Raw genomic sequence first — 55788 nt, forward strand, 5'->3', positions numbered from 1 at the left:
CAGCATCGTGGTCATCAGCAGCGGTGTCATCGCGGGTGTCGCCCACTTCCGGTGGTCCACCGATCTGTTCGCCGGTCTGCTGTTCGGCAGCACCCAGGCGATCATCGCGGTCGCGCTGGGCTACGCGATCCGGGTCCGCGGCCAGCAGGCCGAACGGCTCCGGCACGAACGGGACCTGGAAGGCGAGCGCGCCGTCACCGAAGAGCGGATGCGCATCGCGCACGAACTGCACGACGTCGTCGCCCACCACCTGTCCGTGGTGGCGGTGCAGGCCAGCCTCGCCCGCTACGTGCTCGACTCCGACCTGGAGACCGCCCGCGAAGCGCTCGGCACCATCTCGGCCACCACCTCCAGCTCCCTCGACGAGCTCGGCAGGCTGCTGCGCGTGCTGCGGCCCAGCATCGAGGAACCGCCCGGCGGCGGCACCAGCTTCCTGCCGCAGCCCGGGCTCGACGAACTGCCCGTGCTGCTCGAACGGGTCCGCTCGTCCGGGGTACCGGTGGCGCTGCACGTCGAGGGCGAACCGCGGCCGCTGTCGCCCGGCGCCGAGCTGTGCGCCTACCGCATCGTGCAGGAAGCGCTCACCAACGTGCTCAAGCACGCCCCGACCGCCACCGCCGAAGTCCGCGTGCACCACGACGCCGACTCGGTCACCGTGCGGATCCGCGACGACGGCGCACCGCCCCCGAAGGACCGCAAGCCTTCCGGGCACGGTTTGATCGGCATGTGCGAACGGGCGAAGATGTACGGCGGCACCGTGGAGATCGGGCGTCGTCCCGAAGGCGGATTCCAGGTCCTGCTGCGCATTCCGCGCGCCGAGGGCTGAGCAGGCGGCCGTCGACCGGCGGGGGGACCGCCGCGTGATCCGGGTGCTCATCGTCGACGACCAGGACCTGCTGCGCGCCGCGTTCGCCGCGCTGCTGCGCGCCACCGACGGCATCGACGTCGTCGGCGAGGCCGCGAACGGGCGCGACGCCGTCGAGCTCGCCGCCCGGCTGCGGCCCGACGTGGTGCTGATGGACCTCCGGCTGCCCGAGATGGACGGGGTGCGCGCCACCGAACTCATCCTGGAAGCGGCCGAACCGCCGCGGCCCGGCATCCTGGTGCTCACCGTGTTCGACCTCGACGACTACGTGTACGCGGCGCTGCGCGCCGGGGCCTCCGGGTTCCTGCTCAAGGACAGCCCGCCCGAAACGCTCATCACCGGGGTGCGCACCGTCTCCGACGGCGGGATGCTGTTCGGCCCCACCATCACCCGGCGGCTCGTCGAGACCTACATGCGGGTGCCGCCGCCGGGCGCGGGCATCCCCGTGCAGCTGTCCGGGCTCACCCAGCGGGAACTGGCCGTGCTGCGGCTGATCGCCACCGGCGCCACCAACGCGGAGATCGCGGAGCACCTGGTGCTCAGCGAGGGGACGGTGAAGACGCACGTGAACCGCGCCATGACGAAGCTCGGGGTGTCCAGCCGGGCGCAGGCCGTGGTGGTCGCCTACGAATCGGGACTGGTGGTGCCGCGGCAGCGGTGACAGGACCGCTCGCGCGGGAACGGCTCGTGGAACCGCGCGTCCGGGCCGGTTCTGCTGGGACCGGCCTGTCCGTCGGCAACGGCCTGTCCGCCGGGGCCGGCCCGCCCGCCGGGAACGGTCCGGATCAGACGAGGCCCGCGTCGTGGGTGACGATGGCGACCTGGGTGCGGTTCGACGCGCCGAGCTTGCCCATGATCCGTCCGATGTGGACTTTCACGGTGGACGGGCTCATGTACAGGTGGGCCGCGATCTCCGCGTTGCTCAGCCCCTGCGCCACCGCCACCGCCACCTCGCGCTCGCGCGGGGTCAGCTGGTCGATCTTCCGGCGCGCGTCCGAGTTCTCCTTGCCCGCCGCGAACGCGCCCAGCAGCCGCTTGGTGATCCGCGGCGAGAGCATCGCCTCCCCGGAGGCCACCGTGTGCACCGCCGCCGCCAGCTCCCGAGGCGGGGTGTCCTTGAGCAGGAACCCGGACGCCCCCGCCTGCAGCGCGGCGTGCACGTACTCGTCCACGTCGAACGTCGTCAGCACCAGCACCGCGGGCGGTTCCGCCAGCGCGGCGACCCGCTTGGTGACCTCCAGGCCGTCGACCCGCGGCATCTGGATGTCGGTGACCACCACGTCCGGGCGGTGCTTGGCGACCAAGTCCACCACGCCGGAACCGTCCCCGGCCTCCGCGGCGACCTCGATGCCCGGATCAGACTCGAGGATGAGCCGGATGCCGCTGCGCACCAGTTCCTCGTCCTCCAGCAGGACCACCCTGATGCCCACGTGACTCCCCCGCGCCCGACTGCGTTGCCGCGCCCACGGTATCCAAGTCCGGCCGCACCGGATCACGGTGTCCCGGGACCGGCGTCAGGACGCGGCCGCGGGCTCCAGCACCGGGAACTCCGCCCGCACCCGGTAGCCGTCCTCGGCGGTGCGGCCCACCTGCAAGGTGCCGCCGGCGAGGGTGACCCGCTCGCGCATCCCGATCAGCCCGTACCCGGAGCCCTCCACCACGGTGGTGCCGCCGCCGCGCGCGTTCACCACCTCCACCGCGAGCCCGTCCGGACCCGTGTCGACCGACACCAGCACCGGCGAACCGGGGGCGTGCTTGCCCGCGTTCGTCAGCGCCTCCTGCACCACCCGGTAGGCGGCGCGGCCGACGGCGGTGGAGGTCTCCGGGAGCTCGTCCGGCATCTCCAGCGCGATCTCCGCGCCCGCCGCCACCGAATCGGCGACCAGCTCGGTCACCCCCGCCAAGGTGGGGGCGGCGTGATCACCGCCCGGGTGCTCGGCGTCGTCGCGCAGCGCCCGCAGCATCTCGCGGAGTTCGCTCAGCGCGGCCGAGCTCGACACCCGGATCACCTCGGCGACCTGCTCGGTGCGCTCGTCGGTGGCGGTCATCGTCAGCGCGCCCGCCTGCAGCGAGATCACGCTGACCCGGTGCGCCACCACGTCGTGCATCTCGCGGGCGATGCGGCGGCGTTCGGCGCCGACCGCGCGGTCCGCCAGCAGGTCCCGCTCCCGCTCCGCCTGCACGGCCCGTTCCCGCAGGCTGCGCAGCAGGTCGCGGCGCTGGTACAGCCACAACCCGAGCAGCGTCGGCATGCCGACGAACCCGGTCAGCATCGCGGCCAGCCCCAGCAGCACCGTCAGCGTCCCGTCGCTCCACAGATTCGCGAGGTTCGGCAGCGCCAGGCGGGTCAGCTGCGCCGCCGTGACGACCGCCACCGCACCCCAGGTCGAGGCGACCGGGCCGCGCTGCTTCGCCATCGTGTACAGGGCGACCACCACGGCCATGCCCTGGTCCGCCGATCCGGACAGCACCAGGACCGCGCTCGAGGCCAGCACCGCGATCCACGGGAACCGCCTGCGCAGCAGCAATCCGCCGAACAGGAGCGCGTTGCCGGGGATCAGCACCCACTGCTGCCAGACCGCCGGATCGTCCGGCATGGCCACGGCCAGCGACGCGATCAGCAGATCCAGCAGCAGGGATCTGAACTTGCCGTCCCACCAGGCCAGTCGAGTGGCCCACTTCCCTTGTCGAGGCACTCGACCACGGTATGCGTCGGTGTCGTCGTCCGGCATCAGGCGTCCGATCATGCTGCTCCTCTCCGCCGTTCCAGCGTGTCCGGCGCCCGCCCGCGGGTGCGTCCCGCTTCCGGCCGAGGCGGCGTACTACTTCAGGCCAAGTCGAGTCGGGCTGAACTGCCGACGTGCGCGGACCCGCTCGGGGCGCAGCATTGATCTCGTCGGCGAACGGCGGAAGTCGAAGCCGGCGGGGCACCGCGACCGCGGTCCGCTCCCGAAGCACTCCCGGAAGGACGAATCCCATGCTGAAGTCCGAGATCACCCGTTCCCTCGCCCAGTCCGCTGCCGAGCAGCCCTCGCAGGTGTGGGGCTGGGTGTTCCTCGTCGTCGGTGGGCTGATCGCGCTCGGGCTGGCCGCGCTGGTCATCGGCGCCCTGGTGAGCCTGTACCGCGCCGAGGCGGACGGCACCACGAAGGCGGTGTGGGTGCTGATCGTCGTGATGGCGCCGCTGCTGGGTGCCGCGCTGTGGTTCGTGATCGGCCGCTCGCAGGCCCGCAAGAACGCGGTCGGCTCCGGCCCGGAGTCCGGTCCGGCGCAGCCGCTGGACGGCGGCCAGGCCACCGCGTGACGGCCCGCGGCAGGCACCGCGCCGCCGATCCGTGCGCTCCCGCCACCGGGAGCGCGAGGGGTCGGCGGCGCCAGGTCGTTCCGGGGGCGCCGGACCGTCCGGGGGCCCCGGACCGTTCTGGGACAGCGGGTCGTTCTGGGACAGCGGGTCGTTCTGGGACAGCGGGTCGTTCGGGGACCCCGGACCGTTCTGGGACAGCGGGTCGTCCGGGGGCGCCGGGTCGTTCCGGGACACCGGGTCGTTCCGGATCGGGCGCACCGACGACCGGACAGTCCACATCTACGAACGGCCGCGGGTCAGCCCTCGTCCGCGGCGCGGTCCGCGGTGAGCGCCCGGGCGTCGACCAGTTCGGTGCCCGCGATCATCCCGGACCACCCCCGGTGCTCCCGGCTGCGCGGCACGCCCAGCGCGTGCACCGCGCACCACGCCAGCGCGACCGGCAGCCCCGCCGCGGGCCACAGCACGGCGAGCACGCCCTCGACCAGCGCCAACCCGCCCACGCCCACCAGCCAGCGCAGCAGCACCGCGCGCGCTCCCGGGCGCCGCCCGTCGACGACGACGCGCAGCAGCACCGCGTGCTGGCCGAGCGAACTGCCGCGGCCCACCGCGGTGGCGATCAGCAGCAGCACGGCGGGCGCGAACCACAGCGCCGCCGTCTCCAGCCACGCCTGGGTCCCGGCGGGCGGCCGCACCTCGGCGACCCGCAGCAGCAGGTCCGCGCCGCGGGCCAGCGCCAGGCCCAGCCACCACAGCAGCAGCACGTCGCAGACCATCCCCAGCAGCCTGCGGACGCTCCCGACCGGCCGCGGCGCGCCGGAGTCGCCGGTGCCGCGCTGCCCGGGGACCAGCCGCAGCACCGGCGCCAGCAGCGCGCCCAGCGCCGCCCCCGCCGTGTTCGCGATCAGGTCGTCCACGTCGAACAGCCGGTACGGGCACGGGTACAGGAACCAGATCCCGGTGAGCTGGGTGAGCTCCACCGCCAGCGACACCATGAACCCGGCGAGCACGGTGCCGCCGAAGCCCTCCCGCAGCAGGTAGCGCACGAACATGCCCAGCGGCACGAACAGCAGCACGTTGAACCCGAACTGCTGCACCGCCGGATCGGCGACCAGCCCGGTCAGTTCGGTGAGCCCGCCGGGCCGCCGCACCTCGTCGAACCCGGCGAACGGCCGCCACTGCGGCCGCAGGTCGCCGAACGCCTCGCAGAAGCCGGGGCCGATCGGCGGCAGCGGCACCAGCACGTACGCCACCAGGCCGAGCGCGTAGAGCACCGCGGCCGCGAACAGCAGCAGCGCGCCCGGCCGCAGCTCACCGCGCTTGCGGTGCTCGCGGGCCACGTAGGGCACGAACAGCAGCACCACCAGCGCCACCGCGACCAGCGCGGCGGCCACCGCGGGCAGCACCCGGATGCTCACCGGGACCTCCGGGTTCCGTCAGTGCGCGTACGTGGTGGACAGCACCGCGCGGCCCAGGACGTGCCCGAGCGCGGTGAAGTTCACGACCGCCGGCGTCACCTGGTCGTTCACCCCGAGCGTCGGCACGTCCAGCGCGAGCACCGCGAACAGGTAGCGGTGCGGCCGGTCGCCGGGCGGCGGCGCGGCGCCCGCGTAGGCGCGCTCCCCGAGGTCGTTCGGCACCTGGAAGGCGCCGGTGGGCAGGCCCGCTCCGGTGGCCGAACCCGCGTCGGTGGCCAGCTCGGTCACCGCGGCGGGCACGTCGACCAGCGTCCAGTGCCAGAAACCGCCCGGGATGGGGGCGTCCGGGTCGAAGCAGGTGACCACGAAGCTCTGCGTGCCTTCGGGGAAGCCCTCCCAGCTCAGCTGCGGGGAGCGGTTGCCGCCGCCCGCGCCCATGCCGCTGTAGACGTGCGCGAGGTCGAGCGGCTCGTCGGCGGCGACGTCCTTGGAGGTGAGCGTGAACGCGGGGACCTCGGGCAGCAGCGAGTACGGGTCCGGGTCGATCGGGCGTTGCAGGCTCATGCGTCTCCTCCTCGGCGGGTGTGCGGGACGATCTTCGGGATCGTCCGGTCGCAGCCTAGTGGGGCCCCCGCGGGCGCGTGCGCGGCCTCGCGCGCGGATGCCTCGGGCGCCGCCCCGTCACCCCCGCGATGCAACGCGTGCAAGCGTTCACTTGATCGAGTTATTGTCGCTGCCCGTCGGGCTCGGGATCATGGTCCGGTGCACGCCGATCTCCACGTCGGCGACCGCGGTCGAGCGGTTCGGGACAATTTCGAGCGGGCGTCCCACAACGGCGATCACCGGTTCTGCGAGCGGCTACCGGAAAGAGCTCGGAAGCCGAATGCGAGAATCGGTAGGCCGGATTCGGAACAGCAGTGGAAACCACTCCCGAACCGGCGAGGTACGTGTCCGATGCGCCACGCCTTCGGTACCGGAAAAGTCCGGGTATCGCCGATGTCGGGCCAGGGATGTCGATGCTGGGGGATAGCGCACTCATGCCGGGAAATCGCCACACTTCCGTCCGGTCGCGCCAGGTGGCCGCGGAACTCCGCCGCCACCGCGAGCGCGCCGGGCTCAGCTGCACGGCGGCAGGTGCCCGGCTGGGCGTCTCGGGCAGCAAGATCAGCCGGATCGAGACCGGGGCCAGCGGCGTGCAGCTCGATGACGTCACCGCGCTGCTGCGGCTCTACCAGGTGGGGGAGCGGGAGCGCGCGTCGCTGGTGGAGCTGGCGCGCAACGCGGGCCGCTCCGCCTGGTGGCAGCGGCCGTCCGCGGCCCCGGCCCGCTGGCGGGATTTCCTCGACTACGAGAGCAAAGCGGTCCGGATGCACAGTTTCGAACCGATGCTGATCCCCGGCCTGCTGCAGACCGCGGAATACGCGCGGGCCGTCATCTCGGGGATGGAACCCGGACGTTGCGAGGACGAACTGGACGAACTGATCGCGACCCGGATGGCGCGGCAGATCATTCTGAGCCGATCCCGGGCGCCGTTGTTCCACGCGGTGCTGGAGGAATCCGCGTTGCGGCGCCCGATCGGCGGGCCGGGAGTGATGAAGCGGCAGCTGCTGCACCTGCTGGTGATGATGGAATCCGACCACGTCTGCCTGCGAGTGGTCCCCCGTTCCGTGGGGGCCTATCCGGGATTGCAGGGGTCATTTCTTCTTCTGGAATATGACGGCGAACCGGACATGGTGTACGTGGAGAACCAGCACGCGCCGGCATTCCTGGATTCCGAGCGGGTCGTGAGCTCCTACCGGGAGGTGCTGCGGGACATCGTCCGCCTGGCGCACACCCCGGACGCGGCGGGCGACCTGATCCGCGAGGTCCTCACCGAGCACTGATCGCGCCTCGCCCGTTCGGTCGTCGGCGGCCCGGGTGGTGCGCGCGGGTCGCGCCGCACCGGCCGTCACCGCGCGTTGATCTTCGCTGGTGCTTCCGGGTGCGCGCCGCCGGATCGCGACCGGCCGCGCCGCCGCTCTGCCAGGCTCCCCGGATCCACGAGCCGATGACCACCGGGGGAGCAGATGCAGCGAGCACCGACCGAGTTCGCGGTCCTCGGGGACGAACCCGTCGAGCGCGCGGACGAGGACCTCCTCGGCGTCGCGGACACCGCCGCCGCCCTCGTCGCGCTGATCACCGGGTCCCGCGCGTCCGCCCCGTTCACCGTCGCCATCGACGCGGGCTGGGGCATGGGCAAGAGCAGCCTGATGCGGCTGATGCGGACCAGGCTGGAGACCGACGGCGTGCCCACCGCCTGGTTCAACGCCTGGACCTCCGGACCGGACGCGCTGGAAGTGCTCATCAAATCGGTGCTGCTGCGCTTCGACCGCAACGTGGTGCGGCGCGCCTACCACCGGCTCGCGCGGCGGCGCGGTGCCGTCCGCGCCGGGCGGCTGGCGCTCGCGCTGATGCTGGGCCTCGTCGGGCTGCGCCGGATCGTGGACGCGGTGTGGGAGCAGCTGTCCGCCGACGCCAAGTCCCGCGACGAGATCCGCGACGCCGTCCGGGAGATGGCGCGCGAATGGGTCTGCGACGGCGGCCCCGACGGCAGGCAGCTCGTGATCTTCGTCGACGACCTGGACCGCTGCTCGGCGCAGGTCGTGCTCACCGTGTGCGAGGCGATCAAGCTGTACCTGGACGTGCCCGGCCTGGTGTTCGTGATCGGCTGCGACCAGGGGGCGCTGTCCCGGAACCTGCGCGGCGACGGTGCCAGCGCGCAGGCTGCCGAGTACCTGGAGAAGATCGTCCAGGTCAACTACCGGGCGCCGGTGCCGGACCGGGAGTGCGCGCGGCGGCTCGTCGAGGGCTACCTGCGGCGGGCGGGCACCAGCGAGCTGTTCGGCGAGCAGCTCACCGCGCTGCTGGTGCTGCGGGCCAAGCGGAATCCGCGGCGGATCAAGCGGCTGCTCAACGGGTTCGTGCTGGAGTACCACCTCGACCGGCGGTGGCGGGAGATCGGGCCCGCGGTGCTGCTGCGGATCATCCTGCTGCAGCACTTCTACCCGGACTTCCACCAGCTGCTGGCCTGGCCGGACGGGCGGGACCCGGTACCGGAGTTCCTCGGCTACGCCGCCGTCCGCGACGAGGTGCGGCGCGGCGGCGTCCCCGCCGACCGGACACCGTTCACCACCCTCGGAGTCCCGGTGCCGGGAGCGGACGGCGGACCGCAGGACTGGTCGGTGGCGGTGGAGCGGCTGGAGCAGGAGCTGCCGGTGCAGTACCCGGGGCTGGGCGGGGACTCGGACTTCCGGGCGCTGGTCCAGGAGTTGGGGGCGGACGAGGGGTACCGGCGGATGCGGGAGGAGGTGCCGCGGCGGCGGGACGAAGGCCGGGTCCTGAACACCGTGCACACCGCGGGCCCGGTCATCCGGGCTGTCGGGATCTCCGACGTCGTCGTCGGAGACGGCGACGTCGCGGTGCAGCCGGGTGGCGCCGGACCCCATCTCGACCTCGGCGGCCTCCGCGTGCTGTGGGTCGACGACGCGCCGACGACGTCCGACGGGCGGCGGGCCGAGATGGTCACCGCCCGCGGTGCCGTCGTCGAGTTCGCCGCCGACCTGGACGGAGTCCGCGCCGCCCTGCGGAACTTCGAACCCGAGCTGATCATCTCGGACATCACGCGCGCCGACGACGAGTACGCGGGGCTGGACGAGATGCAGGCGCTGCGGCACGCCGGGGACTACGCCGGTCCGGTGATCTTCTACGTCGCCCGGGTGACTCCGAACCGGTTGCGGCGGGCGAAGGCGATGGGTGCCGAAGGAGTGACGGGTGATCCGGCGGAACTCCTGGAGTGGGTCGCGGCCGTGGCCCGCAGGCTGCGCAAGGACCGACCGGTACTCCCCGTCCAACTGTCCGAAATGGACGTTCTGTGATGATCCCGACGAGCGGTTTTTCCCCGATATATCACCTGATCAGGTAACGACGTTCGGCCGTTGTGGACGATGACCGGGCCGTGATCGGCTCCCTCCGCGACACTGGCACGAGCCGGAGGCGGGCCGGTCACCCCGACCGCGCCGCACGGGCTCCGGGGGATGGAGAGCAGCGGGATGACACGCACACGGCGCACCCACACCCGGTGGTGGTCGGTACCCGGAACACTCACCGCGGCCGCGCTGGCCACCGTCGCGATCACGACCCCCGCCGGGGCCGGGACCACCGCCGCGGCCGCCGACGAACAGCCCGCCGCGCCGATCAGCAGCCGGATCGTCGGCGGCGAGTACGCCAGCACCGCCGAGTACCCGTGGGTCGTGTACCTCACCGACGCCGCGGGCAACCAGTTCTGCGGCGGCACGATCGCGGCCGCGAACAAGGTGATCACCGCCGCGCACTGCGTCACCGGGGGCGCGCCGCCGGAGATCACCGTCGTGTCCGGGCGCGACGACAAGGGCAGCGACGACGGCACCGAGACCCCCGTGCGCGACGTGTGGGTGCACCCCGACTTCCAGAACGCCAGCAGCGGCGCCGACGTCGCCGTGCTCACCCTCGACGGCGACCTCGGCGAAACCCCGCTGCCGATCGCCACCGCCGGTGATCTGCCGGAGTACCGGCCGGGCGGACCGACCACCGTCCTGGGCTGGGGGACCACCACGGAGGGCGGTGCGCCGTCCAGCACGCTGCGCCAGGCACACCCGCCGATCACCACCGACCAGGACTGCAGCCAGGCCTACGGCGGGCAGTACGACCCGCGCGGACAGGTCTGCGCCGGACTCCCGCAGGGCGGCGAGGACAGCTGCCAGGGCGACTCGGGCGGGCCGCTCGTCGCCGGGGACAAACTGATCGGCATCGTGTCCTGGGGCAACGGCTGCGCGCGTCCCGGCCAGCCCGGGGTGTACACCCGCCTAGGCGCCTACCACAACGAAGTCCAAGCCCAGCTCCGCTGAGCTCCCCCGGGCACTGCTGCTGCTCGGAACTCGGGTGGCGGAACCTCAGCGGGATTCTCGCTGCGGGATCGATTTCACAGGTGGCTCCGCCACATGAGAAATCGCTGTCCTCGCGAGAATCCCGCTGAGAACCCGCGGGTGGGCCTGCTGCGTGCGTGGTCGCTGCTCAGCGGCTTCGCCGCTGACAGGAAAGCGATGAACCTCTTGGCGCGGGCTCAGGCTGCTACGAGGCCTGCGGAGATGGTGAGGAACGCCGCTGCGCTGATCATGTCGAGGGATCGGGCGAAGCGCGGGCGGCGCAGCCGGTCGGCGATGCGGGCCGCACCCAGCACGATGGTGACCTCCCAGATCGCGGCCAGCACCAGGAAGACCGCGCCCAGCAGCACCAGCTGCAGCGTGGGGTTCGCCGCGGAACCGACGAACTGCGGCAGGAACGCGAGGCTGAACAGCAGCATCTTCGGGTTGGTGATGTTGCTGAGCAGGCCCTGGAGGTACGGGCGGCTCGTGGTGGCCCCGCCGGAGAGCCCGTCGCCGGTCTCGGCGCGGGTGAGCCACAACCCGCGCACGATCATCGCCGCCAGGTAGACCAGGTACGCGGCGCCGGCCCACTTCAGCGTCGCCAGCACCGCAGGGTGGCTGGTGATCACCGCGCCGAGCCCGCAGATCACCAGCGCCACCTGCAGGACGCTCGCCGTGTGGATGCCGGCCAGCGCCCGCAGCCCGGGGCCGATGCCCTGACGCAGCGAGATCCGCAGGATCAGGAACGCGTCCACCCCGGGCGTCAGCACCACCACTGCACTGGCGAGCAGGAACGCCGGCAGGGTCGTGAAGTCCAGCAGCATGACGAGTTCGCTCCTTGCCTGGTCGACGCGCGCGCGACGGCGCCGGTGAGCGCGCGGCCCACCGGTCGAGGTTTCACCGGATCGGGGGTGATCTCGGGTCCGCGTCGTCGCGGTCACCGAAGATCTGAACTGAACGGACGGGACGAACCGGCTTCGCCGAAGCAGTGATCCGAATTTTTTCCCGCCGAAGTCCATCTTAACGAAAAATTATCAACACCTGGTGTGAGCTCGCCCTCGTCAGCCGCCGGTGATCGGACCGCTACCGTGTGCCGCCGAACGCCGCCGCACGCCCAGGAGGCCGCCGTGCCCGACCGATCCCGCCCGCTCGCCCGGATCGCCGCGGGGAGCGCGGCCGCCGCCACCGCGGCCGCCGCCGCGCTCGCCGCCCCGGCCGCCGCCGACCCCGCGCAGGAACGCGTGCTCGGCGGCGCCGACGAGCACGCCGCGCCGTGGGCGGTGGCGCTCACCGACCAGGGCGGGCGCCAGTTCTGCGGCGGCACCCTGGTCACCGAGATCAAGGTCGTCACCGCCGCGCACTGCGTCGACGGCCGGGACGCCGCCGACCTGCGCGCGGTCACCGGCCGCACCGACCTGCGCACCACCGGCGGCGCCGACACGCCCGTCGACGACGTGTGGGTGCACCCCGAATTCCGCGGCGTGACGGGCGGGCACGACGTGGCGGTGCTGACCCTGGCCGCGCCCGTGCCGGACGAGGTGTTGCCGATGGTCGGCGCCGACGAGATCGCCCGCTACCGGCCCGGCACCCCGGCGCGCGTCCACGGCTGGGGCTACACCACCGAGACCGGGCCCACCTCGGCGACGCTGCGCTCCGCCGACGTGCCGATCAGCTCGGATGCGGACTGCCGCGCCGCCTACCCCGACTACGAACCGGGGACGCGGGTCTGCGCGGGCCCGCCCGAAGGGGGCCGGGACGCGTGCGCCGGGGACTCCGGTGGGCCGCTCGTCGCCGACGGCAGGCTGATCGGCGTCGTCTCCTACGGCACCGGCTGCGGACGGCCCGGCACGCCCGGCGTGTACACCCGGATCTCCGGGGTCGCCGACGACGTCGCCGCGCGGCTCTGAATCCGCCGTCCCGCACCGCGGGACGGGCCGGCGCCACCCGGGGTTCGCGCCGCGGCGGTGCGCGGGTAGCCGTGCGCAGCACCGACCTGCCCCGAGGCTCGCGCGCCCGGTCCCGCGGGACGTGGTGTGCGCTACTTCCACCGCAGGTGACCCCGGGTGTCGTAGCCGGAATGTGATATCCCGTGGGGGTGACCCTGCAACCGCTCGCCACCGCCGTCCACCGCGCCTACACGGCCGACCTCGACGCCGAGGACTTCTACCGCATGCTCCGCTTGCGCGTGGACGTGTTCGTGGTCGAGCAGCAGTGCGCCTACCCGGAACTGGACGGCCGGGACCTGGAGACCACCACCAGGCACTTCTGGATCGACTCCGCCGACGGGTACGTGCTCGGCTACCTGCGCCTGCTCGAAGACCCCGACGGCACCTTCCGCATCGGCCGCGTCGCCACCGCCAAGGACGCCCGCGGACTCGGCCTCGGGCGCAAGCTGATGCGCGCCGCGCTCGCCGAGATCCAGCGCGCCCCCGCCGTGCTCTCCGCCCAGACCTACGCGCTGGAGTTCTACCGCGGATTCGGCTTCGAACCCTCGGGTGAGGAGTATCTCGAAGACGGCATCCCGCACGTCGACATGCACCGATACCCCGGCTCGCTGCGCTGAGCGAGCCGCGGCGGTTCCTCGCCCGTCGCGGGGATGCGACGATGCTCGCTGGTCCCAGCCAGGGCAGGTCAGGAAACCGGTGCGAATCCGGTGCGGTCGGCGCCACTGTGACCGGGGAGCGGATCTCCCCCGCGAGCCACCGGGCGCCGCCTGGGAAGGCCGGAGTTCCGCGCTGATCCGGGAGCCAGGACACTGCCTCGCCCAGGCCCAGCCGACATCGGGGCGTCCGAGACCCGAGGAAGGAACACCTGGCATGACTGCTCCCGCGAGCCCGCGGTTCCCGTTCACGGCCGTGGTCGGGCACGACGACATGCGGCTGGCGCTGCTGCTCAACGCGGTGCACCCGCGCATCGGCGGCGTGCTGGTGCGGGGGGAGAAGGGCACCGCGAAGTCGACGGTGGTGCGCGCCCTCGCATCGCTGCTGCCCGCGCTGGACGTCGTGCCCGGCTGCCGCTTCGGCTGCGAGCCGCGGCGGCCCGACCCGCAGTGCCCGGACGGGCCGCACGCCGAGGTCTCCGGGACCACCCGGCCCGCGGAACTCGTGGAACTCCCGGTCGGCGCCACCGAAGACCGGCTCGTCGGTTCCCTCGACCTCGAACGCGCGCTGACCGAAGGCGTCAGCGCCTACCAGCCCGGGCTGCTGGCCGCCGCGCACCGCGGCGTGCTCTACGTCGACGAGGTCAACCTGCTGCACGACCACCTGGTGGACCTGCTGCTGGACGCCGCCGCGATGGGGCGCGCGCACGTGGAGCGGGAAGGCGTGTCGGTGACGCATGCCGCCTCCTTCCTGCTCGTCGGCACCATGAACCCGGAAGAGGGCGAGCTGCGCCCGCAATTGCTCGACCGGTTCGGGCTGACCGTGCAGGTCGCCGCCTCCCGCGACGTCACCACCCGCACCGAAGTGGTGCGCAGGCGGCTCGCCTTCGAAGCGGACCCGGCCGGCTTCGCCGAGCAGTGGGCCGCCGAGGACGCCGCGCTCGCCCGCCGCATCGCCGACGCCCGCTCCCGCGTCGAATCGGTGCGGCTGCCCGACGCCGAACTGCGCCGGATCTCCGCGCTGTGCGCCGCTTTCGACGTGGACGGGATGCGCGCCGATCTGGTGCTCGCCCGCACCGCCGTGGCGCACGCCGCGTGGCGCGGCGCCGACGAGGTCGCCGAGGCCGATGTCGAAGCCGCGGCCCGGCTCGCGTTGCCGCACCGGCGCCGCCGCGACCCGTTCGACGAGCCCGGCGTCGAAGAGGACCAGTTGCAGCAGGCCCTCGAAGACGCCGCCCAGCACGCCGAGCAGGAACCCGCGGACGGCCAGGACTCCGGCGCGGACCAGGACTCCGGTGAGGAACCGCCGGACGGCCCCGACGACGGCCCCGGCGGAGGCGGCGGTGGCGCGCCCGACGGCGGACCGGACGACGGCCCCGACGGGCCCGGCGGCGGCGAAGCCCCCACCCCGCCGGACTCGCCCGCGCCGAACGGCGACGGCGGCTCCCGGCGCGAGGACGGCCCCGGCCAGGCCCCCGCGAACAAGCCCCCGGCCGCGCCCGCACCCGCGTTCCGCGCCCGGCTGCTCGAAGTCCCCGGCGTCGGCGAAGGCGCCCCCGGGCGGCGGTCCCGCGCCCGCTCCCGCAGCGGCCAGACCGTTCGATCATCCACAGTGGACGGTCATGGCGTGCACCTGCCCGCCACCTTGATCGCCGCCGCCCCGCACCAGCGCTCCCGCGGCCGCACCGGTCCCGGACTCGTGCTGCACCGCGACGACGTGCGGCGCTCCGTCCGCGAAGGACGCGAAGGCAACCTCGTCCTGTTCGCCGTCGACGCCTCCGGCTCGATGGCGGCCCGCGAACGGATGTCCGCCGTCAGCGGCGCCGTGCTCTCCCTGCTGCGCGACGCCTACCAGCGCCGCGACAAGGTCGGCGTCATCACCTTCCGCGGCGACCAGGCCGAACTCGCGCTGCCGCCCACCTCCTCCGTCGAGATCGCCGCCACCCGGATGCGCGACCTGCGCACCGGCGGCCGCACCCCGCTCGCCACCGGCCTGCTCAAGGTCCACCAGGTCATCGGCACCGAACGCACCCGCGACCCGCGCAGGCGCCCGCTCCTCGTGCTGCTCACCGACGGGAAGGCCACCGTTCCCGCCACGGACGGCGGGACCGGGCGGGTCCGCGCGCAACGCGCGGTGCAGGACTCGATGCGCGCGGCCGGGCTGCTCGGCGGGCTCGGCGTCGCCTCCGTCGTCGTCGACTGCGAGCAGGGCGTCGTGCGGCTCGGCCTCGCCGCCAAGGTCGCGACCGCGCTCGGCGGAGCCTGCCTGCGGCTCGACGAACTCTCCGCCGACGCCGTCGCCGGAGTCGTCCGCGCCGCCCGCGGTGTCGAGGCCCGCGTCGCTTGATTCCGATTCGATTACGACACACGTCAATCGGAGTAGGAATATCCCGGCGTAGTTGGTAAGGTGTTCTTCGTCCACCTGACCCCCAGGGGTGGACCACGAAGCGCCCTCGCGCTCCCGATGACCCCCAGGTCGGTCGAGCGCGGGGGCGCTTTCTATTGCTTGGCGGGTGTGGTCGTTTTGCTTGCGGGTCGGGTGGCGGAACCTCAGCGCCCTCCTCGCTGCGGGATCGATTTCACAGGTGGCTCCGCCACATGAGAAATCGCTGTCCTCGCGAGGAGAACGCTGAGAACCCGCTGCGGTGCCGGGTGGTCTGGTGGTCGGCGGGTCAGCGGCTTCGCCGCTGAGAGGATCAACTGATCGACTGATCAACTGATCTGCTGAGCTGTTCCGGTTGTCGGGTGGTGAGGTCTGCGACAGCGGGGTGGGGGGTTCGCGGAGGTGGCTTAGGGTCTGGGGTCATGCCTCAGGGAAAGCCGAACGTCGTTCCGCAGGACGGTCTCACCACGCGGCAGCGCCGCAACCGCCCGCTGCTGCTCGTGCACACCGGGGAGATGAAGGGCAAGTCCACCAGCGCCTTCGGGCTCGCGCTGCGCGGCTGGAACCAGGGCTGGTCCATCGGCGTGTTCCAGTTCGTGAAGTCGGCGAAGTGGAAGGTCGGCGAGGAGAGCGCGTTCCGCGCCCTCGGCAAGCTGCACGACGAGACCGGCGAAGGCGGCCCCGTCGAATGGCACAAGATGGGCGAAGGCTGGTCCTGGGCCCGCAAGCAGGGCAGCGAAGAGGACCACGCCGCCGCCGCGCTCGAAGGCTGGCGGGAGATCGCCCGCCGCCTCGCCGACGAACGGCACGGCATGTACGTCCTCGACGAGTTCACCTACCCGCTGCACTGGGGCTGGATCGACGTCGCCGAGGTCGTCCGGACCCTCCGCGACCGGCCCGGCCACCAGCACGTCGTGATCACCGGCCGCAACGCGCCGCAGGAACTCGTCGACGCCGCCGACCTGGTGCTGGAGACCACCAAGGTCAAGCACCCGATGGACGCCGGGCAGAAGGGCCAGAAGGGCATCGAATGGTGAGCCCGCGCGTCGTCATCGCCGCGCCCGGCTCCGGGCAGGGCAAGACGACGGTCGCGACCGGGTTGCTCGGCGCGCTGCGCCGCCGGTCGCTGCGGGTCGCTCCGTTCAAGGTCGGCCCCGACTACATCGACCCCGGCTACCACCACGTCGCCTCCGGGCTGCCCGGGCGGAACCTGGATCCGGTGCTGGTGGGGGAGGAGCGGATCGCGCCGCTGTTCCGGCACGGCAGCGCGGGCGCCGACCTGGCCGTCGCCGAAGGCGTGATGGGCCTGTTCGACGGCAAGATCGACGGACCGGGGCCGGGCGACGAACCGGCCTTCGGCTCCACCGCGCACGTCGCCGGACTGCTGCGCGCCCCCGTGGTGCTCGTCGTCGACGCCCAAGGGCAGTCGCAGAGCATCGCCGCGCTGCTGCACGGGTTCCGCAGCTTCCAGCCCGGAGTGCGGCTGGCGGGCGTGATCCTCAACCGGGTCGGCTCGCCGCGCCACGAACAGGTGCTGCGGGACGCCGCGGACTCCGTCGGGCTGCCCGTGCTCGGCGCGCTCGGCCGCACCGGCGGGCTCAGCGTCCCGTCCCGGCACCTCGGGCTCGTCACCGCCGCCGAGCACGGTGGCGCGGCCACCGACGCCGTCGAAGCCATGTCGGACGCCGTCGAAGCCGGGGTCGACCTGGACGCGGTGGTGGCGCTCGCGCGCAGCGCACCCGCGCTGGACGGGCCCGCCTGGGACGCCGCCGCCGAAGTGGCACCCGCCCCGGGCCGCCCGGTGATCGCCGTGGCCGGTGGGCCCGCGTTCACCTTCGCCTACACCGAGCACGTCGAACTGCTCGCCGCCGCCGGAGCCGAGGTCGCGGTGCTCGACCCGCTGCGCGACGAGGCGCTGCCGGACGGCACCCGCGGACTCGTGCTGCCCGGCGGATTCCCCGAACAGCACGCCGCGGCGCTGTCCGCGAACACCGCGCTGCGCGCCGAGATCACCCGGTTCGCGGCCACCGGCGCCCCGATCCACGCCGAGTGCGGCGGGCTGCTGTACCTCGCCGAAGAGCTCGACGGGCATCCGCTGTGCGGGGTGATCCCGGCGCGCGCGGAGATGTCGCCGCGGCTGACCCTCGGCTACCGGGACGCCGTCGCCGCCACCGACTCCGCGCTGTCCGCGGCCGGAACCCGGTTCACCGGCCACGAATTCCACCGCACCCGGCTCGAACCGGGCAGCGGCGCGCAGCCCGCCTGGTACTGGCGGGACGGCGCGGCCGTCGCGGAAGGATTCGTGCGGGACGGGCTGCACGCCTCCTACCTGCACACCCATCCGGCCGGTGCGCCGGAGGCCGTGTCGCGGTTCGTGACCCGCTGTTCCCGGATGGTGACGCGCGGTGCGGGTACGGCCGTGTAGGCCGCCGCGATCAACAGGTACGGTCGTCACCTGTGCGGCCACGGTGGGCGACGGGCTGCCGGTGCCGACGGGCCGGCCGACCCCCGCCCCACCTGGCCATCCAGCCGGTGCCCCCTCCTCCTCGGTCTGGTCCGATGTGGACGGTTCGGCGCGGCGAGCCGTACCGGTGACGCGGAAGAGGAGAGCGAACAGTGAGTGGCCGGATCTCGTTCATCGGCGCTGGACCCGGCGCCGCGGACCTCATCACGGTCCGCGCCGCGCGACGCATCGCGGAAGCCGACGTCGTGGTGTGGTCCGCCAGCGTGCTCGCCCCCGAATGCGTGCGGGAGCACGCGAGCGCCGACGCGGAACTGCTCGACTCCTCCCAGCTCACCCACGAGCAGGCGGTCGAGGTGTACCGCCGCGCGGAGCGGGACGCGCTGCGCGTCGTGCGGCTGCACTCCGGTGACCCGGCGCTGTGGGGCTCGGTGCAGGACCAGCACGACGCCTGCGCCAAGATGGAACTGGACGTGGAGATCGTGCCCGGCGTCAACGGCTTCTCCGCCGCCGCGGCCGCCGTCGGCCGGGAGCTGACCACCGCGGAAACCGCGCGATCGGTGTTGGTCACCCGCCTCGGCGCCGGGAACCCGGACGCCGAGCAGGTGCGCGAACTGGCGCGGCACCAGGCGACGATGGCGGTGACGCTGCCCGCGTCCCGCGCCGCGCAGCTCGTGGAGGAACTGCGCGCCGGTGGCTGCGCCGAGGACGTGCCTGTGCTCGTCGCCTACAAGGTGAGCTGGCCGGACGAGGTGCTGCTGAGCACCACCGTCGGCGAACTGGAGCAGGCGGTGAAGCAGCGCAAGCTGTGGGGCACCGCGCTGTTCCTCGTCGGCAAGGCGCTCGGCACGAGCGGCCGATCCCGCGGCTACGGCGACACCGGCTACCGCCGGACCGAGTCCACCGGGCGCCGCCGCGGCTACCGGTCGGCGCGGCGTCCCGAAGCCGACCGCACCGGCTCCGACCAGGAGGACGCCCCCGGCTCCCGCGCCGCGTTCCAGGTCGGCACCGGCCCCGCCGCCGCCCGGCCCGCCCCCGCTCCCGCGCCCGCGGCCGAACCGGCGGCGCCCGCGGACCCGATCTCCGGCCGGGGTTCCGACGGCGCGACCGCGGTGCCGAACATCGCCTGGTGGGCGGTGCGGGAGTGGCAGGAAGCCGCCCGCGGTGCCGCCCGGGCGCAGACCCGGCAGCGGCGCACCGAGGACCCGGGGCAGTCGGAGCTGTTCGGCGAAGCACCGGAAACCGGGGCGGCGTTAGGCCCGGACGCGGCCGACGAACCGTCGAGCACCGCGCAGGACCCGGTGGACCCGGACACGACCGCTGGCGGGACGGCCCCCGAAGGGTCCGAAGTGGACGAAACGGCGCGGCCCGCGCTCTCGGTCGTCCGCGACTCCGGCGCCGAGGACGCGGTGGCGGAACGCGGCCCCGACGGTGGTGCGGCGGATCCCGGCTCGCAGCACGGCGCCACCGACGCACCGGCCGCCACCCCGGCGGACTCCGAGGCGACCGGCGAGGCGAACGGCGCTCAGGCCGGGACCGAGGACACCGCGCGCACCTCGGCCGCGGCGACCACCGGCTCCCGCGCCACCGCCAAGACCCGCAGCAAGGCGAAATCGCCCGCCAAGGCCCAGACCAAGGCCCAGACCAAGGCCCAGACCAAGGCCGCGGGCACCAGGTCTCGCGGCGCTGGCGCGAAATCGGCCAAGAACAAGGGCGACGCGTCCAGCTGAGCGCAGGCGCATCTCCAGACGTGGCAAGGTGAAACCGGGCTCGTGATCCGCGGGTCCGGCCGGTGAAGCGGCGTGGCAGGACGAGGTGGAAGACGTGACGGTCACGGTGATCGGGATCGACGGGGCGGAGCTGCCCGCGGGCGCCGCCGAGGTGCTGGGTTCGGCGCGGCTCGTGGTGGGCTCGCGCAGACACCTCGACGCGCACGCCCCGCAGCAGGCCCGTTCGCTGGACCTCGCGCAGTGGAGCCAGGCGCTGGGCGCGCTGACCTCGCTGGCCGGCGAGGAGACCGGTGTCGTGCTCGTCGACGGCGACCCGGGGTTCTTCGGCGTGCTGCGGGAACTGCGGGAGCGCGGGGTGCGCTGCGCCGTCACCCCCGCCGCGCCGGGCGCGGCCCGGCTGATGGCCCGCCTCGGCAGGCCGTGGGACTCGGTGCCGGTGGCGGCGGCGAGCGAGGACGACCTGCCGCGGGTGCTGAACCTGTGCCGGGCGCGCCCCGCCGTGCTGGTGCTGGGCGGCCCCGGCGCGGGTCCGGCGCGGCTGGCGTCCGGGTTGATCGGCTGGCGGCGCACCCTCGTCATCGGCGAGGACCTCGGCGGCGCGGACGAGAAGATCAGCACCACCACCCCGGAGGAGGCTGCGCAGCGCAGCTGGCGCCCGGACGCGGTGGTGCTGTGCGCGGCGGAACCGAAGGAGGTCGGCGCCCGCGGCTGGCTCGCCGGTGGTGAGGTGCTGCCGCCCGCGAACGGGTGGGCGCTGTCCGAGGACGAGTTCTCGCACCGCGACGGCGAGGTGACGCCCGCCGAGGTGCGCGCGGTGGCGCTGGCCGACCTGGCCGCCCGGCCCGGCGCGCTGATCTGGGACGTCGGCGCCGGTTCCGGCTCGGTCGCGGTCGAGTGCGCCCGGCTCGGCGCCGCCACGATCGCCGTCGAGTCGGACGAGACCCAGGTGGTGCGGCTGATCACCAACGCCGCCGGGCACGGCGTGGACGTGCGGGTGGTGGAGCGGGCCGCGCCGGACTCGTTGCGGGAGCTGCCGAAACCGGACGGCGTGTTCGTCGGCGGCGGTGGCCCGGACGTGGTCGCGGCCTGCGCGCACGCGGGCGCGGCGCGGATCGTGGTGGAGCTGACCGAGCTGGAGCGGGTCGGCCCGACCCGGGAGGCGCTGCGCACCGCGGGCTACGAGGTCCGCGGCGTGCAGCTGGCCGCGAGCAGGCTGGTGGAGCTCGCCGACGGCGGGTCGAAGCTGGAGCCCACGGCGCCGGTGGTGCTGGTGTCCGGGCGCCGGAAATCCGACTCGTGATCGGTCTGTTCCCGCACACCCCGCAGGAACGCCGCACCGCGACCGAACTCGCCGCCCGGTGGGGGCCGGACGCGGTGCTGGTCGACGGCGGGCCCGGCCCGGCGCTGCGCCGCACCTGGTCCTCGCTGGACGCGGTGGTGCTGTTCCTTCCGGTCGGCGCGGCGGTGCGGCTGATCGCGCCGCTGCTGGGCGCGGAGCGCACCGACCCGGAGGTGGTGTGCGTCGACGACCACTTCGCCGTCACCGTCTCCGGCGGTTCGCGGGCGATCGCGGTGCAGGTCGCGGAAGTGCTGGAGCGCACCCCGGTGGTCACCACCGGTGCCGCGGTCACCGAGCTGGACGAGCTCGTGGACCACCTGGGGGCCACTGTGGACGGTGACCTCGCCGGGTGCGCGCAGGCGATCGCGGCCGAGGAACCGGTGCTGCTGGCGAACCCGCGCGGGTTCGCGCTGCCCGCGCTGCCCGCGACCGTGTCCCCGGACTGCGGCGAACCGTCCTGGACGGTGCTGCTCGACGACCGGCGGCCCACCGGGGAGCTCGGCGACCGCGTCGTGCGGCTCATCCCGCGGACGCTGCTGGTGGGCGTCGGTTCGATGAGCGGTGTGTCGCGGACCGCGGTGACCGAGCTGATGTCCCGGCTGGACCGGGAGCACGGGTTCGACCCGCGCGCGATCGGCGCGTTCGCCACGGTGGAGGCGAAGGCGGCGGAGCAGGGAGTCCTGGACGCCGTGGAAGACCTCGGCTTCTGGTACGCCGAGGACGGCGCCGAACCGCCGCTGTTCGCCTACCCGGCGGCGGAGCTCGCCGAGGTCGACGTGCCGAACCCGAGCGAACGGGCCCGGGCGGAGACCGGTACCGCGTCCGTCGCGGAAGCCGCCGCGCTGCGCGTCGCCCACGAGTTCGCCGCGCGGACCGCCGACGACGTCGAGCTGGTCGTGCCGAAGCAGGCGGGCGACGGCGTCACCGTCGCGGCCGCCCGGCTCCGGCCGCGCGGCGAGGTCACCGTCGTCGGCATCGGCCCCGGCCCGGAGGACCTGCGCACCCCGCTCGGGAACACCACCATCCGCCGCGCCGCCGCGGTCGTCGGCGACGCCGCGGTGATGGCGTTGGTCGGCGATCTGGTGCACCCGGGCGCGATCACCCGCACCGTCGAGTCCGCCGCGGAAGGCGCGCTCGCGGTCGCCGAACTGGCCACCGGAGGTCGCTCCGCGGTGTTCGTCGGCTCGGGGGACGCCACGCCGGAACGCGCGGCCGTCCAAGCCGAACCGGCCTGCCGCGCCGTGCGCGTCGCCGACGTTCCCGGCGTCCGGGGCTGACGCCGGCGGCGATCACGCCATCAAGTGCACCCGCCGGTGCTGGCGGGCGCCGATGTCGTCCGCCGCGGTGTCGAGCAGCTTGTGGCCGAGTTCGAACAGCGCCCTGGCGAGCGCGATCTCATCTCCGATCTGCGGGACGTCCGGGTCGTCCGGGTGCCGTCGCGCGGCGCCGTGCCCGTGCAGCGCCCGGCCGTCGCCGGTGACCATCCCGACGTCCGCGGTGGTCTTCATCCCGGCTTCGATGACCTGCATGTCCAGTGTGAGCGTCCGGTTCGCGTGCATGGCCGCCTCCCTGGGTCGCCTGTCCCCAGGATGCGCCGCCGCGAACCGCGCGGCAAAGCGGTCCCGGCACCGGTTCCGCTGGTGAGAGAGGTCACCGCAGGTTTGACCTCCGTTCCGGGCCGGGTGACGATACTGCGGCCGGTCGAGGCGCCGCCGGATCGTTCGGCGGCGGACCCGGCGGCACCCCGTGGCAGGATGGTCCGGCGCCGCGCTCGGCAGGCGCCCCGCCCCGGCGGATCGGACCCGGCGACGGGTCGAGGTGACGCAGCGGCGTCCCCCGCTCAGGCCACGGCGACGGCGCCGCGGTGAACATCGACACGAACGACGGACGGCATGACCACGCACTCATCTGCGCAGCACACCTCGGGCGAACACCACTACTTCGCGGGACTCGACCTCACCGGCAAGCGGGTGGTGGTGGTCGGTGCGGGCGGCGTCGCGCAGCGGCGGGTGCCCCGGCTGATCGGCGCGGGCGCGCTGGTGGAGGTCATCTCGCCGGAGGCCACGCCCGCGGTCGAGGCGATGGCGCAGTCCGGGGAGATCACCTGGCACCGCAGGCCGTACGCGGACGGCGACCTGGACGGCGCCTGGTACGCGGTGGCGTGCGCGACGGGCCACGAGGTCAACGCGGCCGTCTCCGCCGAAGCCGACCGCCGCCGGGTGTTCTGCGTGCGCGCCGACGACGCCGCGCAGGGCACCGCCGTCACCCCGGCCGTCGCCGAGCACGGCGGGCTGCTGCTCGGGGTGCTGGCCGGGGGAGCGCACCGGCGTTCCGCCGCGGTGCGGGACGCGTTGGTCGGCGCGCTGCGCTCCGGCGTCGTGGACGAGCACGCGGAACGGCCCGCGGCGGGCGTCGCGCTCGTCGGCGGCGGACCGGGCGCCCCGGACCTGATCACGGTGCGCGGCAGGCAGCTGCTCGGCCAGGCCGACGTGGTGATCACCGACCGGCTGGCGCCGCGCGAACTGCTGGAGGAGCTCGGCCCGCACGTGGAGGTCGTGGACGCCTCGAAGATCCCGTACGGCCGCGCCGCCAACCAGGACGTGATCAACGAGCTGCTGGTGGAGCATGCGCGCGCCGGGAAGTTCGTGGTGCGCCTCAAGGGCGGCGACCCGTACCTGTTCGGCCGCGGCTACGAGGAACTGCTGGCCTGCGTGGCGGCCGGGGTGCCGGTCACCTCGGTCCCCGGCATCACCAGCGCGTTCTCCGTGCCCGCCGCGGCCGACGTGCCGGTCACGCACCGCGGGGTGGCGCACGAGGTCGTGGTGGTCTCCGGGCACGTCGGCCCGCACGACGAGACCTCGCTGGTGGACTGGCCCGCGCTGGCGCGGCTCCGCGGCACGCTGGTGCTGATGATGGCGGTCAAGCGCATCGGCGAGTTCGCGGCGGTGCTGGTCGAGCACGGCCGCGACCCGGAGTCGCCGGTCGCGATCGTGCAGGAGGGCACCACCCGCACCCAGCGGACGGTGCGCACCACGCTCGCCGCGGCCGCCGACGCGGTCCGCACCCACGAGATCGCGCCGCCCGCGGTGATCATCGTCGGCCCGGTCGCCGACCTCACCCCGCCGGAACGCCGCTGAGACGCGAACGCCGCCGACGCGCGGAGGTCGTCGACGCCGGAAGGCTGCTGATGTCCGAAGGTCGTTGACGCCCGAGGGCCGCTGACGTCCCGACACCGCCGACGCCCGAGGGCCGCTGACGTCCGAGGGCCGCCGACGCCCCGACGCCGCCGACGCCCGAAGGCCGCTGACCGCAGGCGAACGGCCCACCCACCCGGTACCGCCGGGCAGGTGGGCCGTTCATGCGCGGATCAGCTCTCGTCGGGGGCGCCGCCGAAGCGGGCCCGATAGCTCTCCAGGTCGTCCTCGGTGACCTTCGCGAACAGCACCGGCGGGATGGTGAAGTCGGTGCCCGCCGGGACGAGCTCGAAGGACCGCGCCTCCTCCACCGACACCCAGCTGCGCTGCGGGTCGTCGGAGGCGAACGCCGCGCGCATCGCCTTCGCCGCGCCCGGGATCAGCGGCTCGGACACCACCGCGTACAGGTAGATCAGGTTCATCGCGGTGCGCAGCGTCAGCGCGGCCGCGTCCTGGTCGGTGCGGATCTGGATCCAGGGCGCCTTCTCCTCCAGATAGGAGTTGCCCGCGCTCCACATCGACCGCAGCGCCTGGGCGGCCTTGCGGAACTGCTTGGCCTCCAGGTGGGTCTGGTAGTCGACGAGCAGCCCGCCGATCTCCGCGGCGAGCCGCTGCTCCGGTTCCCCGGCCGCGTCCCCGGCGGGCACCTGGTCGCCGAACCGCTTGCGGGAGAACGACAACACCCGGTTCACGAAGTTGCCGAGGGTGTCGGCGAGGTCCTTGTTCACCACCGAGGCGAACAGCTCCCAGGAGAACGAGGAGTCGTCGGACTCCGGCGCGCTCGCGATGAGGAAGTAGCGCCAGTAGTCGGCGGGCAGCAGCTCCAGCGCCTGGTCGGTGAAGATCCCGCGCTGGTCGCTGGTGGAGAACTTCCCGCCGTAGTAGGTCAGCCAGTTGAACGACTGGACGAAGTCGACCATCTTCCACGGCTCGCGGGTGCCCAGCTCGGTCGCCGGGAACATGACGGTGTGGAACGGGACGTTGTCCTTGGCCATGAACTCGGTGTAGGTGACGTCCTCGGCCTCGTACCACCAGGACTTCCAGTCCCGCTCGGCCGGCGCGAGGTCCGACCACTCCTTGGTGGCGCCGATGTAGCCGATGGGCGCGTCGAACCAGACGTAGAAGACCTTGCCCTCGGCGGCCAGCTCCGGCCAGGTGTCGGCGGGCACCGGCACGCCCCAGTCGAGGTCGCGGGTGATGGAGCGGTCCCGCAGCCCCTCGGTGATCCACTTCCGGGCGATGGAGGAGGACAGGTTCGGCCACTCGGCGCTCACCTCGTCCAGCCAGCCCTCCACCTCGTCGGTGAGCTTCGACTGGGTGAGGAACAGGTGCTTGGTCTCGCGGACCTCGAGTTCGGTGCTGCCGCTGATCGCCGACCGCGGCTCCACCAGGTCGGTGGGGTCCAGCACCCGGGTGCAGTTCTCGCACTGGTCGCCGCGGGCCTTCTCGTAGCCGCAGTGCGGGCAGGTGCCGATGATGTAGCGGTCCGGCAGGAACCGGCCGTCGGCGGCCGAGTAGACCTGCCGGATCGACTGCTGCTCGATGAAGCCGTGCTCGTGCAGCTTCCGCGCGAAGTGCTGGGTGATCTCGCGGTTCTGCTCCGAGGAGGTGCGGCCGAAGTGGTCGAAGGACAGCTGGAAACCGCGGTAGATCTCGGCCTGCGCCCGGTGCTGCTGCTCGCAGAACTCCGCCACCGGCAGCCCGGCGTCGGCGGCGGCCAGCTCGGCCGGGGTGCCGTGCTCGTCGGTGGCGCAGATGTAGAGCACCTCGTGCCCCCGCTGGCGCAGGTACCGGGAGTAGACGTCGGCGGGGAGCATGGAGCCGACCATGTTGCCCAGGTGCTTGATGCCGTTGATGTACGGGAGCGCACTGGTTACCAGGTGGCGGGTCATTCGAGAATGCTCCAATAGCGTTATTTCGGTGCAGACCCCGCGGAATCCGGCCGACGCCGGCGCGCGCACAGGTGCTGACGAACACCGTTGACCAGGGAGATGCTACCGGCACGGGATCGTCGGCACGGCTCGCCCTCGCCCGGCCGGACGCGGTTCGCGAGGGGGTGTCCGGGCCGGGCGGGCGCGGTTCAGTCCCGCACGAGGAAGGACGGCGCGCCCGGCTGCCGGATCTCCCGGGCGCCCAGGTGGCCGAGGTCGGCGACGAACCGGTCGCGGGACACCGGGGGCTGCCGCCGGTCGCGGACGTGCGCGAGGTACTCGGCGTACAGCTCGTGCGCCTCCCGCTCGCCGTCCCGCAGCAGGCCGCGTTCGAACCAGTCGACGACGGTGTCGTCGGGGGTGGGGTGCTGCTCGGTCGTGGTGCCTCCTCGGCGTGCTGCGACCGTCCCGCCGGGCGGCGGCGGCCTCCTGCTCAGGTGCGGGCAGGACCGCCGGCGTCGGGCTGCGGGCACGCGCCCGGCTTCGACCGCCCGGCCCGGGCGGCTCGGTCGATGGGCCCGGAGGGATTCGCGACTGCGGCGGCTCCGCGCGGGTGGGACGTGGTCGAATGTCGCGGTGGACGAGGAGCAGCAGGACGGGCGGCGGCGCCGGGTCCGGAATCCGCAGTGGACTCGGCAGGCGATCATCGACGCGCTGCTCGGCGCGATCAACGAGGGCCAGTACTCGCCGACGGCGCGCGGCATCGCGGAGCGGGCGGGCGTGTCGGAGCGCAGCGTGTTCACGCACTTCCGGGACTTCGACGACCTCCGCACGGCCGCCGGGCAGCACCAGCGGGACCGGATCGCCGCCGAGCTGGCGCCGATCCCGGCGGAGCTGCCGCTGGCGGACCGGCTGGACCGGGTGCTGGCGCAGCGGGAGGCGGTGTTCGCGCTCATGGCTCGGGTGCGGGTGGTGGCGCTGTGGCAGAGCCCGGACGCGCCCGCGCTGGACGTCGACGACCTGCTGCGCGGCCAGCTCGCCGAGGTGTTCGCGCCGGAGCTGGCGGTCAGCGCCGATGCCGAGCGCCTGCTGGACGTGCTGGAGATCGCCTCCGGCTGGTCGCTGCGCTTCCCGCTGCAGGTCCAGCGGCGGCGCGACCCGGCCGACGTCACGGCCACCGCCCGCCACACCATGCTCGCCGTCCTCAACGCCAGGTGAACGGCCCACCTGCCCAGCCGTACTGGTCGGGTGGGCCATTCACCTGCGGTGAGCACGCCGTGTTCGTCGTCGTCAACGTGAGGTGAATGGCCCACCTGCCCGGCCACATTGGTCGAATGGGCCATTCACCTGGGATGAGTACGCGGTGTTCGTCGTCGTCGACGTGAGGTGAATGGCCCACTGGCCCAGTCGCGTTGGTCGAGTGGGCCATTCACCTGGGGTGGGCGCGCGGTGTTCGTCGTCGTCGACGTGGGGTGAGTGGCCCACTGGCCCAGTCGCATTGGTCGGGTGGGCCACTCACCTGGGGTGATTTGGATCGGTCGGGTCAGGTGGGCAGGGTTTGGAGCGCGGTCGCGGCTTCGTCCCACGGGTGCGGGGTGGCTACCAGGGTGCGGAGTGCGCGGGTCGGTTTCGGGGGCACGCCGATGGTGAGCGCGCCGCAGGCCGCACCGCCGCGCCGGTAGAGGGCCGCGGCCTTCGGCGCGGCCGGATCCGTGCCGTCGAGCACGCGCAGCCGCACCTCGTCGGGGGCGTCCAGGTCGCCGAACGCCTGCACCTTGAACCGGTACTGGTCGGACCAGAAGTACGGCACCGGGGCGAACGGGCTGCGCTCCCCGAAGCGGTCCGGCGCGAGCTCGGCCAGCAGGTTCCGCGCGGCCGCCATGCCCTGCTCGGTGGCGTTCATCCGGTGCTCCACCCGGAGGGCGCGGCCGAGCACCGGGTGCGGCCAGCGCGCCACGTCCCCCGCCGCGTAGATGCCGGGCGCGGCCGCGCAGAACTCGTCGCAGCCGACGCCGTCGGCGACGTCCAGCCCGCTGCCCGCGAGCCAGTCCACGGCCGGTCGGGAACCGATCGCGACCAGCACCGCGTCCCCGGTGATCTCCTCGCCGCCCGCCAGCCGGACTCCGACCGTGCGGCCCTCCTCGTGCACGAGACCGGTGACGGATTCGCCGAGCCGCAGGTCGACGCCGTGCGCCCGGTGCGCGGCGGCCAGCAGTGCGCCCGCCTCGGCGCCGATCGCGCGTTCCATCGGCACCTGCTCCGGCGCGACGAGCACCACCTCGTGGCCCAGCTCGCGGGCGACCGCGGCCACTTCCGCGCCGAGCACCCCGGCGCCGACGACGACCAGCCGCCGCCCGGGGACCGCCAGCGGGGCGCGCAGCGCCAGCGCGTCGTCGAGGGTGCGCAGCACGTGCGCGCCCGGTGACTGCTCCGGCAGCGCGCGGGCCGCGACACCGGTCGCGATGACCACCCCGTCGCAGTCCAGCGCGTCCGCGCCGAGCAGCACCCGGCGGTCCGCCACGTCCAGCCCGGTCGCCCGGGTGCCCAGCCGCAGGTCCAGGTCGAGCCCGGCGAGGGCGTCGGCGGCGCGCAGCCCGGTGCGGTCCGGTTCCCACGCGCCCGCGAGCACCTGCTTGGACAGCGGCGGCCGGTCGTAGGGCAGGTGCGGTTCCGCGCCGACCAGCGCGATCTCCCCGTCCCAGCCGCTGCGCCGCAGCTGTTCGGCGGCGGTGAGCCCGGCCGCGGAGGCGCCGATCACCGCGATGCGACCGGCGCTCATGCGTGGACCCGGATCACCGCTGCCGGGCACACCGCCGCGGCCTGCCGGACCGCCTCGTGCACCTCGGGCGGGGGCGCGGCGTCCAGCAGCACCACGACGCCGTCCTCGTCGCGCTGGTCGAACACCTCGGGTGCGGTCAGCACGCACTGGCCCGCGCCGCAGCAGCCGTCCTCGTCGATCGTGATCTCCATGCTCCCTCCTTACTCCTCAACGGGTTCCGGCGTCACCAGGTGACGGGCGGTTCGCGGCAGCCGTGGATGAACATGTCCCGCCGGAACCCGATGTCCCCGACCGGCACGCCGCATCCCGGGGAACCGCGCCGGCAGCACGCGCAGCGCGATCCGCGGTTCGACGCGGGCGAGGCACTGGTGCACGCCGAAGCCGAACACGAGGTGGCGGGTGTCCCCGCGGGCCCGGTCGATCACCTCCGGGCCGGGTGGGCCTCCTCGTCGTGGTCGCCCGCGGGAACGGGCCCCCGGCCCGCAGCAACCGCCCGCCGATCTCGACGTCGGCGACGACGGCCCGGCGCGGCCCGGTGCGCACGATGCCGTGCACGTGCCGCAGTTCTTCGACGGTGCCCGGCAGCGGCGCGGGGTCGGTGCGCAGCCGGTCGGCGGGCCGGCTCAGCAGATCCGCACGTCCTCCCGCTCCCCGTCGGAGAGGAACCGGGCGAGCCGCCGGGCCTCGTCGGCGACCTCGGCGCGCTCCGCTCGGGTGAAGCGGCGCAGCGGCTCGACCCGCAGCGCCGCCGGATCGGCCCGCCAGGTGCCCGCGACCCGGCCGTCCACCAGCACCAGCCGCTCGCCCGCGACGGACAGGCCGCGGTGCTCGTCCGCCACGATCCGGCTCCGGTCCTGGTAGCCGAGGACCGCGTTGTCGAACGCGGGCAGGAACCGCACCGGCGCGGGCACGTCCGGATCGGGGCGCGGCGCGTCCGGCAGGTCGAGCAGTTCCCGGCCGCGCTCGTCGCGGAACGACACCAGTTCCTCCCGCAGCTCGGCCACCGCGCCCGGCAGTCCGGCGAGCCCGCACCAGGCGCGCACGTCGGCGGTCGCCGCCGGGCCGTGCGCGGCCAGGTGGCGGCGCACCAGCTCCCGGCCCACCGGATCGGAGCCGGGCGGGGCCTGCGGATCGGCCTCGTGGCCCAGCCAGTCCGCGAGCGGCACCACCCGCACCCCGCCGCTGCTGCGCCACAGCCCGCGCGGCGGCAGCTGCACGGTCGGGACCAGCGCCGCCACCAGCACTTCGCCCAGCGCTCGCCGGGACGGGCCGGGCCACCGGTCGGTGAGCTCCGCGGCGAGCTCGGCCATCGTCCGCGGCTCGCCGTCGGCGAGCACCGCCCGGCCCGCGGCCGCCAGCTCGTCCAGGTCGATCCCGGCGAAGTCGCGGCGGTAGGCCGAGAGCCCGCGCTGCCGCAGCATCGCGTCGTGCCGCGACCGCCAGGCGAGCGCGTCCTCGGCGGTGAGCAGGTGCACGGTGCGGCGCATCAGGTGCGCGCGCACCAGCCGCCGCCGCACCAGCAGGTCCGAGAGCTCCGCCGGGTCGAAGTCGCGCAGCCGCGCGAACAATCCGGCGAACGGGGCCTGCGGTTCCTGCGCCTGCATCCCGCACAGGTGCGCCACCGCCGCCGCCACCGGCAGGTCGGCGCGGTCCAGCAGCAGCTGCCGGGCGAGCGCCGCGCGGTTGAGCGCGCGGGTCCCGAGAACGGTCATCCCAGTCCTGTTCGTGGCCGGGCCGGCACCCGCCCGGGAGCGGGCGCCGGCGGGGTGATCAGAATCCGCGGCGGCCGTCGATGGATTCGCGCAGGATGTCGGCGTGCCCGGCGTGCTGCGCGGTCTCGGCGATCACGTGCATCAGCACCCGGCGGGCGCTGCGCACCTCGCCCGGCGGGTTCCACGGCACCTCCGGCAGCGGGTGCGCGACGTTCAGGTCGGGCAGCGAGGACACGACCTCCGCGGTCCGCGCGGCGACCTCCGCGTAGCGGGCGAGGATGCCGGCGAGGGTGTCCTCGGGCTGCATCCGGAACTCCTCCCGGAACTCGATCATGCGCTGCGGCAGCGTCGTCGCCGTGCCCGCCATGAGGTCCTCCCAGGTGACGCCGTCGGGCAGTTCGACGACCATCGCGGAGGTGCCTTCGAGGATGAAGCGCAGCCAGTTCGCCTCCACGGACGCCACGTGCTTGATCAGGCCGCCCAGGCACAGCTCGCTGGCCGTCGGTCGCAGCCCGAGCTGCTCGTCGTCCAGCCCGTCGGTGGTGGTGATCAGCGCCTTGCGGGCGGCGTCGAGCTGGGCGAGCAGGTCGGTGCGCTCGGCGTCGAGGGTGGTGGTCACGGTGGTCCTTCCGGTCGTGCTCCGTCGTTGTGGTCCCCACCTTGGCACCGGTAGCGGACAGGGTGCGTCCGCTTCTTCGGGCAGGATGGAACTCGTGCCCAAGACTTCCGCGCGACTGCTGTCGCTGCTGTCCCTGTTGCAGGCCCGCCGGGACTGGCCGGGCGCGCTGCTCGCCGAACGCCTCGACGTCAGCCCGCGCACGGTGCGCCGCGACGTGGACCGGTTGCGGGAGCTCGGCTATCCGATCGCGGCGAGCAAGGGGCCGGACGGCGGCTACCGGCTGGGTGCGGGCAGCGAGCTGCCGCCGCTGCTGTTCGACGACGACCAGGCCGTGGCGCTCACCCTGGCGCTCCAGCTCGCCACCACCTCGGGGGCCGGGGTGGAGGAGGCGGCGGAGCGGGCGCTGCACACGATCCGGCAGGTGCTGCCCGCGCGGCTGCGGCACCGGGTGGACACGCTCCAGGTGACCGCGGTGGCGCCGCCGGAGGCGCGGGTGCGGGTGGAGCGCGGGGTGCTGGTGGCGCTGGGCGCGGCGGTGCACGCCCGGGAGGAGCTGCGCTTCGACTACTCGCACCCGAGGCGGGAGGGGCCGCCGCGGCGGGTGCAGCCGCACCACCTGATCACCTGGGGCGGGCGCTGGTACCTGGTGGCGTGGGACCTGGACCGGGCCGACTGGCGCACCTTCCGCGCCGACCGCATCGCGCCCCGCACGCCGACCGGGCCGCGGTTCACCCCGCGCGAGGTGCCCGGGGGCGACGTGGCGCGGTTCATCACCGAGAAGTTCCGGGGCGCCGAGGGCTGGCCGTGCCGCGGCGAGGTGGTGGTGCACCGGCCCGCGGAGGAGGTCGCCGAGTTCCTGTCCGACGACCTGGTGGAGCCGCTGGACGAGGGCCGGTGCCGGTTGCTGGCCGGTTCGTGGTCGTGGGCGGGGCTGGCGGCCGCGATCGGCCGGTTCGGCGTGGACTTCGAGGTGGTCGGGCCGCCGGAGCTGCGCGCCGCGGTCGCCGACCTGGGCCGCCGCTGCGCGGCGGCGATCGACTAGCCACCGACCTGCTTCCCGGGGCGTGGCACGACGCGGTGGTACTCGACGGTGGGCCCGGAACTCGCCGCGCGGCCGAGCGCGGTGCTCGCCCGGGCGCCTGGTGGACCGGTGTGGTCGGGCGGGTCGGGCCGTTCACCCGGTGATGCAGGAGGGTGGGGGCGGACGACGGGGCGAGGAGGGCGCGCGGTGGGCATCGTGTTGATCACCGGGGGGAACAAGGGGCTCGGGTACGAGGTGGCGCGGCGGCTGCTCGCCGCGGGCCACACCGTCCACATCGGAGCCCGCGATCCGGAGCGGGGTGCGCGGGCCGCGGCCGACCTGGGCGCCCGGTCCGTGCGGCTCGACGTCACCGACGACGACTCGGTCGCCGCCGCGCTCACCGAGGTCGGGGCGGCGGAGGGGCGGCTCGACGTGCTGATCAACAACGCCGGTGTCGCCGGCACGCCCGGAGTCGACGGGATCACCGGCCCGGACGCGCTGCGCCAGTTCGACACCAACGCGGTCGGCGTCCTCCGCGTAACCCAGGCCGCGCTGCCGTGGCTGCGGCGGTCCGCGAACCCGGTGGTGGTGAACGTGTCCAGCGGGCTCGGCTCGTTCACGGCCACCGCGGACCCGGAGCGCGTCGAATCCCGGGTGCCCGCGGTGGTCTACGGGGCGACGAAGGCCGCGGTGTCCATGCTGACCGTCCAGTACGCGAAGGCGGTGCCGGAGATCCGGTTCAACGCGGTCGACCCCGGCTTCACCGCCACCGACCTCACCGCCGCCGTCGGCGGGGGCCGTCCCGTCGAGGAGAGCGCCGAGGTCGTCGTCCGGATGGCGACCACCGGGCCGGACGGGCCCACCGGCACCTTCCAGGAGCTGGACGGCGAGCTCGGCTGGTGACCCCTCCGGCCGCCGGTGGGGTCAGCGGTCGTAGCGGCCGGTCTTCACGGCGGTGAGGAACTCGGTCCACCGGAGACGAGCGGTCAGCACGTATCCGGCCGATCGGTCCTTGGTGTCGCGGACGGCGGGCCGCCCGTCCACCCGCCCCACCTCCACGCAGTTCCCGTTCGGCTGGCTGCGGGAAGAGGTGCGCCAGTGCTGCGATGTCATGCCGCCTGCTCCTTCTCATCGATGATCAGCTCGATGAATCTGATCGTCTCCTCTTGGTCCAGCGCAACCTTCTTGATCACTCGAACGGCGGAATGATAGGCCTGCACATCGTCCTCGTCGGGAACGAATGCGCCTGAGCTGTAGTGCTCGAAGTGCACCACGTCGGGTGAATCCGGGAATTCGTAGAGCACGAAGGGGCCTGCCACTCCGGGATGCCAGCCGGTGCACCGCCGGACGACCTGGATCGCGATGTTGTCGCGGCGGGCGAATTCCAGCAGGTGCTGCAACTGGTCGAGCATCGTCTCGGCATTTCCGATTCTGTCCCGAATCGCGTCCTCGCCGATCAGCGCGGTGAGGTGGACGGGCGAGCGCCTGGTGACGACTTCGCGCCGGCCCATGCGAATCGTGACCCGGCGCTCGATCTCCTGCCGGTCCATGCCGCTCGACGTGGCGATCGATCGCGCGTAATCCGCGGTCTGGAGGAGTCCCGGTAATCCCATCGGCGCCCACTCGACGATCGCCGAAGCGGACCGTTCGCATTCCACGGCTCCCGCGAGCTGCTGCGGAATTCCCGGCATGCCGACGGTGAGCCAGTTCGGTTCGCTGGCGTGCCGGGCCAGTTCGAGTAGGCGCTGCCGCTCCTTGCCGGTCACCCCGGCGGCGCCGAGCAGTCCGGCGACGTCCTCGGGTGTCGGCACTCGCCGCCCGGTCTCCCAGTGCGACACCGTGCCGTGGCTGACTCCCAGTCTGCTGCTCAATTCTCGGCCGCTGATTCCGGATTTCTCGCGCACGGATCTGATTGCGGAGGAAAGTGCGCGGGCGCGGGGGGTTATACCGCTGGTGTCTGCAGGCATGTGACAAATACTAGCCAGCGCGGAATTGTTCGATCATCACTCGAAGGTGGAATTGAGAAACGTCTATTAGACGTCGATCATGGTTGTAGGCGCAACGGGCGGAGGCGATCGGTGGCACGGGTGTTCATGGCCTCGGAGCAGGAATCGGTGTGGCACGTGGTGGAGCTGCGCACCGGTGGTCCACGGCCGATCGCCCGCTGCGGCCACGTGATCCGCGGCCGCGTGCACCGCCGTCTCGGCCGCCCGGAGCGGCCGCGCGGGATGTGCGACCCGTGCGCGTCGGACGTGAACGGCCGGGAACCGCGCCCCACGTCCGAGGCGTCCTGAGCCGTCCAGCCGACCCTCGGCACCGACCGTCCGAGGATCGGACCGGTCCGCGCCCCTGACCCCCCGACCAGGTGCGGGCCGGTTCTCGGCCGGGTCGCCTGCGCTCCTCCCCGAGCGCGGCGGCCCGGCCTGCCCCCGGCGGCGGGCGGAGCACCCCCGATGTCCGCCCGCCGCCGCGGCGAATCCCGTTGCGCGGCAGCGGATCGGCCTCAGCCCGCGGGGGCGTCGTTGACGGAGGTCTCCATCAGACCGCCGCGCCAGTCCACGGATTCGCGGAGGGCGGCGGCGATGTCGGGGGCGGTGCCGGTCAGGTCGGCGTAGGCGCGGTGCAGGTTCGCCACGATGCGCTCGGAATCGGCCCAGCCCGCGAACTCGCCCAGGTCCGCTTCCCGCGCGGCCTGCAGCGGCGGGGTTCCGGCGGCCACCCCGGCTTCCGCGAGCTCCAGGACCAGCCGGTAGTAGCGCTCGTGCGCGGCGAGCACCGCGGGCAGGTCCGCGGCCTCGATCACCGGCCCGTGCCCGGGCACCACGCGTCGCGGCTCGAACTCGGCGATCCAGTCCAGCGCCCGCGCCGCGCCCGCGGGCGAACCCATGAACACCAGCGGCGTGAGGCCGTGGAACAGCAGGTCACCGCTGAACAGGACGCGTTCCTCCGGCAGCCAGGCCACCACGTCACCGCCGGTGTGCGCGGAGTGGCCGGGATGCCGCAGCTCGACGGTGCGCCCGCCGACGTGCAGCGACAGCTCGGACCGGAAGGTCACCGACGGCACGCGCCGCACCACGTCCCCCCAGTCCGGGACGGGCGACCAGAACGGCGGGCAACCGTCGATCATCGGGTCGGCGGCGAGTGCGGCCCGCATGTGCTCGTGTCCGAACAGGACGGTCTCGGTGGGCAGCAGCGAGTTGCCGTAGGAGTGGTCGCCGTGCTCGTGGGTGTTCACCGCCCACCGGATCGGCGAATCCGGTGCGGTGCGGGCGATCGCGTCCAGGAACCGGCGGGTGCGCTGCTCGGTGGCGCAGGTATCGACGACGAGCAACCCGTCGTCCCCCGAGATCACCCCGGCGTTGTTCACCCACCAGGTCCCGTCCGGCTGCACCCACGCCCACACCCCGTCGGCGAGCGGTTCGAGGCGGGGCTGCGCGTCGTTCGTGTGCATGCGAGCAGTGTGCACCGGCGGCCCGAGTCCGTCTCGACCCGTCTCCGGGCGGGTTCGTGGGGGGAAGGCCGCAGTCATACCCGTCGCGCGCGGAGATCGGCCGACCACCCGCCGTGCGGCTCTACGCTCCGAGTTCCTGGACAGGTGAGGAGGCCGTGTCGTGCAGGTGAAGAAGTTCCTCGGTGCGCTGGTGCTGGCGGGCGGTGTCGCGGTGGCGGCCCCGGCGGTGGCGCTGGCGGCGGACCCGCCGCCGGACCAGACCGTCCCCGGCAATGGCGACGCCGACGAGACCACGCCCGGTTCCGGCGGTACCAGCGACGGCACCGTGCCCGGCTCGGGCGGGGTGGGCACGATCGCCCTGGCGCAGGGCGACGGCGGCATCGGCGACAGCGGCGATGGCGGGTCGGGCATCGGCGACAGCGGTGACGGCGGCTCCGGCATCGGCGACAGCGGCGGCGGCTCGGGCATCGGCCAGAGCTGACCCGATCGCCCGCGCGGAACGGCCCGCCCGACCGTCCGGTCGGGCGGGCCGTTCCGTCCTCGATGGGGAGAGGTCAGGACCCCTGCGGCCCGTCCTCCAGGTCGCCTTCGGTCTGGAGGTAGATCTCGTGCAGGGCGGTGATCGTCTCCGGGTTCGGGGACTCCCACATGTTCCGGTTCGCCGCCTCCAGCAGGCGTTCCGCGATGCCGTGCAGCGCCCACGGGTTGGACTCGGTGAGGAACTTCTGGTTCTCCTCGTCCAGCACGTAGGTCTCGGCGAGCTTCTCGTACATCCAGTCGCCGACCACACCGGTCGTGGCGTCGTAGCCGAACAGGTAGTCCACGGTGGCGGCCAGTTCGAACGCGCCCTTGTAGCCGTGCTTGCGCATCGCGGCGAGCCAGCGCGGGTTGACGACGCGGGCGCGGAACACCCGCGAGGTCTCCTCGGTCAGCGAGCGGGTCCGGATGGCGTCCGGGCGGCTGCTGTCGCCGATGTAGGCCGCCGGCGCCTTGCCGGTCAGCGCGCGCACCGTGGCGATCATGCCGCCGTGGTACTGGAAGTAGTCGTCGGAGTCGGCGATGTCGTGCTCGCGGGTGTCGACGTTCTTCGCCGCCACCGAGATCCGCTTGTAGGCGGATTCCATGTCGCCGCGCGCCTCGGTGCCCTCCAGGCCGCGGCCGTAGGCGTAGCCGCCCCACACCGCGTACACCTCGGCGAGGTCGGTGTCGTCGCGCCAGTTCTTGCTGTCCATCAGCGGCAGCAGACCGGCCCCGTAGGCGCCGGGCTTCGAACCGAAGATGCGCATGGTGGCGCGGCGTTCGTCGCCGTGCCCGGCCAGGTCGGCCTGCGCGTGGGCGCGCACGAAGTTCTGCTCGTCCGGCTCGTCGAGCGCGGCGACCTTGCGGACCGCGTCGTCGAGCAGCGTCACCACGTGCGGGAACGCGTCGCGGAAGAACCCGCTGATCCGCACCGTCACGTCCACCCGCGGGCGGCCCAGCTCCTCCAGCGGGATCACGTCGAGCCCGTTGACGCGCCGCGACGCCTCGTCCCAGGTGGGCCGCACGCCCATCAGCGCCAGGACTTCCGCGATGTCGTCGCCGGAGGTCCGCATCGCGGAGGTGCCCCACACGGACAGGCCCACCGAGCGCGGGTACTCGCCGGTGTCGGCGAGGTAGCGCTCGATCAGCGAATCGGCGATGGCGTGCCCGGTCTCCCAGGCGAGCCTGCTCGGCACCGCCTTCGGGTCCACCGAGTAGAAGTTCCGGCCCGTCGGCAGCACGTTGATCAGGCCGCGCAGCGGGGAACCGCTCGGGCCCGCGGGCACGTAGCCGCCGTCGAGGGCGTGCAGCGTCGCGGTCATCTCGTCGGTGGTGGCGTCCAGCCGCGGGACCACCTCGGTGACGGCGAACTCCAGCACCCGCACCACGTCGTCCGGCGCGTCGCCCAGCACCGAGCGGCACACCTCGACGACGGCGCCGAGCTCCCAGCCGCGTTCCTCCATGCCCGCGACGAGGGCGTGCGCGGAGGTCTCCACGTCGTCCACGGTGCCGCGGGCGACGCTGCCGTCCTCCGCCATGCCCAGTGCCTCGCGCAGGCCGGGCAGCGCGCCGCTCTGCCCGCCCCACACCTGCCGGGCGCGCAGCATCGCCAGCACCAGGTTCACCCGCGCCTCCCCGGTCGGGGCGGCACCCAGGACGTGCAGGCCGTCGCGGATCTGCGCGTCCTTGATCTCGCACAGCCAGCCGTCGACGTGCAGCAGCATGTCGTCGAACTCGGCCTCGTGCGGGCGCTCGTCCAGGCCGAGGTCGTGGTCCAGCTTCGCGGCCTGCATCAACGTCCAGATCTGGCTGCGGATCGCGGGCAGCTTCGCCGGGTCCATCGCCGAGATCTGCGCGTGCTCGTCGAGCAGCTGCTCCAGCTTCGCGATGTCGCCGTAGCTCTCCGCGCGCGCCATCGGCGGCACCAGGTGGTCCACCAGCGTCGCGTGCACCCGACGCTTCGCCTGGGTGCCCTCGCCCGGGTCGTTGACCAGGAACGGGTACACCAGCGGCAGGTCCGCCAGCGCCGCGTCCGGTGCGCAGGACGCCGACATGCCCGCGGTCTTGCCGGGCAGCCACTCCAGGTTGCCGTGCTTGCCGAGGTGCACCATCGCGTGCGCGCCGAACTCGTCGGTCATCCAGCGGTAGGCGGCCAGGTAGTGGTGGCTCGGCGGCAGGTCCGGGTCGTGGTAGATCGCGATCGGGTTCTCGCCGAACCCGCGCGGCGGCTGCACCACGACGACGACGTTCCCGGCGCGCAGCGCGGCCACCACGATCTCGCCGTCCGGGTCGTGCGAGCGGTCCACGAACTGCTCGCCCGGCGGCGGACCCCAGTGCTGCTCGATGCTCTCCCGCAGGTCCTGCGGCAGCGTCGCGAACCAGTCGGCGTAGCGCTTCGCGGGGATGCGCACCGGGTTGCCGGACAGCTGCTCCTCGGTCAACCAGTCCGGGTCCTGGCCACCAGCGGCGATCAGCGCGTGCACCAGCGCGTCGCCGTCCTGCGCGGCCACGCCGGGCAGCGCGTCCGGGCCGTCCACCGGGCCGATGTCGTAGCCGGCCTCGCGCAGCCGCTGGAGCAGGCCCACCGCGCTCGCCGGGGTGTCCAGGCCGACGGCGTTGCCGATCCGGGAGTGCTTCGTCGGGTACGCCGACAGCATCAGCACCAGGCGCTTGTCCGCGGCGGGCACGTGCCGCAGCCGCGCGTGCTTCACCGCGATCCCGGCGACGCGGGCCGCGCGCTCCGGGTCGGCGACGTACACCGGGAGGCCTTCGGCGTCGTTCTCCTTGAACGAGAACGGCACCGTGATCAGGCGGCCGTCGAACTCGGGCACCGCGACCTGGGTGGCCATGTCCAGCGGGGACAGGCCTTCGTCGTTGTCCTCCCACGCCTCGCGGCTGGAGGTCAGGGTGAGGCCCTGCAAGATCGGCACGTCCAGCGCGGCGAGCGCGCCCACGTCCCACGCCTCGTCGTCGCCACCGGCGGAGGCGGTCGCGGGCTTCGTGCCGCCCGCGGCCAGCACCGTCACGATCAGCGCGTCCGCCTCGCGCAACGTGTCCAGCAGGCCCGGTTCGGGGGCGCGCAGCGACGCGCAGAACACCGGCAGCGCCTGGCCGCCCGCGTCCTCGATGGCGTCGGAGAGGGCGTGCGCGAACGCGGTGTTGCCCGCCATGTGGTGCGCGCGGTAGTAGAGCACCGCGACCTTCGGGCCTTCGGTCCGGCGCGGGGTCCGCTCCAGCAGGCCCCACTTCGGCGTCTCCACCGGCGGTTCGAAGCCGTGGCCGGTGAGCAGCACCGTGTCGGACAGGAAGTTGAACAGCTGCGTCAGGTTCTCCGGCCCGCCCTGCGCGAGGTAGCCGTGCGCCTGCGAGCAGACGCCGCCCGGCACCGTGGAGCACTCCATCAGCTCCGCGTCCGGGGCCTGCTCACCGCCGAGCACCACGACCGGGCGCGGTCCGGCGAGCAGCGAGTCCAAGCCCTCCTCCCACGCGCGGCGGCCGCCGAGCAGCCGCACCACGACGAGGTCGGCGCCCTCCAGCAGCGGCGGCAGGTCGTCCACGCCGAGCCGCGCCGGGTTGCCGAGGCGGAAGTCCGCACCGCTGGCGCGTGCGCTGAGCAGATCGGTGTCCGATGTGGACAGCAGCAGGATCATGCGGCACGCTCCCGGCTGAGCAGGGACGCGGGCGTGCGGGCAGGACGCATGGTCAACCTTCCTCGGGGTCCTCGCCCCGGAGTCGTCGGCACCCGGTGTCGCACCGGGCGGTGGCGGCGCCGGAGTGTCCTGGCTCCCGGATCGCCGCTCGCCCCGTGCCTTCCCACCCGCGCGGCGCGCGGGCAGTGGCCTCGTACTCGGAGTTCGCTCCCCGGTGACAGTGGCGGGACCGCGCCGGACTCGCACCGGCTTCCTCCGCACGTCGCCGCCGACAACTCTCCGCAACGGGGCGATCGTTCGTCAAGTGGCCGGTCGTGCGGTCGCGCGAGAGATCCCGCACTCGACGCGTCCGGCCGTCCGGTGAGGCGCATCGCGTTTTGCGGACGTGATCCGGGCGGGACGTAGTATCGACGGTCGCCGGTGCGCCCCCGAGTCCGCGCACCCCGGACAGCGGCGTCGTGCGCTGCGAGTTCCGGACCAGACCATGATCGACGAGAGCGGGGACGAGCGTGCCGCGACGAGCCGGACCCGACGCGTGCCCCGGCGCGCTGCGGGTGCACGAGGCCGCTGACGGGGGACTGGCCCGCGTGCGGGTGCCCGGCGGGCGGCTCGCGGCGCGGCAGGTGCGGGCGCTGGCGACCGCGGCCGCGCTGGGTGACGGCGGCTGGGAACTCACCTCGCGGGCGAACATCCAGGTCCGCGGGCTGTCCGCGGCGGCGGTGCCGGAGTTCGCGGAGCTGCTCGGCGCGGCCGGTCTGCTGCCGTCGCCGACGCACGAGCGGGTGCGCAACGTCGTCGCCTCGCCGCGCACCCGCCCGGCCGCGCTGGACGTGCGCGCGGTGGCGGTGGCGCTGGACGAGGGGCTGCGCGCCGACCCGGAGCTGGCGGAGCTGCCCGGGCGGTTCCTGTTCACCGCGGACGACGGCGGCGGCGAGGTGACCGCGCTGGGCGCGGACGTCGCGCTGCACCCCGCGGACGGCGCGGTGGCGGTGCTGCTCGCCGGGGCCGACCTCGGGCTGCGGGTGTCCGCGGCCGACGCGGCCCGCGCCGCGGTGCTCGCGGCCGCCGCGTTCCTCGCGGAACGGGGCCGGCTGGGCGCGGAGAGCTGGCGGCTGGCGGAACTGCCCGGTGGCGCCGAGCGGATCGCCGCCCGCATCCGGGCGGAATTCTCCTGCATGGCGGCGGAAACCGCGGTCGCGCCCGGTGATCCGGTGCGCACGCACGCGGAGCTCGGCGTGCTGGCCCGCGCCGACGACCGGGTCGATCTCGCCCTCGGCGCGCCGCTGGGACGGCTGGACGCCGGGCAGATCGCGGTGCTCGCTACGCAGACCGAGGAGATCGCCGCCCGGACCGCCGCACCGCACCCGCTGCGGCTCACGCCGTGGCGCGCGCTGCTGCTCACCGACGTCCCCGCGGCCGAGGCACCGCGCAGGCTCGCCGAGCTGGACGCCGCCGGGTTCCTCACCGACCCGGGCGCGCCGCTGGCCGGGGTGACCGCCTGCACCGGCAGCCCCGGCTGCGCGAAGTCCCTCGCCGACGTGCGCGCCGACGCGCGGCGCACCACCCGGCCCGGCCCGCTGCCGGTGCACTGGGCGGGCTGCGCGCGCCGCTGCGGCCGACCGGCCGGACCAGGAGTGGAAGTGCTGGCCACCGAGGCCGGCTACGAGGTCGGCGGGCGCCCCGCCGGCGAGACGTCCGCCGCGCTCGACGCGGCACGGAGGGCAGTGTGAACACCGCAGACAGCACCGGCGGCTACGAGTACGTGCGCGACGGAGCGGAGATCTACCGCCGCTCGTTCGCCACGATCCGCGCCGAAGCGGAACTCGACGGCATGCCACCGGAGGTCGCCCAGGTCGCCGTCCGCATGATCCACGCCTGCGGCATGGTGGACCTGGCCCGCGACATCGCCTGGTCGCCGCGCGCGGTGCTCGCCGCCCGCGAGGCGCTGCGCGGTGGCGCGCCGGTGTTCTGCGACGCCGCGATGGTCGCCGCGGGCGTCACCCGGCGCAGGCTGCCCGCCGACAACGACATCGTCTGCACCCTCGGCGACGAGCGCGTTCCCGGCCTCGCGGCGGCACTCGGCACGACCCGCAGCGCGGCCGCGATGGAGCTGTGGCGGGACCGGCTGGAGGGGTCCGTGGTCGCCGTCGGCAACGCGCCGACCGCGCTGTTCCGGCTGCTGGAGATGATCGACGCGGGCGCGGGCAGGCCCGCCGCCGTGCTCGGCCTCCCCGTCGGGTTCATCGGCGCCGCCGAATCGAAGCAGGCACTGGCCGACCACCCGGCGCTGGAGCACCTGGTGGTGCACGGCCGCCGCGGTGGCAGCGCGATGGCGGTGGCCGCCATCAACGCGATCGCGAGCGAACAGGAGTGAGCAGCACCGTGGAGCAGGCAGGCAGGTTGTTCGGCGTCGGGCTCGGACCCGGAGATCCGGAGCTGGTGACGGTCAAGGCCGCCCGGCTGATCGGCGAAGCCGACGTGATCGCCTACCACAGCGCCCGGCACGGCCGCAGCATCGCGCGTTCCGTCGCCGCGCCGTACCTGCGGGAAGGCCAGGTCGAGGAACCGCTGGTGTACCCGGTGACGACCGAGACGACCGATCACCCGGGCGGCTACCAGGGCGCCATCGACGAGTTCTACGCCGACGCGGCCGAACGGCTCGCCGCGCACCTGTCCGCGGGCCGCACCGTGGCGCTGCTGTGCGAGGGCGACCCGTTCTTCTACGGCTCCTACATGCACATGCACAAGCGCCTGGTGGGCCGGTTCGAGGTGGCCGCGATCCCCGGTGTGACCTCGGTGAGCGGGGCGGCGGCGATGCTCGGCAGGCCGCTGGCGGAACGCGACGAGGTGCTGACGGTGCTGCCCGGCACGCTCGACCCGGACGTGCTCGCGGAGAAGCTGGCGGGCACCGACGCGGCGGCGGTCATGAAGCTGGGCCGCACCTTCGACGGGGTGAAGGCGGCGTTCGAGAAGGCGGGCCGGCTCGACGAGGCCTACCTCGTGGAGCGCGCCACCACGGACCGGCAGCGGCTGCTGCCGCTGGGCGAGGTGGATCCGGCGTCGGTGCCGTACTTCTCGCTGGCGCTGCTGCCGAGCCCGGTGAACGCGGACAGCCCGCTGAACCTGACCGACGCGTCCGGAGTGCCGGTTTCCGCTGCGGCGCAACGGGAATCTCCCGCCGAACCGGCGGCGGGCACCTCGGCGGGCACCGGTGAGGTCGTGGTCGTCGGCCTCGGCCCGGCCGGTCCGCAGTGGACCACCCCGGAGGCGCACACCGCCGTCGCCGCCGCCGACGACCTCGTCGGCTACGGCCCCTACCTGGACCGGTTGCCGACGAACCCGCGGCAGCGCAAGCACGCCTCGGACAACCGGGTGGAGGCCGAGCGCGCCGAGTTCGCCCTGGACCTGGCGCGGCGCGGTTCCCGCGTCGTCGTGGTGTCCTCGGGCGATCCGGGCGTGTTCGCGATGGCCAGCGCCGTGCTGGAGGTCGCCACCGAGGAGCGGTTCGCCGCGGTGCCGGTGCGGGTGCTGCCCGGGCTCACCGCGGCGCAGGCGGTGGCGAGCCGGATCGGCGCGCCGCTGGGCCACGACTACTGCGTGCTGTCCCTGTCGGACCGGTTGAAGCCGTGGGAGGTCATCGTCGAGCGGCTGGCCGCGGCGGCGAAGGCCGACCTGGCGATGGCCATCTACAACCCGGCGTCGCGCAGCCGCACCTGGCAGGTCGGTGCCGCCCGCGACGTGCTGCTGGAGCACCGCTCGGCGGAGACGCCGGTGGTGATCGGCCGCGACGTGGGCGGGCCGCAGGAGTCGGTGCGGGTGGTGCCGCTCGGCGAGCTCGATCCGTCCGATGTGGACATGCGCTGCCTGCTGCTGATCGGCTCGTCCACCACGCGTTCGGTCGGCGGGACGGTGTTCACGCCGCGCCGCTATCCGGCGTGACGCAGCCGTTCCACGGCGGCGGCCACGGTCTCGACCACGGGCACCGGCGGTTCCGGCGGGCGGCGCACGAGCACCACGGTGACGCCGAGCAGCCGGGCCGCGTCCAGCTTCGGGCGGGTCATCGGCCCGCCGCTGTCCTTGGTGACGAGCACGTCGATGCGGTGCTCGCGCAGCAGCGCCACCTCGTCGTCGAACGCGAACGGCCCGCGGGCCAGCAGCAGTTCGGTGCGCGGCGGCAGCGGCGGTTCCGGCGGGTCCACGGCGCGCACCAGGAACCGCAGGTCCAGGTGCGCGAACCGGTGCACGTCCTGGCGCCCGGTGCTGAGGAAGATCCGCTCGCCCAGGCCGGGCAGCGCGGCGGCGGCCTCGTCCAGCGAATCCACCAGGTGCCAGTGCGGTTCCGGTTCCCAGCCGGGCCTGCGCAGCACCAGCAGCGGCAGACCGGCCAGCGCGCAGGCGCGCACCGCGTTCGCGGTCATGGCGGCCGCGAACGGGTGCGTCGCGTCCACCACCTCGTCGATGCGTTCGGCGCGCAGCCAGGCGGCGAGACCGTCGGCGCCGCCGAAACCGCCGATCCGCACCTCGCCGTCCGGCAGCCGCGGATCGCGCACCCGCCCCGCCAGCGAGGAGATCACGTGCACCGCCGGTTCGCCGCCGAGCCGGGCGGCGAGCTCGCGGGCCTCCGCGGTGCCACCGAGCACCAGCACCCGCCGCACCTCGACCATGCGGCCAGCCTAGGCGGTGCGCCGTGACCGGCCAGGCGCTGCGCTACGGCTGGACGACCGGTGCCTGCGCCACCGCCTCCACCGCCGCCGCCTACACGGCGCTGCTCACCGGCGGGTTCCCCGATCCGGTGGGCATCGTGCTGCCGAAGGGGCACCGTCCCGAGTTCGCCCTCGCCAAGGAACGCCTCGACGGCGGGTCGGCGATGGCGGCGATCGTGAAGGACGCCGGCGACGACCCGGACGTGACGCACGGCGCGCTGGTGTCGGCCACGGTCCGCCCCGCCGAACCCGGCGCCGGGGTGGTGTTCCGCGCCGGGCCGGGCGTGGGCACCGTGACGAAACCGGGCCTGCCGCTGCCGGTGGGCGAACCGGCGATCAACCCGGTGCCGCGCGAACTGATCCGCGGCGTCGTGCGGCAGGTCGCCGCCGAGCACGGCGGCAGCGGGGACGTGGTCGTGGAGATCGCCGTGGAGGACGGGGAGGAACTGGCGCGGCGCACCTGGAACCCGCGGCTCGGCATCCTCGGCGGCCTGTCCATCTTGGGCACGACCGGCGTGGTGGTGCCCTACTCGTGCTCGGCGTGGATCGACAGCATCCGCCGCGGCGTGGACGTGGCGCGCGCCGCCGGGCTGGAGCACGTCGCCGGGTGCACCGGCAGCACCTCGGAGAAGCTCGTCGACCGCACCTACGGCCTCGCCCCGGAGGCGATGCTGGACATGGGCGATTTCGCGGGCGCGGTGCTGAAGTACCTGCGGCGCCACCCGGTGCCGCGGCTGACGATCGCGGGCGGCATCGGCAAGCTCGCCAAGCTCGCCGACGGGCACCTGGACCTCCATTCGAAGCGGTCCCAGGTGAACTTCGCGCTGCTGGCGGAGATCGTGCGGGACGCGGGTGCCTCCGCCGAGTTCGCCGCGGGCATCCGCGGCGCCAACACGGCGCTGGACGCGCTCACCCGCTGCCAGGCCGAGGGCATCCCGCTCGGCGACCTCATCGCGGCCCGCTCCCGCGACTTCTGCCTGATCACCCTCCGCGGCGCACCGATCGACGTCGAGGTCCTGGTCATCGACCGGGCAGGCACCCTCGTCGGCCACGCCCCGTTCGCCTGACCGGCGCCTACCGCATCGAGCGCCGGGCGGCTTCGGCGAAATCGGGGACGATTTTGCCGAGCTGTGTCAGCAACGAGTCGATCGTTTCAGGCGGCCTGATCCTGGCGAGCACGGCGTCCCGCAGGCATTGCGAGATCAACTCCGGATCTTCGTCGAGCAGATCCACCAGGAACGCGTCCGGATGTGTGGCGGCAACGCCGTGCTCTCTCAGATCGCGGGGCCGGAAATCGTCCAGGTTCGCGGTGACGATGACCTCGGCGCCGCCGTGCACCGCTGCGGCGAGCACGTGTCGATCCTCAGGCGCGTTGGTGAGCACGGGCATCAACCACTCGTAGTCGGTGACCTCGGCCTGCGGGAAGGCGGCGCGCATCGCGTCGACACGCCTAGCGGCCTTCTCCGGAGTGATGGTCGCGCTGGCCCGCGGGAGGTTGCGGCGCACTTCGTCGAGAACCTGCGCGGACCAGAGCGGGCGGAAGGCGTGCAGACTGGCCGACCGGAGCAGCACGTCCGTGAGGTTGACCGGGATGAGCACGCAGGCGTCGAGGAATGCAGGTGCGGTCACGATCACCGAGTGTGCATGAAGCCCATGTCGTCGTCGGCACTGCCGTCGGCTGCGGCCTCCCGAGTCATCTCGTCCAGCACCGCCTGTCGTTCCTGCCGGGACTCACGTTCGTAGGACAGCACGTCGGCGAGGCGGACGCGACGGTGGCTCGAGCGCTGCTCGAAGGGGATCCGGCCGGACTCCAGCAGTCTGACCAGCGTAGGGCGGGAAATGTTCAGCAGGTCGGCTGCCTGCTGAGTGGTCAGCACCGCGTGGAGAGGGGCGACGCTGACGGCGAGGCCCCGGGACATCGCCGTGACCACTTCGCGGAGCACGGCGTGGACCTCGGCTGGCATCTCCAGCACGTCTCCGTCCGGGCCGATCAGCTTTGCCTGCTGAACACGGTCCGTGTTGAACGATGCGGCGAGCTCGCGAAGTGCCGCGTGCGCCGATTCGTCGGGAGGGAGCACCGTTCGCCGTTCGAGCGAGGCGGTCATCGTCGGGCTCCTTCCGGCTGGGAGGTTGTGCTCGGTTCCTCATGGTAGCCGAAAGGACCCAACGAATCGAACGAAACGAAAGGTTGATTCGTCCGGATGAACGTCCCGCGCGTTGGACGTGGTCTCCCCGGCGAACGGGATGAACGCCGGGAGGTCTCGACGTCCTCGTGGTAGGCGTGTCGCCCGGCCTGCCGCCGAGGTGGTCGAGCGAGGTGAACAGCCGCGCCCGCGTGGCGCCGCGAGGTCGTGCGGTGCGGCGTTCGGTTGCTGCGGATGTTCGGGAGTCCCGGGAAAGCGGGAGACGGCGGTGGGGCGAGGGCGGATGCTCTGCACCAGCGGGACGCATCCGCTGCGGGGGTGGAGCGCATCGCGGGAGGTGATCGGGAACGGGATGTCCCAGGGGTTCAGGAGGGCAGGCCGAGGGTGGCGGTGGTGACCGCGTCGGGGTGCCCGGCTTGCCGCCAGTGCACTCGGGCCGGGAGGTCGTGGTGCGGGCCGTGCGGGTCGATTCCGCTCGCGCGGTAGGCGAACGCCTCGTCGTGGGAATACACGATCACGACGTCGACGACGCCGGACGGCCAGTGCCGCACGTACAGCAGGGCGTCCAGTTCGCCGACGTCGTTGTGCACCGGAATTCCCCGGAAGCCCTGCGCGACGAGGCAGTGCAGGTTGTCGATCGCGTTCATGGCGCGAACTCCGTTCGAGGGGAACGTCGAGGTGGGGGTCTCGATGCGGGCGGGGTTCGGAACGGGGGAGGGGAGCCGGTGGGACCGGGCCGCGTCGGGGCGGATCGGTCCGGTCCCACCGGCGGCATCGGGTGGTGAGCGGCGGGGAGAGGGGGCCGCTCGTCCGCCCGGTGCGGCGGTGATCACCGGACTCGATCACCGATGTGGAGCACGCTACATTCGCGGTGTGCTCCGAACTAGATCCCTGATCGGGTGATGATGTCGGTGGTGGCGGCCGGGCACACTCCTAACGCCACGACGGGGAAAGGGCGGCGAGTGAGCACGAGTCCGACGGCGCTGAAGCGCTGGATCGCCGGAGAGCTGGCACGGCTCCGGGAGCGCAACGGGGTCACCAGGGCCGAAGCGGCCAAGGCCATCCGGGGCAGCATCCAGAACATCGGCCACTTCGAAGTCGGCCGCCGGATGCCGAAGGCCCTCGAACTCGAAACCCTGCTCCGGTTCTACGGCGTGCCCGACCGGGTGGACTTCTTCCTGTCGCTGCGGGATCGGGCGAAGAAGGGGACGGATTGGTGGGTCGGCTTCGACGCTGACGACAGCGCGCTTCCCGCCTACTTCAAGCTCTTCCTCGGTCTGGAAGCGATGGCGTCGAGGATCGAGAGCTGGGACGTGCAGGTGATCCCCGGCCTGTTCCAGACCAGCGAGTACGCCGAGGCCGTGATCCGCGGCGGTGAACCCGAACTCCCCGAAGCGGAAGTGGCCCGCCGGATCGAGCTGCGGATGGCGCGGCACCGCGAAGTGCTGGAACGCGACCACCCGCCCTCGGTCTGGGCCGTGCTGGACGAAGCGGCGCTGCGTCGCGTGGTCGGTTCCGCCGAGGTGATGCGCGCGCAGCTCGAACTGCTGCTCCAGCTGGCGCAGCGGCCGAACGTCGAAGTGCAGGTGTTGCCGTTCGGTTCCGGCGCGCATCCTGGCACCGAAGGCGCCTTCACGGTGCTGACCTACCCGCCGGACTTCGACGGCGACCTCGGCATGGTGTACGCGGAAACGAGGGTGCGCGGCATCTACTACGACGAGCAGGAGGACGTTCGGAAGTACCGCGAAACCCTCACCCGCCTGCAGGTCGCAGCGCGCAAGCCGCGAGACTCGCTCGAGTCAATCAAGCGACTAGCGAAGGACTTCTGACCCTCATGCGCCACCCGCTCGCCGAACCGAACGCCGTCGCGAACTGGCGGAAGTCGTCCCGCAGCCAGGCTCAAAACGGGTGCGTCGAAGTCGGTTCCGGCGCGGATCGGGTCGGTGTCCGGGATTCCAAGCTCGGCGCGGGAAGCCCGGTGTTGGTGTTCACGGCGGCCGAGTGGGCGTCGTTCACCGCGGGCGCCCGCCGCGGCGCCTTCGACCGCTGAGCACCGGGATCAGGTGGCGAAGCCGCCGTCGGAGTTGAGGATCGCGCCGGTGATGAACGCGGCTTCCGGGCCGGCGAGGTGCGCGACGAGGTTCGCGATCTCGTCCGGGGTGCCGAAGCGGCCCAGCGGCGTGGTGGCCTGCAGGACTTCCGCCCGCGGCCCGGCGGCCGGGTTCATCGCGGTGTCGACGGCGCCGGGCTGCACGTCGTTCACGGTGATGCCGCGCGGGCCCAGGTCGCGGGCCGCGCTGCGGGTGAGCCCGGCCAGGGCGGTCTTGCTGGTGGTGTAGGCGATCATGTGCTGGAACGGCAGGTGGTCGGCCAGCGAGGTGCCGATGTTGATGATCCGCCCGCCTGCCTGCAGGTACTTCGACGCTTCCTGGATGGCGACGAACGGGCCGCGCACGTTCACCGCCAGCGCCCGGTCGAAGTCCGCCAGCGACAGCTCGTCCAGGTGCCCGGACTCCACGGTTCCGGCGTTGTTGACCAGGACGTCCAGCCCGCCGAACTCGGTGGCGGTGGCGGTCACGGCGGCGCGGATCTGCTCGGGGTCGCCGGCGTCGGAGCGCAGCACCAGCGCGCGCCCGCCGGAGACCGTGATCTCGGCGGCCACCTGCTCCGCGGCGGCGGCCGAGTTCGAGTGGGTGAGCGCGACGGCCGCGCCGTCGGCGGCGAGGCGGCGGGCGATGGCGGCACCGATGCCGCGCGAGGCCCCTGTGACCAGTGCGGATCGTCCGGCGAGCGGCTGCATCGTCATGCGGAGTCCCCTTCCCCGGCCGGGATCGGCACCACCGACTAGAGCACTCCGCGATCGCGGGCGGTACCGCCGCGCGAGTCCGGTGGATCCGGTGCTCCGGCCGCACCGCAGCGACGACGGCCTTCGGGTCCGCTGTGGACCGAATCGGTCAATTCGCGCGCGGGGCGAGGGACAGCACCGGGAACACCCGGTCCGTCTTCGCCTGGTACGCGGCGAAGTAGGGGAACAGGGCCGTCAGCTGCGCGAACTTGACGTCGCGCAGCACGCCGGTGATCTCCTGGGCCCGGACGTCGAGCACGTCGGGCCCGACCTCGATGCGGGCGTCCGGGTGGGCCCGCAGGTTGAAGTACCAGTCGGGGTGCACGTCGGATCCGGCCTTCGAGGCGAACACCAGATACCGGCCGTCCTCCTCCAGGTAGGCCAGCGGGGTGACGTGCGCTCGGCGGGTGCGGGCCCCGGTGCTGGTCAGCAGCAGCAGCGCCGCCCCGGCGAAAGCGCCGCCCACCACGCCCGCGTTGGCGCGGAACTCCTCGATCACGGGTGCGTTGTACCGAGCCGCGACGATCGCGGTGATCTCGTTCCCCTCCACTGGATGTGTTCCTCTCCCTGCGCGGTGGGTGGCCGCGTCCGCCGCCGCGGACATCATGATCACGATAAGGAACCGGGCGGCCGGAGGGAACTCGGGAATGCCCGACCGGCGTGCGGTCGAGGAACTCGTGCGGGCGCACTGCTGCGACTTCCCGCGATGCGGACGTCCGGCGGTCCCGCCCCATCCGAGGAACGGGACCGCCGGGAGTGGATCAGGGCAGGGTGAACGTCGGCTCGGCCGGCGGCAGCGGCGCGGTGAACATCGCGAGGTAGAGGTCCAGGTACGGCGCCCGCTCGCCCGGAACCTCGACGTCGTCGGCCGGATCGTCCAGCGCGAGGTCGAGCCGCGCGCCGTGCACCTGCACGGTCTCCCGCGACGGCGTGTCGATCCAGTCCCGGAACGGGGTCTGGACGCCGCCGGGTTCGACGGTGCCGATCTCCACGGCCAGCGAGTGCCCGGCGGGCAGCGTCCAGTCCGTCGACTTGAGGTCGAACTCGGTGGTCCCGGAGCGCAGCACCGCGACCTGCTCGTCGAACATCACCGCCGTGCCGTCCGGGGCGACGTCGTGCAGCTGCACCATGACGTTCCCGCGGCCCGCGGTGTCCAGCGCGATCCGCGGCGTCCCGGTGATCCGGGTGTCCCGCGCGACCGGCTCGGACCGTTCGACGATGCCGCCGGTGGGGCCGTCGTCCCCGCCGTCGTCCAGGTAGGACCCGCCGGTGAGCTCGACCGTCGCGGCGCGGTCGGAGATCGGCCAGCTGTCCTGCCCGCGCCAGGTCCCGGAGCCGTCCTGCACGGCGAACGCCGGGTGGCGGACCGGCGGGGCGATGCCCTTGAGGTGCTCGTCGTAGAAGGACATGGCCTCCTCGAACCAGCCTTCCCGGCCCATCGCCAACCGCCCGTCCGCGGTCCGCTCGTCGCCGCGGACGTGGTCCCACGGTCCGATCCAGCCGCGTTCCGGGCCCTCGTGGTTGTCGAGGAACTCCTGCATCGCCTCCGGTTCGGTGTTCCACTCCAGCAAGCCCTGGGTGATGAACAGCGGGGTGTCGGTGCCCTTCGCGAGCTCCGGCAGATCCCGCGCCCGCCAGTACCCGGAGTCCGGGTTGCCGTTGAGGTAACCGGCCTGGTTGTCGATGAGGCACTCCGGGTGCGCCTGCTCGTACTCGGAGTTCGCCCGGTAGTGCGGGTCGTCGTCGGGCAGCTGCGGCAGCACCGCCAGCCCGTTGTAGGTGCTCGCCACGTTGACGGCGGTCGTGCGCGGCACCCCGTTGGAGTGGATGTTGCGGTACGGGTCCCAGATCGGTTCCTGCGCGATGACGGCCTTCAGCGCGTCCTGGTCCAGGTCGTTGCCGATCAGACCGGTGATCGCGTCGTAGGACTTGCCGTACATGCCGACGGACCCGGTGGACCACGGTCGGCTCGCCGCCCAGTCGATCGCGGCGCGGACGTCCGCCTGCTCGCCGGGGCCCGCGAAGTCGAGGCAGCCGGTGGAGCCGCCGAACCCGCGGGTGTCCACCCGCACGAACGCGTAGCCGCGCTCGAACAGGTTCGTGCCCTCGATGAACTCGTCGAAGCGGCCGGAAGGCCCGGTGTGCTCGAAGCCCTCGTCGGTGAGCTGCCCGGAGTGCCCGAAGTACGGCCCGGCGGAGAGGATCACCGGCACCTGCTCGCCCGGCGCGAGCCCGTCCGGCAGCAGCACGTCGGCGTGCAGCTCGGTGCCGGAGTCGTCCGCGGACGGGAAGTAGTGCTGCGTCCAGGCCGCGCCTTCGGGCACGCGGTCGTTCTGCTCGTGGGTGACGGGTTCTTCGGCGGTGGCGACCGAGGCGGTGCCCGCCGCGGAGGCGGCGGCTCCGGTCAGGGCGAGGGCCGCGGCGAGCGCGGAGGCTGCGCCGACGGCCGCGCGAGTTCTCTTCATGGGTTCCTCCCAGGCGGGTGCGGTGCGGTGATCGCGTCTGGGAGGAGCAGACACCCGGCCGCAGCGGCATGCTCAACACCGCGGTGCCGTGACCCGGGTCACGCCGGGCGCCCGTTCCGGGGAGCGGGCGCCCGGTGCGGATCACGCCTCGTCGAGCAGCCGCCGGGAGACCTCCCAGAGCCGTTCGGCGGACTCCGGGTCCAGCGCCCAGCGTCGGACGCCGCCGCGCACCGCGGTGGTCTCGGCGTCATCGGCGATGACCGGGGATTCCGCGCAGTCCTCCAGGTACTTGCCGCCGACGCCCGCGAATTCGGGGGCGAGCGCGGCGGTCATCGTGGTGGCCGCGCCCTGTTGCGGGGTCTTCAGCGTCGGGACCTGGGACCACTCGGCCCGGGTGTCGGCGGGGATGTGGCGCTGCAGGTTCGTCATGATCCCGCCGGGCATCAGCGAGTTCGCGTGGACGCCGTCGCCGCTCCAGCGCCGGGTGGCCGCCACCGCGAACAGCGCGTTCGCGGTCTTCGACTGGCCGTACGCGCTCCACGGGTCGTAGGGCCGGTGCTCGTAGTGCAGGTCGTCGAACACGACCGGCGAGGCGTGGTGCCCGCTGGAGGACACCGCGACGAGCCGCGCGCCCCCGGCCGCCGCGAGCGCCCGGTGCAGGCCGGTCGCCAGCGCGAAGTGGCCGAGGTGGTTGGTGGCGAACTGCTGCTCCCAGCCTTCCCGGGTGCGCCGCAGCTCCGGCACGGCCATCACCCCGGCGTTGTTCACCAGCAGGTGCAGCGGGCCGGTCCAGTCCGCGGCGAACCTGCGCACCCCGGCGAGGTCGACGAGGTCCAGCTCGGCGACCCGGACCTCGGCGCCGGTGGTGGTGGCGATGTCCTCCGCGGCGGCGCGGCCGGCGGCCGGGTCGCGGACGCCGATGGTGACCTCGGCACCCGCGCGGGCCAGGGTGCGGGCCGTTTCGACGCCGATCCCGGAGGCACCGCCGGTGACGACCGCGCGCTTGCCGGTCAGGTCGTGGCCCGCCGCGACCTCGTCCGCGGTGCTGCTCGCGCCGAAGGGAGTGGTGATGAGGGACATGGGAACTCCTGCCAAGTGGTGTCCTTGGCAGTGTATGTCAAAACTGTCAGTCGCTGTCAACTGTGGCGGCGACTGTCACCTGACGGTGGGGTGCCAGTGGTCGCCTCCGAGGCGAGCCGGAACAGTTCGTGCAGGTCGTCGACGCCGTCGTGGGCCGCCCAGTGCATCAGCACCGCGTGGAACGTCGCCAGCGCCGACTCCAGGATCGCCGGGGCCAGCAGTTCCGGGTGCGGCGCGCCGCGCAGCCGCCGCAGCACCTCCGGCTGCAGCAGCTCCACCCACACCCGCTGCTTCTCCAGGTGCTTCGCCCACAGCGCCGAGGTGTTCAGCATGATCGTCGAGATGCCCAGCGCGGCCGGATTGGCCACCACCACGCCGACGAAGTCGTCGAGCGCGCCGCGCACCGCCGTCGTCGCGTCCTCCGCCGCGGGCCGGGTCTCCAGCGCGTCCCGCAGCACGACCCCGAACTCCCGCGGATCGCCGATGACGACGTCCTCCTTGGTGGGGAAGTAGCGGAAGAAGCTGCGCGCGGAGATGCCGGCTTCGGCGGCGATCTGGTCGACGGTCGTGGCGTCGAAACCCTTCGCGAGGAACAGCTCCATCGCGACGTCCTCGATCTTCTGGCGGACCGCTCGCCTCGAGATCTCCCGCGTGGAAAGCCGCTCACCCATGACGGGCAGTCTACGGCCCGGCCGCCGGGCGACCTCGCCGCGCGCGGGCCCGGTGCCGCGGTGGACGCCCCTCCGACCCCCGATCGCGCGGAGGGGAGCCCACCCGGCCCCTCAGTCCCCGGCGGGCGTGAGCGCCATCAGCGGGATGGTCCGCCGGGTGCCGCGCTGGTACTCGGCCATGATCGGGAACGCCGCGACCACCTCGGTGAAGAGCTCGGCCCGCTCGGCACCGGTGATCTCCTCGGCGCGGACCTCCAGCCGGTCGGTGCCGACCTCGATCACCGCGTCCGGATTCGCCTTCAGGTTGTGGTACCAGGCGGGATGGGTGTCCGCCCCGGCCTTGGAGGCGAACACGAGGTAGCGGCCCTCGCGCTCCAGGTACGCCATCGGGTTGATGCGGGTGGCGCCGCTGCGGGCGCCCCTGTTGTGCAGCAGCAGGATCGGCAGGCCCGCGAAGTCGCCGCCGACCTTCCCGCCGGTCGCGCGGAACTCCTCGATGACCGGGGTGTTGAACCGCTCGGCCCATTCGGCCGTGACCGCATTTCCGTCCATTGTGGACACTCCTTTCGGATCAGGCCGCCAGCGCGGGGTAGTCGGTGTAGCCCTGCTCGCCGCCGCCGTAGAAGGTCGCCGCGTCGGGGGCGTTGAACGGTCCGCCCGCGGCCAGCCTCGCGGGCAGGTCCGGGTTCGAGAGGAACAGCGAACCGAAGGTCAGCGCATCGGCCGTCCCGTCCGCCACCAGCGCCAAGTCCTCCGGCCCCGTCGGGCGGCCCGGGGTGTGCGGGTTGAGCAGGAACGCGCCGTCGAACCGGTCCCGCAGCCGCAGCGTCCGCTCCCGGTCCGGGCCCTCCAGCACGTGCAGGTAGGCGAGGCCGAGCGGGTTGAGCGCGTCCACCAGCGCCGAGTAGGTCTCGTCCACCGCGTGCTCGGCGGTGTCGTTCGTGCCGGTCCCGGGGGACAGCCGCAGCCCGACGCGGCGCCCGCCGATCTCCGCCGCCGCGGCCCGGGCGACCTCGACGACGAGCCGGATCCGGCCGGCGACCGAACCGCCCCAGCCGTCGGTGCGCAGGTTCACCCCGTCCGCCAGGAACTGGTGCAGCAGGTAGCCGTTGGCGCCGTGCAGCTCCACGCCGTCGAACCCGGCCTCGACCGCGTTGCGGGCGGCGGTGGCGAACTCGGCGACGACCTCGGCGATGCCGTCCTCGGTGAGCTCCACCGGCGTCACCAGGTCCTGCATGCCGGTGGCGGTGAAGATCTGCCCGGCGGCGCGGACCGCGGACGGCGCGACCGGGAGCCTGCCCGGCGGCAGCGCGCTCGGGTGGCTGATCCGGCCGGCGTGCATCAGCTGGGCGAAGATCGCGCCGCCCTCGGCGTGCACCGCGTCGGTGACCTTCCGCCACGCGGCGATCTGCGCATCGCTGTGCAGGCCAGGAGTGTTCGGGTAGCCCTGGCCCTGCTCGGAGGGCTGCACTCCCTCGGTGATGATCAGCCCGGCGGTGGCGCGCTGCCGGTAGTAGGTGGTGGTGGCCTCGTCGGGCAGGGTTCCCGCGGCGCGGCTGCGCGTCATGGGGGCCATCGCGATGCGGTTGCGCAGGCGGGTTCCGGCCAGGTCCAGCGGGTCGAATGCGGTGCTCATGCGGATCGCTCCCGGGTTGCGGACGGGGATTTACCTGTCCGAACAGGTAAATCGGTGGAAAGCTTCCCGCGGGGAGAAATGTGCAGTGCTGGTCACAATCACCGGTGCGGGCGCCGTTCCGCGGGTTAAGGTGGCCAGTTCGATTGGCTGTCCGATCAGCTGTCCGGAAGAAGGAGGAACCGGTGGACCCGTGCCGCGCGGAACCCGCAGCAGCGCCGCCGTGCTCCGACGCGGGGCCGCTCAGCTACGCGATCTTCCGGCTCGCCCGGGTGCACCGGATGCTCGCCGGTCAGCTGCTGCGCCGCTGCGGACTGCACCCCGGGCAGGAAATGCTGCTGATGCACCTGTGGGAGACCGGCGCGCAGCGGCAGACCGACCTGATCACCGTGCTC

The 55788-nt window shown here is 73.6% G+C and carries 55 protein-coding genes and 2 riboswitches (2 of these 57 running past the window's edge); of the genes, 27 read left to right on the forward strand and 28 right to left on the reverse strand.

The genetic code is table 11. The features are described from left to right. Together AC29IT_RS23780 and AC29IT_RS23785 are read left to right on the forward strand one after the other, a co-directional pair. Positions 1 to 826: the 3' portion of a sensor histidine kinase gene (locus AC29IT_RS23780; protein ID WP_358438687.1), read on the forward strand. It extends 347 nt beyond the left edge of the window; 826 of the gene's 1173 nt are visible here — the last part of the coding sequence; the start codon falls outside the window, past its left edge; the stop codon is at positions 824 to 826. A 34-nt stretch (positions 827 to 860) separates the two neighbouring features. Next, positions 861 to 1526, forward strand: coding sequence for a response regulator (locus tag AC29IT_RS23785; protein WP_358438684.1), 666 nt, complete (start codon positions 861 to 863; stop codon positions 1524 to 1526). A gap of 124 nt (positions 1527 to 1650) precedes the next feature. On the opposite strand, the gene AC29IT_RS23790 is transcribed toward AC29IT_RS23785, so the two are convergent. Together AC29IT_RS23790 and AC29IT_RS23795 are read right to left on the reverse strand one after the other, a co-directional pair. Further along, positions 1651 to 2295, reverse strand: a complete 645-nt coding sequence (locus AC29IT_RS23790) for a response regulator (RefSeq protein ID WP_358438681.1) — start codon at positions 2293 to 2295, stop codon at positions 1651 to 1653. A gap of 84 nt (positions 2296 to 2379) precedes the next feature. Next, positions 2380 to 3561, reverse strand: coding sequence for a sensor histidine kinase (locus AC29IT_RS23795; protein ID WP_488220143.1), 1182 nt, complete (start codon positions 3559 to 3561; stop codon positions 2380 to 2382). Positions 3562 to 3842: 281 nt separating this feature from the next. Between AC29IT_RS23795 and AC29IT_RS23800 the strand changes: the two genes are divergently transcribed. Then, on the forward strand, positions 3843 to 4169 hold the full coding sequence (locus AC29IT_RS23800) for a PLD nuclease N-terminal domain-containing protein (protein ID WP_488220144.1): 327 nt from the start codon (positions 3843 to 3845) through the stop codon (positions 4167 to 4169). 296 nt (positions 4170 to 4465) lie between these two features. Here AC29IT_RS23800 and AC29IT_RS23805 read toward each other — a convergent pair whose 3' ends face one another. The 3 genes from AC29IT_RS23805 to AC29IT_RS23815 form a co-directional block, all read right to left on the reverse strand. Further along, the gene (locus AC29IT_RS23805; RefSeq protein ID WP_488220145.1) at positions 4466 to 5584 is read right to left on the reverse strand and encodes a VanZ family protein; all 1119 of its coding nucleotides are present in this window, start codon (positions 5582 to 5584) and stop codon (positions 4466 to 4468) included. A gap of 18 nt (positions 5585 to 5602) precedes the next feature. Then, entirely contained in the window at positions 5603 to 6148 is a 546-nt protein-coding gene (locus AC29IT_RS23810) for a YbhB/YbcL family Raf kinase inhibitor-like protein (RefSeq protein ID WP_488220146.1), read from the reverse strand. Positions 6149 to 6295: 147 nt separating this feature from the next. Further along, positions 6296 to 6427, reverse strand: a complete 132-nt coding sequence (locus AC29IT_RS23815; RefSeq protein ID WP_358438666.1) for a hypothetical protein — start codon at positions 6425 to 6427, stop codon at positions 6296 to 6298. Between the two features lie 233 nt (positions 6428 to 6660). Here AC29IT_RS23815 and AC29IT_RS23820 point away from each other — a divergent pair, with 233 nt between their 5' ends. The 3 genes from AC29IT_RS23820 to AC29IT_RS23830 all read left to right on the forward strand — a co-directional run bounded on the left by AC29IT_RS23820 (position 6661) and on the right by AC29IT_RS23830 (position 10506). Continuing rightward, positions 6661 to 7467: a helix-turn-helix domain-containing protein gene (locus AC29IT_RS23820; RefSeq protein WP_358438664.1), complete on the forward strand. Its 807-nt coding sequence runs from the start codon at positions 6661 to 6663 to the stop codon at positions 7465 to 7467. 183 nt (positions 7468 to 7650) lie between these two features. Next, entirely contained in the window at positions 7651 to 9498 is a 1848-nt protein-coding gene (locus AC29IT_RS23825) for a P-loop NTPase fold protein (protein ID WP_488220147.1), read from the forward strand. Positions 9499 to 9672: 174 nt separating this feature from the next. Then, positions 9673 to 10506: a S1 family peptidase gene (locus AC29IT_RS23830; RefSeq protein WP_358438658.1), complete on the forward strand. Its 834-nt coding sequence runs from the start codon at positions 9673 to 9675 to the stop codon at positions 10504 to 10506. Between the two features lie 215 nt (positions 10507 to 10721). Here AC29IT_RS23830 and AC29IT_RS23835 read toward each other — a convergent pair whose 3' ends face one another. Beyond that, positions 10722 to 11348: a LysE family translocator gene (locus tag AC29IT_RS23835; RefSeq protein WP_358438655.1), complete on the reverse strand. Its 627-nt coding sequence runs from the start codon at positions 11346 to 11348 to the stop codon at positions 10722 to 10724. A gap of 303 nt (positions 11349 to 11651) precedes the next feature. On the opposite strand from AC29IT_RS23835, the gene AC29IT_RS23840 reads away from it, so the two are divergent. The 8 genes from AC29IT_RS23840 to AC29IT_RS23875 all read left to right on the forward strand — a co-directional run bounded on the left by AC29IT_RS23840 (position 11652) and on the right by AC29IT_RS23875 (position 22313). Further along, the gene (locus AC29IT_RS23840) at positions 11652 to 12431 is read left to right on the forward strand and encodes a S1 family peptidase (protein ID WP_488220148.1); all 780 of its coding nucleotides are present in this window, start codon (positions 11652 to 11654) and stop codon (positions 12429 to 12431) included. Positions 12432 to 12619: 188 nt separating this feature from the next. Beyond that, positions 12620 to 13087 (forward strand): GNAT family N-acetyltransferase, encoded by a 468-nt coding sequence (locus tag AC29IT_RS23845; protein ID WP_358438649.1) that lies wholly within the window; start codon positions 12620 to 12622, stop codon positions 13085 to 13087. 69 nt (positions 13088 to 13156) lie between these two features. Then, a riboswitch (cobalamin riboswitch) is annotated at positions 13157 to 13282 on the forward strand. 58 nt (positions 13283 to 13340) lie between these two features. Next, on the forward strand, positions 13341 to 15470 hold the full coding sequence (locus AC29IT_RS23850; protein ID WP_488220149.1) for a putative cobaltochelatase: 2130 nt from the start codon (positions 13341 to 13343) through the stop codon (positions 15468 to 15470). Between the two features lie 458 nt (positions 15471 to 15928). Then, positions 15929 to 16543 (forward strand): cob(I)yrinic acid a,c-diamide adenosyltransferase, encoded by a 615-nt coding sequence (cobO, locus tag AC29IT_RS23855; protein ID WP_488220150.1) that lies wholly within the window; start codon positions 15929 to 15931, stop codon positions 16541 to 16543. After that, positions 16537 to 17931 carry a cobyrinic acid a,c-diamide synthase CobB gene (locus tag AC29IT_RS23860; RefSeq protein ID WP_488220151.1) on the forward strand — a complete coding sequence of 465 codons (1395 nt, stop codon included), beginning with the start codon at positions 16537 to 16539 and terminating at the stop codon, positions 17929 to 17931. Before cobO ends, AC29IT_RS23860 begins: the two co-directional genes overlap by 7 nt. Before the next feature lie 191 nt (positions 17932 to 18122). Then, positions 18123 to 19697, forward strand: a complete 1575-nt coding sequence (locus AC29IT_RS23865; RefSeq protein WP_488220152.1) for a cobalt-precorrin-4/precorrin-4 C(11)-methyltransferase — start codon at positions 18123 to 18125, stop codon at positions 19695 to 19697. Positions 19698 to 19791: 94 nt separating this feature from the next. Continuing rightward, entirely contained in the window at positions 19792 to 20997 is a 1206-nt protein-coding gene (locus tag AC29IT_RS23870) for a bifunctional cobalt-precorrin-7 (C(5))-methyltransferase/cobalt-precorrin-6B (C(15))-methyltransferase (RefSeq protein ID WP_358438635.1), read from the forward strand. Further along, on the forward strand, positions 20994 to 22313 hold the full coding sequence (locus AC29IT_RS23875) for a cobalamin biosynthesis protein (RefSeq protein ID WP_488220153.1): 1320 nt from the start codon (positions 20994 to 20996) through the stop codon (positions 22311 to 22313). Before AC29IT_RS23870 ends, AC29IT_RS23875 begins: the two co-directional genes overlap by 4 nt. Positions 22314 to 22325: 12 nt before the next feature. Here AC29IT_RS23875 and AC29IT_RS23880 read toward each other — a convergent pair whose 3' ends face one another. After that, complete coding sequence (locus AC29IT_RS23880) at positions 22326 to 22595, reverse strand: DUF1876 domain-containing protein (protein ID WP_358438630.1); 270 nt, start codon at positions 22593 to 22595, stop codon at positions 22326 to 22328. Between the two features lie 333 nt (positions 22596 to 22928). On the opposite strand from AC29IT_RS23880, the gene cobA reads away from it, so the two are divergent. Next, on the forward strand, positions 22929 to 24173 hold the full coding sequence (cobA, locus tag AC29IT_RS23885; RefSeq protein ID WP_358438627.1) for a uroporphyrinogen-III C-methyltransferase: 1245 nt from the start codon (positions 22929 to 22931) through the stop codon (positions 24171 to 24173). Positions 24174 to 24403: 230 nt separating this feature from the next. On the opposite strand, the gene metG is transcribed toward cobA, so the two are convergent. Then, the gene (metG, locus tag AC29IT_RS23890) at positions 24404 to 26122 is read right to left on the reverse strand and encodes a methionine--tRNA ligase (RefSeq protein WP_488220154.1); all 1719 of its coding nucleotides are present in this window, start codon (positions 26120 to 26122) and stop codon (positions 24404 to 24406) included. 188 nt (positions 26123 to 26310) lie between these two features. After that, complete coding sequence (locus AC29IT_RS23895; protein WP_488220155.1) at positions 26311 to 26634, reverse strand: hypothetical protein; 324 nt, start codon at positions 26632 to 26634, stop codon at positions 26311 to 26313. Positions 26635 to 26737: 103 nt separating this feature from the next. On the opposite strand from AC29IT_RS23895, the gene AC29IT_RS23900 reads away from it, so the two are divergent. After that, entirely contained in the window at positions 26738 to 27319 is a 582-nt protein-coding gene (locus tag AC29IT_RS23900; RefSeq protein WP_488220156.1) for a TetR/AcrR family transcriptional regulator, read from the forward strand. Positions 27320 to 27644: 325 nt separating this feature from the next. On the opposite strand, the gene AC29IT_RS23905 is transcribed toward AC29IT_RS23900, so the two are convergent. The 4 genes from AC29IT_RS23905 to AC29IT_RS23920 form a co-directional block, all read right to left on the reverse strand. Then, positions 27645 to 28880 carry an NAD(P)/FAD-dependent oxidoreductase gene (locus AC29IT_RS23905; protein WP_488220157.1) on the reverse strand — a complete coding sequence of 412 codons (1236 nt, stop codon included), beginning with the start codon at positions 28878 to 28880 and terminating at the stop codon, positions 27645 to 27647. Next, the gene (locus AC29IT_RS23910) at positions 28877 to 29071 is read right to left on the reverse strand and encodes a ferredoxin (RefSeq protein ID WP_488220158.1); all 195 of its coding nucleotides are present in this window, start codon (positions 29069 to 29071) and stop codon (positions 28877 to 28879) included. Before AC29IT_RS23910 ends, AC29IT_RS23905 begins: the two co-directional genes overlap by 4 nt. A 432-nt stretch (positions 29072 to 29503) precedes the next feature. Further along, a complete protein-coding gene (locus AC29IT_RS23915; protein WP_488220159.1) occupies positions 29504 to 30592 on the reverse strand; it encodes a winged helix DNA-binding domain-containing protein in 1089 nt (362 codons plus the stop codon). Positions 30593 to 30650: 58 nt separating this feature from the next. Next, positions 30651 to 31211 (reverse strand): DinB family protein, encoded by a 561-nt coding sequence (locus AC29IT_RS23920; protein ID WP_488220160.1) that lies wholly within the window; start codon positions 31209 to 31211, stop codon positions 30651 to 30653. 94 nt (positions 31212 to 31305) lie between these two features. Here AC29IT_RS23920 and AC29IT_RS23925 point away from each other — a divergent pair, with 94 nt between their 5' ends. Both AC29IT_RS23925 and AC29IT_RS23930 read left to right on the forward strand, forming a co-directional pair. Continuing rightward, positions 31306 to 32253, forward strand: coding sequence for a helix-turn-helix transcriptional regulator (locus AC29IT_RS23925; RefSeq protein WP_358438605.1), 948 nt, complete (start codon positions 31306 to 31308; stop codon positions 32251 to 32253). A gap of 186 nt (positions 32254 to 32439) precedes the next feature. After that, complete coding sequence (locus tag AC29IT_RS23930) at positions 32440 to 33135, forward strand: SDR family NAD(P)-dependent oxidoreductase (RefSeq protein ID WP_488220161.1); 696 nt, start codon at positions 32440 to 32442, stop codon at positions 33133 to 33135. 21 nt (positions 33136 to 33156) lie between these two features. Here the strand turns inward: AC29IT_RS23930 and AC29IT_RS23935 are convergent, their stop codons facing one another. Both AC29IT_RS23935 and AC29IT_RS23940 read right to left on the reverse strand, forming a co-directional pair. Next, complete coding sequence (locus tag AC29IT_RS23935; protein ID WP_488220162.1) at positions 33157 to 33345, reverse strand: DUF397 domain-containing protein; 189 nt, start codon at positions 33343 to 33345, stop codon at positions 33157 to 33159. Continuing rightward, positions 33342 to 34199 carry a helix-turn-helix domain-containing protein gene (locus AC29IT_RS23940; RefSeq protein ID WP_358438597.1) on the reverse strand — a complete coding sequence of 286 codons (858 nt, stop codon included), beginning with the start codon at positions 34197 to 34199 and terminating at the stop codon, positions 33342 to 33344. The genes AC29IT_RS23935 and AC29IT_RS23940 overlap by 4 nt, the downstream gene beginning before the upstream one ends. 111 nt (positions 34200 to 34310) lie before the next feature. Here AC29IT_RS23940 and AC29IT_RS23945 point away from each other — a divergent pair, with 111 nt between their 5' ends. After that, complete coding sequence (locus tag AC29IT_RS23945) at positions 34311 to 34526, forward strand: hypothetical protein (protein WP_358438594.1); 216 nt, start codon at positions 34311 to 34313, stop codon at positions 34524 to 34526. A gap of 209 nt (positions 34527 to 34735) precedes the next feature. Here the strand turns inward: AC29IT_RS23945 and AC29IT_RS23950 are convergent, their stop codons facing one another. Then, a complete protein-coding gene (locus AC29IT_RS23950; protein ID WP_488220163.1) occupies positions 34736 to 35683 on the reverse strand; it encodes an MBL fold metallo-hydrolase in 948 nt (315 codons plus the stop codon). A gap of 160 nt (positions 35684 to 35843) precedes the next feature. On the opposite strand from AC29IT_RS23950, the gene AC29IT_RS23955 reads away from it, so the two are divergent. Further along, entirely contained in the window at positions 35844 to 36164 is a 321-nt protein-coding gene (locus AC29IT_RS23955; protein WP_358438588.1) for a hypothetical protein, read from the forward strand. Between the two features lie 73 nt (positions 36165 to 36237). On the opposite strand, the gene cobN is transcribed toward AC29IT_RS23955, so the two are convergent. Next, entirely contained in the window at positions 36238 to 39852 is a 3615-nt protein-coding gene (gene cobN / locus AC29IT_RS23960) for a cobaltochelatase subunit CobN (protein ID WP_488220164.1), read from the reverse strand. A 123-nt stretch (positions 39853 to 39975) separates the two neighbouring features. Beyond that, positions 39976 to 40107: riboswitch (cobalamin riboswitch) on the reverse strand. Positions 40108 to 40361: 254 nt separating this feature from the next. Between cobN and cobG the strand changes: the two genes are divergently transcribed. From cobG to AC29IT_RS23975, 3 genes are read left to right on the forward strand one after another with little or no spacing between them, the layout of a single operon-like run. Beyond that, the gene (cobG, locus tag AC29IT_RS23965; protein ID WP_488220165.1) at positions 40362 to 41582 is read left to right on the forward strand and encodes a precorrin-3B synthase; all 1221 of its coding nucleotides are present in this window, start codon (positions 40362 to 40364) and stop codon (positions 41580 to 41582) included. Beyond that, positions 41579 to 42226, forward strand: a complete 648-nt coding sequence (locus AC29IT_RS23970; protein ID WP_488220166.1) for a precorrin-8X methylmutase — start codon at positions 41579 to 41581, stop codon at positions 42224 to 42226. Before cobG ends, AC29IT_RS23970 begins: the two co-directional genes overlap by 4 nt. Next, entirely contained in the window at positions 42223 to 43791 is a 1569-nt protein-coding gene (locus AC29IT_RS23975) for a precorrin-2 C(20)-methyltransferase (protein ID WP_488220167.1), read from the forward strand. The genes AC29IT_RS23970 and AC29IT_RS23975 overlap by 4 nt, the downstream gene beginning before the upstream one ends. Here the strand turns inward: AC29IT_RS23975 and AC29IT_RS23980 are convergent. Further along, positions 43779 to 44516, reverse strand: a complete 738-nt coding sequence (locus AC29IT_RS23980) for a cobalt-precorrin-6A reductase (RefSeq protein WP_488220168.1) — start codon at positions 44514 to 44516, stop codon at positions 43779 to 43781. The two genes, AC29IT_RS23975 and AC29IT_RS23980, sit on opposite strands and share 13 nt — an antisense overlap. Positions 44517 to 44539: 23 nt before the next feature. Between AC29IT_RS23980 and AC29IT_RS23985 the strand changes: the two genes are divergently transcribed. After that, a complete protein-coding gene (locus AC29IT_RS23985) occupies positions 44540 to 45622 on the forward strand; it encodes a cobalt-precorrin-5B (C(1))-methyltransferase (protein WP_488220169.1) in 1083 nt (360 codons plus the stop codon). 7 nt (positions 45623 to 45629) lie between these two features. Here the strand turns inward: AC29IT_RS23985 and AC29IT_RS23990 are convergent, their stop codons facing one another. The 3 genes from AC29IT_RS23990 to AC29IT_RS24000 form a co-directional block, all read right to left on the reverse strand. Then, the gene (locus tag AC29IT_RS23990) at positions 45630 to 46184 is read right to left on the reverse strand and encodes a VapC50 family PIN domain-containing toxin (protein WP_488220170.1); all 555 of its coding nucleotides are present in this window, start codon (positions 46182 to 46184) and stop codon (positions 45630 to 45632) included. 2 nt (positions 46185 to 46186) lie between these two features. Next, positions 46187 to 46660 carry a helix-turn-helix domain-containing protein gene (locus tag AC29IT_RS23995; RefSeq protein WP_344925430.1) on the reverse strand — a complete coding sequence of 158 codons (474 nt, stop codon included), beginning with the start codon at positions 46658 to 46660 and terminating at the stop codon, positions 46187 to 46189. 404 nt (positions 46661 to 47064) lie between these two features. Then, positions 47065 to 47346, reverse strand: a complete 282-nt coding sequence (locus AC29IT_RS24000; RefSeq protein WP_358438566.1) for a hypothetical protein — start codon at positions 47344 to 47346, stop codon at positions 47065 to 47067. Between the two features lie 315 nt (positions 47347 to 47661). Here AC29IT_RS24000 and AC29IT_RS24005 point away from each other — a divergent pair, with 315 nt between their 5' ends. Continuing rightward, the gene (locus AC29IT_RS24005; RefSeq protein WP_488220171.1) at positions 47662 to 48528 is read left to right on the forward strand and encodes a helix-turn-helix domain-containing protein; all 867 of its coding nucleotides are present in this window, start codon (positions 47662 to 47664) and stop codon (positions 48526 to 48528) included. A 5-nt stretch (positions 48529 to 48533) separates the two neighbouring features. Continuing rightward, positions 48534 to 48749 carry a DUF397 domain-containing protein gene (locus tag AC29IT_RS24010; RefSeq protein ID WP_358438563.1) on the forward strand — a complete coding sequence of 72 codons (216 nt, stop codon included), beginning with the start codon at positions 48534 to 48536 and terminating at the stop codon, positions 48747 to 48749. Between the two features lie 9 nt (positions 48750 to 48758). On the opposite strand, the gene AC29IT_RS24015 is transcribed toward AC29IT_RS24010, so the two are convergent. The 7 genes from AC29IT_RS24015 to AC29IT_RS24045 all read right to left on the reverse strand — a co-directional run bounded on the left by AC29IT_RS24015 (position 48759) and on the right by AC29IT_RS24045 (position 55396). Next, a complete protein-coding gene (locus tag AC29IT_RS24015) occupies positions 48759 to 49499 on the reverse strand; it encodes an SDR family NAD(P)-dependent oxidoreductase (RefSeq protein ID WP_488220243.1) in 741 nt (246 codons plus the stop codon). A gap of 154 nt (positions 49500 to 49653) precedes the next feature. After that, positions 49654 to 50094, reverse strand: coding sequence for a nitroreductase/quinone reductase family protein (locus AC29IT_RS24020; RefSeq protein ID WP_488220172.1), 441 nt, complete (start codon positions 50092 to 50094; stop codon positions 49654 to 49656). 211 nt (positions 50095 to 50305) lie between these two features. Then, positions 50306 to 52009, reverse strand: a complete 1704-nt coding sequence (locus AC29IT_RS24025) for a CocE/NonD family hydrolase (protein ID WP_488220173.1) — start codon at positions 52007 to 52009, stop codon at positions 50306 to 50308. A 141-nt stretch (positions 52010 to 52150) separates the two neighbouring features. Beyond that, positions 52151 to 53089, reverse strand: a complete 939-nt coding sequence (locus tag AC29IT_RS24030) for an SDR family NAD(P)-dependent oxidoreductase (protein ID WP_488220174.1) — start codon at positions 53087 to 53089, stop codon at positions 52151 to 52153. A gap of 56 nt (positions 53090 to 53145) precedes the next feature. Further along, on the reverse strand, positions 53146 to 53760 hold the full coding sequence (locus tag AC29IT_RS24035) for a TetR family transcriptional regulator (RefSeq protein ID WP_358438552.1): 615 nt from the start codon (positions 53758 to 53760) through the stop codon (positions 53146 to 53148). A gap of 111 nt (positions 53761 to 53871) precedes the next feature. Next, a complete protein-coding gene (locus tag AC29IT_RS24040; RefSeq protein WP_488220175.1) occupies positions 53872 to 54312 on the reverse strand; it encodes a nitroreductase family deazaflavin-dependent oxidoreductase in 441 nt (146 codons plus the stop codon). 19 nt (positions 54313 to 54331) lie between these two features. After that, positions 54332 to 55396: an alkene reductase gene (locus AC29IT_RS24045; RefSeq protein WP_358438546.1), complete on the reverse strand. Its 1065-nt coding sequence runs from the start codon at positions 55394 to 55396 to the stop codon at positions 54332 to 54334. A gap of 182 nt (positions 55397 to 55578) precedes the next feature. Between AC29IT_RS24045 and AC29IT_RS24050 the strand changes: the two genes are divergently transcribed. Then, positions 55579 to 55788, forward strand: partial view of a MarR family winged helix-turn-helix transcriptional regulator gene (locus AC29IT_RS24050; RefSeq protein ID WP_488220176.1) — the start only. The gene runs 294 nt beyond the window's last position; only the first 210 of its 504 coding nucleotides appear in the window; its start codon is at positions 55579 to 55581; its stop codon lies off the right edge, out of view.

The sequence above is a fragment of the Saccharopolyspora sp. MMCC62 genome, from assembly GCF_057736575.1.

Excerpts from the sequence above, each read along its gene's own strand:
- AC29IT_RS23800 (WP_488220144.1), top strand. The coding sequence starts at position 3,843 with ATGCTGAAGTCCGAGATCACCCGTTCCCTCGCCCAGTCCGCTGCCGAG.
- AC29IT_RS23810 (WP_488220146.1), bottom strand. The coding sequence starts at position 6,148 with ATGAGCCTGCAACGCCCGATCGACCCGGACCCGTACTCGCTGCTGCCC.
- AC29IT_RS23825 (WP_488220147.1), top strand. The coding sequence starts at position 7,651 with ATGCAGCGAGCACCGACCGAGTTCGCGGTCCTCGGGGACGAACCCGTC.
- AC29IT_RS23830 (WP_358438658.1), top strand. The coding sequence starts at position 9,673 with ATGACACGCACACGGCGCACCCACACCCGGTGGTGGTCGGTACCCGGA.
- AC29IT_RS23835 (WP_358438655.1), bottom strand. The coding sequence starts at position 11,348 with ATGCTGCTGGACTTCACGACCCTGCCGGCGTTCCTGCTCGCCAGTGCA.
- AC29IT_RS23850 (WP_488220149.1), top strand. The coding sequence starts at position 13,341 with ATGACTGCTCCCGCGAGCCCGCGGTTCCCGTTCACGGCCGTGGTCGGG.
- cobO (WP_488220150.1), top strand. The coding sequence starts at position 15,929 with ATGCCTCAGGGAAAGCCGAACGTCGTTCCGCAGGACGGTCTCACCACG.
- AC29IT_RS23860 (WP_488220151.1), top strand. The coding sequence starts at position 16,537 with ATGGTGAGCCCGCGCGTCGTCATCGCCGCGCCCGGCTCCGGGCAGGGC.
- AC29IT_RS23880 (WP_358438630.1), bottom strand. The coding sequence starts at position 22,595 with ATGCACGCGAACCGGACGCTCACACTGGACATGCAGGTCATCGAAGCC.
- cobA (WP_358438627.1), top strand. The coding sequence starts at position 22,929 with ATGACCACGCACTCATCTGCGCAGCACACCTCGGGCGAACACCACTAC.
- metG (WP_488220154.1), bottom strand. The coding sequence starts at position 26,122 with ATGACCCGCCACCTGGTAACCAGTGCGCTCCCGTACATCAACGGCATC.
- AC29IT_RS23905 (WP_488220157.1), bottom strand. The coding sequence starts at position 28,880 with ATGAGCGCCGGTCGCATCGCGGTGATCGGCGCCTCCGCGGCCGGGCTC.
- AC29IT_RS23910 (WP_488220158.1), bottom strand. The coding sequence starts at position 29,071 with ATGGAGATCACGATCGACGAGGACGGCTGCTGCGGCGCGGGCCAGTGC.
- AC29IT_RS23915 (WP_488220159.1), bottom strand. The coding sequence starts at position 30,592 with ATGACCGTTCTCGGGACCCGCGCGCTCAACCGCGCGGCGCTCGCCCGG.
- AC29IT_RS23935 (WP_488220162.1), bottom strand. The coding sequence starts at position 33,345 with ATGACATCGCAGCACTGGCGCACCTCTTCCCGCAGCCAGCCGAACGGG.
- AC29IT_RS23940 (WP_358438597.1), bottom strand. The coding sequence starts at position 34,199 with ATGCCTGCAGACACCAGCGGTATAACCCCCCGCGCCCGCGCACTTTCC.
- AC29IT_RS23950 (WP_488220163.1), bottom strand. The coding sequence starts at position 35,683 with ATGCACACGAACGACGCGCAGCCCCGCCTCGAACCGCTCGCCGACGGG.
- cobN (WP_488220164.1), bottom strand. The coding sequence starts at position 39,852 with ATGATCCTGCTGCTGTCCACATCGGACACCGATCTGCTCAGCGCACGC.
- AC29IT_RS23980 (WP_488220168.1), bottom strand. The coding sequence starts at position 44,516 with ATGGTCGAGGTGCGGCGGGTGCTGGTGCTCGGTGGCACCGCGGAGGCC.
- AC29IT_RS23995 (WP_344925430.1), bottom strand. The coding sequence starts at position 46,660 with ATGACCGCCTCGCTCGAACGGCGAACGGTGCTCCCTCCCGACGAATCG.
- AC29IT_RS24000 (WP_358438566.1), bottom strand. The coding sequence starts at position 47,346 with ATGAACGCGATCGACAACCTGCACTGCCTCGTCGCGCAGGGCTTCCGG.
- AC29IT_RS24010 (WP_358438563.1), top strand. The coding sequence starts at position 48,534 with ATGCGCCACCCGCTCGCCGAACCGAACGCCGTCGCGAACTGGCGGAAG.
- AC29IT_RS24015 (WP_488220243.1), bottom strand. The coding sequence starts at position 49,499 with ATGCAGCCGCTCGCCGGACGATCCGCACTGGTCACAGGGGCCTCGCGC.
- AC29IT_RS24025 (WP_488220173.1), bottom strand. The coding sequence starts at position 52,009 with ATGAAGAGAACTCGCGCGGCCGTCGGCGCAGCCTCCGCGCTCGCCGCG.
- AC29IT_RS24030 (WP_488220174.1), bottom strand. The coding sequence starts at position 53,089 with ATGTCCCTCATCACCACTCCCTTCGGCGCGAGCAGCACCGCGGACGAG.
- AC29IT_RS24035 (WP_358438552.1), bottom strand. The coding sequence starts at position 53,760 with ATGGGTGAGCGGCTTTCCACGCGGGAGATCTCGAGGCGAGCGGTCCGC.
- AC29IT_RS24040 (WP_488220175.1), bottom strand. The coding sequence starts at position 54,312 with ATGGACGGAAATGCGGTCACGGCCGAATGGGCCGAGCGGTTCAACACC.
- AC29IT_RS24045 (WP_358438546.1), bottom strand. The coding sequence starts at position 55,396 with ATGAGCACCGCATTCGACCCGCTGGACCTGGCCGGAACCCGCCTGCGC.